The organism is Spirillospora sp. CA-128828 (assembly GCF_050945415.1).
In the GTDB taxonomy this organism is placed as follows: domain Bacteria; phylum Actinomycetota; class Actinomycetes; order Streptosporangiales; family Streptosporangiaceae; genus Spirillospora.
Genome location: NZ_CP191986.1, coordinates 56,465 through 111,277, shown reverse-complemented (window position 1 = coordinate 111,277; position 54,813 = coordinate 56,465). Strand labels below are relative to the sequence as shown.

Annotated in this window: 58 protein-coding genes and 1 tRNA gene (2 of these 59 only partly in view); 33 read left to right on the top strand and 26 right to left on the bottom strand. The window is 70.5% G+C overall.

The window, feature by feature from the left end; genetic code table 11:
* A protein-coding gene (locus ACQPXG_RS00570) for an SDR family NAD(P)-dependent oxidoreductase (RefSeq protein ID WP_433465593.1) crosses the window boundary here: on the bottom strand, nt 1–664 show its 5' portion. It extends 143 nt beyond the left edge of the window; the window shows 664 of its 807 coding nt (coding positions 1–664); its start codon is at nt 662–664; the stop codon falls past the left edge of the window.
* Between the two features lie 83 nt (nt 665–747).
* Complete coding sequence (locus ACQPXG_RS00565; RefSeq protein WP_433465592.1) at nt 748–1,218, bottom strand: Lrp/AsnC family transcriptional regulator; 471 nt, start codon at nt 1,216–1,218, stop codon at nt 748–750.
* Between the two features lie 104 nt (nt 1,219–1,322).
* Between ACQPXG_RS00565 and ACQPXG_RS00560 the strand changes: the two genes are divergently transcribed.
* Nucleotides 1,323–2,588, top strand: a complete 1,266-nt coding sequence (locus tag ACQPXG_RS00560; protein ID WP_433465591.1) for an APC family permease — start codon at nt 1,323–1,325, stop codon at nt 2,586–2,588.
* On the opposite strand, the gene ACQPXG_RS00555 is transcribed toward ACQPXG_RS00560, so the two are convergent.
* Complete coding sequence (locus ACQPXG_RS00555; protein WP_433465590.1) at nt 2,508–3,083, bottom strand: CGNR zinc finger domain-containing protein; 576 nt, start codon at nt 3,081–3,083, stop codon at nt 2,508–2,510. The genes ACQPXG_RS00560 and ACQPXG_RS00555 overlap by 81 nt on opposite strands.
* Nucleotides 3,084–3,157: 74 nt before the next feature.
* Here ACQPXG_RS00555 and ACQPXG_RS00550 point away from each other — a divergent pair, with 74 nt between their 5' ends.
* The 3 genes from ACQPXG_RS00550 to ACQPXG_RS00540 all read left to right on the top strand — a co-directional run bounded on the left by ACQPXG_RS00550 (nt 3,158) and on the right by ACQPXG_RS00540 (nt 5,492).
* On the top strand, nt 3,158–3,547 hold the full coding sequence (locus tag ACQPXG_RS00550; protein WP_433465589.1) for a carboxymuconolactone decarboxylase family protein: 390 nt from the start codon (nt 3,158–3,160) through the stop codon (nt 3,545–3,547).
* Nucleotides 3,544–4,416: a phosphotriesterase family protein gene (locus tag ACQPXG_RS00545; protein WP_433465588.1), complete on the top strand. Its 873-nt coding sequence runs from the start codon at nt 3,544–3,546 to the stop codon at nt 4,414–4,416. The genes ACQPXG_RS00550 and ACQPXG_RS00545 overlap by 4 nt, the downstream gene beginning before the upstream one ends.
* 110 nt (nt 4,417–4,526) lie before the next feature.
* Nucleotides 4,527–5,492, top strand: a complete 966-nt coding sequence (locus ACQPXG_RS00540) for an IS481 family transposase (RefSeq protein ID WP_433465587.1) — start codon at nt 4,527–4,529, stop codon at nt 5,490–5,492.
* 10 nt (nt 5,493–5,502) lie between these two features.
* Here the strand turns inward: ACQPXG_RS00540 and ACQPXG_RS00535 are convergent, their stop codons facing one another.
* Nucleotides 5,503–5,952 (bottom strand): hypothetical protein, encoded by a 450-nt coding sequence (locus ACQPXG_RS00535; RefSeq protein ID WP_433465586.1) that lies wholly within the window; start codon nt 5,950–5,952, stop codon nt 5,503–5,505.
* A gap of 161 nt (nt 5,953–6,113) precedes the next feature.
* On the opposite strand from ACQPXG_RS00535, the gene ACQPXG_RS00530 reads away from it, so the two are divergent.
* Nucleotides 6,114–6,572, top strand: coding sequence for a hypothetical protein (locus ACQPXG_RS00530; protein WP_433465585.1), 459 nt, complete (start codon nt 6,114–6,116; stop codon nt 6,570–6,572).
* A gap of 32 nt (nt 6,573–6,604) precedes the next feature.
* Here ACQPXG_RS00530 and ACQPXG_RS00525 read toward each other — a convergent pair whose 3' ends face one another.
* Complete coding sequence (locus tag ACQPXG_RS00525) at nt 6,605–7,207, bottom strand: TetR/AcrR family transcriptional regulator (RefSeq protein ID WP_433465584.1); 603 nt, start codon at nt 7,205–7,207, stop codon at nt 6,605–6,607.
* A 119-nt stretch (nt 7,208–7,326) separates the two neighbouring features.
* Between ACQPXG_RS00525 and ACQPXG_RS00520 the strand changes: the two genes are divergently transcribed.
* Nucleotides 7,327–8,319, top strand: coding sequence for an aldo/keto reductase (locus ACQPXG_RS00520; protein ID WP_433465583.1), 993 nt, complete (start codon nt 7,327–7,329; stop codon nt 8,317–8,319).
* Between the two features lie 77 nt (nt 8,320–8,396).
* Nucleotides 8,397–10,073: a hypothetical protein gene (locus ACQPXG_RS00515; RefSeq protein ID WP_433465582.1), complete on the top strand. Its 1,677-nt coding sequence runs from the start codon at nt 8,397–8,399 to the stop codon at nt 10,071–10,073.
* On the opposite strand, the gene ACQPXG_RS00510 is transcribed toward ACQPXG_RS00515, so the two are convergent.
* The 6 genes from ACQPXG_RS00510 to ACQPXG_RS00485 all read right to left on the bottom strand — a co-directional run bounded on the left by ACQPXG_RS00510 (nt 10,060) and on the right by ACQPXG_RS00485 (nt 15,150).
* Nucleotides 10,060–10,599, bottom strand: a complete 540-nt coding sequence (locus ACQPXG_RS00510) for a hypothetical protein (RefSeq protein WP_433465581.1) — start codon at nt 10,597–10,599, stop codon at nt 10,060–10,062. The genes ACQPXG_RS00515 and ACQPXG_RS00510 overlap by 14 nt on opposite strands.
* Nucleotides 10,596–10,886 carry a hypothetical protein gene (locus ACQPXG_RS00505; RefSeq protein WP_433465580.1) on the bottom strand — a complete coding sequence of 97 codons (291 nt, stop codon included), beginning with the start codon at nt 10,884–10,886 and terminating at the stop codon, nt 10,596–10,598. Before ACQPXG_RS00505 ends, ACQPXG_RS00510 begins: the two co-directional genes overlap by 4 nt.
* A 759-nt stretch (nt 10,887–11,645) precedes the next feature.
* Nucleotides 11,646–12,101 carry a MarR family winged helix-turn-helix transcriptional regulator gene (locus ACQPXG_RS00500; protein ID WP_433465579.1) on the bottom strand — a complete coding sequence of 152 codons (456 nt, stop codon included), beginning with the start codon at nt 12,099–12,101 and terminating at the stop codon, nt 11,646–11,648.
* 93 nt (nt 12,102–12,194) lie between these two features.
* A complete protein-coding gene (locus ACQPXG_RS00495) occupies nt 12,195–13,256 on the bottom strand; it encodes an alpha/beta fold hydrolase (protein ID WP_433465578.1) in 1,062 nt (353 codons plus the stop codon).
* A gap of 29 nt (nt 13,257–13,285) precedes the next feature.
* Entirely contained in the window at nt 13,286–14,266 is a 981-nt protein-coding gene (locus ACQPXG_RS00490) for a zinc-binding dehydrogenase (RefSeq protein WP_433465577.1), read from the bottom strand.
* A 5-nt stretch (nt 14,267–14,271) separates the two neighbouring features.
* Entirely contained in the window at nt 14,272–15,150 is an 879-nt protein-coding gene (locus ACQPXG_RS00485; RefSeq protein ID WP_433465576.1) for a haloalkane dehalogenase, read from the bottom strand.
* A gap of 73 nt (nt 15,151–15,223) precedes the next feature.
* Between ACQPXG_RS00485 and ACQPXG_RS00480 the strand changes: the two genes are divergently transcribed.
* Nucleotides 15,224–15,721: a MarR family winged helix-turn-helix transcriptional regulator gene (locus ACQPXG_RS00480; RefSeq protein WP_433465575.1), complete on the top strand. Its 498-nt coding sequence runs from the start codon at nt 15,224–15,226 to the stop codon at nt 15,719–15,721.
* A gap of 614 nt (nt 15,722–16,335) precedes the next feature.
* Nucleotides 16,336–16,608, top strand: a complete 273-nt coding sequence (locus ACQPXG_RS00475) for a hypothetical protein (RefSeq protein WP_433465574.1) — start codon at nt 16,336–16,338, stop codon at nt 16,606–16,608.
* Here ACQPXG_RS00475 and ACQPXG_RS00470 read toward each other — a convergent pair.
* A complete protein-coding gene (locus tag ACQPXG_RS00470; protein ID WP_433465573.1) occupies nt 16,590–16,994 on the bottom strand; it encodes a winged helix-turn-helix transcriptional regulator in 405 nt (134 codons plus the stop codon). The genes ACQPXG_RS00475 and ACQPXG_RS00470 overlap by 19 nt on opposite strands.
* Nucleotides 16,995–17,062: 68 nt before the next feature.
* Here ACQPXG_RS00470 and ACQPXG_RS00465 point away from each other — a divergent pair, with 68 nt between their 5' ends.
* Together ACQPXG_RS00465 and ACQPXG_RS00460 are read left to right on the top strand one after the other, a co-directional pair.
* Complete coding sequence (locus ACQPXG_RS00465; RefSeq protein ID WP_433465572.1) at nt 17,063–17,527, top strand: luciferase family protein; 465 nt, start codon at nt 17,063–17,065, stop codon at nt 17,525–17,527.
* Between the two features lie 20 nt (nt 17,528–17,547).
* The gene (locus ACQPXG_RS00460; RefSeq protein WP_433465571.1) at nt 17,548–18,465 is read left to right on the top strand and encodes an NADP-dependent oxidoreductase; all 918 of its coding nucleotides are present in this window, start codon (nt 17,548–17,550) and stop codon (nt 18,463–18,465) included.
* 279 nt (nt 18,466–18,744) lie between these two features.
* Here ACQPXG_RS00460 and ACQPXG_RS00455 read toward each other — a convergent pair whose 3' ends face one another.
* The 4 genes from ACQPXG_RS00455 to ACQPXG_RS00440 form a co-directional block, all read right to left on the bottom strand.
* Nucleotides 18,745–19,395, bottom strand: coding sequence for a TetR/AcrR family transcriptional regulator (locus ACQPXG_RS00455; protein ID WP_433465570.1), 651 nt, complete (start codon nt 19,393–19,395; stop codon nt 18,745–18,747).
* Between the two features lie 68 nt (nt 19,396–19,463).
* Entirely contained in the window at nt 19,464–20,315 is an 852-nt protein-coding gene (locus tag ACQPXG_RS00450; protein ID WP_433465569.1) for an alpha/beta hydrolase, read from the bottom strand.
* Nucleotides 20,312–21,811, bottom strand: a complete 1,500-nt coding sequence (locus tag ACQPXG_RS00445; protein ID WP_433465568.1) for a DHA2 family efflux MFS transporter permease subunit — start codon at nt 21,809–21,811, stop codon at nt 20,312–20,314. Before ACQPXG_RS00445 ends, ACQPXG_RS00450 begins: the two co-directional genes overlap by 4 nt.
* On the bottom strand, nt 21,709–22,359 hold the full coding sequence (locus ACQPXG_RS00440) for a TetR family transcriptional regulator (protein ID WP_433465567.1): 651 nt from the start codon (nt 22,357–22,359) through the stop codon (nt 21,709–21,711). The genes ACQPXG_RS00445 and ACQPXG_RS00440 overlap by 103 nt, the downstream gene beginning before the upstream one ends.
* 405 nt (nt 22,360–22,764) lie before the next feature.
* On the opposite strand from ACQPXG_RS00440, the gene ACQPXG_RS00435 reads away from it, so the two are divergent.
* A complete protein-coding gene (locus tag ACQPXG_RS00435) occupies nt 22,765–23,253 on the top strand; it encodes a hypothetical protein (protein WP_433465566.1) in 489 nt (162 codons plus the stop codon).
* A 191-nt stretch (nt 23,254–23,444) separates the two neighbouring features.
* On the opposite strand, the gene ACQPXG_RS00430 is transcribed toward ACQPXG_RS00435, so the two are convergent.
* Nucleotides 23,445–23,530 (bottom strand) — tRNA-Leu (locus ACQPXG_RS00430).
* Between the two features lie 128 nt (nt 23,531–23,658).
* On the opposite strand from ACQPXG_RS00430, the gene ACQPXG_RS00425 reads away from it, so the two are divergent.
* From ACQPXG_RS00425 to pknB, 7 genes are all read left to right on the top strand, one after another.
* On the top strand, nt 23,659–24,414 hold the full coding sequence (locus ACQPXG_RS00425; protein WP_433465565.1) for an FhaA domain-containing protein: 756 nt from the start codon (nt 23,659–23,661) through the stop codon (nt 24,412–24,414).
* Between the two features lie 11 nt (nt 24,415–24,425).
* Complete coding sequence (locus ACQPXG_RS00420; RefSeq protein WP_433465564.1) at nt 24,426–24,923, top strand: FHA domain-containing protein FhaB/FipA; 498 nt, start codon at nt 24,426–24,428, stop codon at nt 24,921–24,923.
* Complete coding sequence (locus tag ACQPXG_RS00415) at nt 24,920–26,503, top strand: Stp1/IreP family PP2C-type Ser/Thr phosphatase (RefSeq protein ID WP_433465563.1); 1,584 nt, start codon at nt 24,920–24,922, stop codon at nt 26,501–26,503. Before ACQPXG_RS00420 ends, ACQPXG_RS00415 begins: the two co-directional genes overlap by 4 nt.
* Nucleotides 26,504–28,090, top strand: a complete 1,587-nt coding sequence (locus ACQPXG_RS00410; RefSeq protein WP_433465562.1) for an FtsW/RodA/SpoVE family cell cycle protein — start codon at nt 26,504–26,506, stop codon at nt 28,088–28,090.
* 135 nt (nt 28,091–28,225) lie between these two features.
* Nucleotides 28,226–29,707, top strand: coding sequence for a peptidoglycan D,D-transpeptidase FtsI family protein (locus tag ACQPXG_RS00405; RefSeq protein WP_433465561.1), 1,482 nt, complete (start codon nt 28,226–28,228; stop codon nt 29,705–29,707).
* Nucleotides 29,704–31,092, top strand: a complete 1,389-nt coding sequence (locus tag ACQPXG_RS00400) for a serine/threonine-protein kinase (RefSeq protein WP_433465560.1) — start codon at nt 29,704–29,706, stop codon at nt 31,090–31,092. The genes ACQPXG_RS00405 and ACQPXG_RS00400 overlap by 4 nt, the downstream gene beginning before the upstream one ends.
* 22 nt (nt 31,093–31,114) lie before the next feature.
* On the top strand, nt 31,115–32,929 hold the full coding sequence (pknB, locus tag ACQPXG_RS00395; protein WP_433465559.1) for a Stk1 family PASTA domain-containing Ser/Thr kinase: 1,815 nt from the start codon (nt 31,115–31,117) through the stop codon (nt 32,927–32,929).
* A 373-nt stretch (nt 32,930–33,302) separates the two neighbouring features.
* Here pknB and ACQPXG_RS00390 read toward each other — a convergent pair whose 3' ends face one another.
* The 4 genes from ACQPXG_RS00390 to ACQPXG_RS00375 are packed head-to-tail and all read right to left on the bottom strand — an operon-like array spanning nt 33,303 to nt 35,538.
* The gene (locus ACQPXG_RS00390; RefSeq protein WP_433465558.1) at nt 33,303–33,902 is read right to left on the bottom strand and encodes an anthranilate synthase component II; all 600 of its coding nucleotides are present in this window, start codon (nt 33,900–33,902) and stop codon (nt 33,303–33,305) included.
* A 6-nt stretch (nt 33,903–33,908) separates the two neighbouring features.
* Nucleotides 33,909–34,097 carry a hypothetical protein gene (locus ACQPXG_RS00385; RefSeq protein WP_433465557.1) on the bottom strand — a complete coding sequence of 63 codons (189 nt, stop codon included), beginning with the start codon at nt 34,095–34,097 and terminating at the stop codon, nt 33,909–33,911.
* 10 nt (nt 34,098–34,107) lie between these two features.
* Nucleotides 34,108–34,752, bottom strand: a complete 645-nt coding sequence (locus tag ACQPXG_RS00380) for a class E sortase (RefSeq protein WP_433465556.1) — start codon at nt 34,750–34,752, stop codon at nt 34,108–34,110.
* Nucleotides 34,753–34,779: 27 nt separating this feature from the next.
* A complete protein-coding gene (locus tag ACQPXG_RS00375) occupies nt 34,780–35,538 on the bottom strand; it encodes a DUF881 domain-containing protein (protein ID WP_433465555.1) in 759 nt (252 codons plus the stop codon).
* A gap of 110 nt (nt 35,539–35,648) precedes the next feature.
* On the opposite strand from ACQPXG_RS00375, the gene ACQPXG_RS00370 reads away from it, so the two are divergent.
* On the top strand, nt 35,649–35,906 hold the full coding sequence (locus tag ACQPXG_RS00370; protein ID WP_132200853.1) for a cell division protein CrgA: 258 nt from the start codon (nt 35,649–35,651) through the stop codon (nt 35,904–35,906).
* Nucleotides 35,907–36,027: 121 nt separating this feature from the next.
* On the opposite strand, the gene ACQPXG_RS00365 is transcribed toward ACQPXG_RS00370, so the two are convergent.
* Complete coding sequence (locus tag ACQPXG_RS00365; RefSeq protein ID WP_433465554.1) at nt 36,028–36,924, bottom strand: rhomboid family intramembrane serine protease; 897 nt, start codon at nt 36,922–36,924, stop codon at nt 36,028–36,030.
* A 60-nt stretch (nt 36,925–36,984) separates the two neighbouring features.
* A complete protein-coding gene (locus ACQPXG_RS00360) occupies nt 36,985–37,509 on the bottom strand; it encodes a peptidylprolyl isomerase (RefSeq protein ID WP_433465553.1) in 525 nt (174 codons plus the stop codon).
* A 173-nt stretch (nt 37,510–37,682) separates the two neighbouring features.
* Between ACQPXG_RS00360 and ACQPXG_RS00355 the strand changes: the two genes are divergently transcribed.
* Together ACQPXG_RS00355 and ACQPXG_RS00350 are read left to right on the top strand one after the other, a co-directional pair.
* Entirely contained in the window at nt 37,683–38,156 is a 474-nt protein-coding gene (locus tag ACQPXG_RS00355; RefSeq protein WP_433465552.1) for a hypothetical protein, read from the top strand.
* Between the two features lie 94 nt (nt 38,157–38,250).
* A complete protein-coding gene (locus ACQPXG_RS00350) occupies nt 38,251–39,057 on the top strand; it encodes an acyltransferase (protein WP_433465551.1) in 807 nt (268 codons plus the stop codon).
* Between the two features lie 84 nt (nt 39,058–39,141).
* Here the strand turns inward: ACQPXG_RS00350 and ACQPXG_RS00345 are convergent, their stop codons facing one another.
* Nucleotides 39,142–40,641 carry a DEAD/DEAH box helicase gene (locus ACQPXG_RS00345; RefSeq protein WP_433465550.1) on the bottom strand — a complete coding sequence of 500 codons (1,500 nt, stop codon included), beginning with the start codon at nt 40,639–40,641 and terminating at the stop codon, nt 39,142–39,144.
* Nucleotides 40,642–40,809: 168 nt separating this feature from the next.
* Nucleotides 40,810–41,268, bottom strand: a complete 459-nt coding sequence (locus ACQPXG_RS00340; protein WP_433465549.1) for a rhodanese-like domain-containing protein — start codon at nt 41,266–41,268, stop codon at nt 40,810–40,812.
* A 97-nt stretch (nt 41,269–41,365) separates the two neighbouring features.
* Between ACQPXG_RS00340 and ACQPXG_RS00335 the strand changes: the two genes are divergently transcribed.
* Entirely contained in the window at nt 41,366–42,340 is a 975-nt protein-coding gene (locus ACQPXG_RS00335; RefSeq protein WP_433465548.1) for a helix-turn-helix domain-containing protein, read from the top strand.
* Between the two features lie 25 nt (nt 42,341–42,365).
* Here the strand turns inward: ACQPXG_RS00335 and ACQPXG_RS00330 are convergent, their stop codons facing one another.
* Complete coding sequence (locus tag ACQPXG_RS00330; protein ID WP_433465547.1) at nt 42,366–42,848, bottom strand: hypothetical protein; 483 nt, start codon at nt 42,846–42,848, stop codon at nt 42,366–42,368.
* 595 nt (nt 42,849–43,443) lie between these two features.
* Between ACQPXG_RS00330 and ACQPXG_RS00325 the strand changes: the two genes are divergently transcribed.
* The 10 genes from ACQPXG_RS00325 to ACQPXG_RS00280 all read left to right on the top strand — a co-directional run.
* Complete coding sequence (locus ACQPXG_RS00325; protein ID WP_433465546.1) at nt 43,444–44,781, top strand: iron-containing redox enzyme family protein; 1,338 nt, start codon at nt 43,444–43,446, stop codon at nt 44,779–44,781.
* Nucleotides 44,782–44,897: 116 nt separating this feature from the next.
* Nucleotides 44,898–45,266, top strand: coding sequence for a Rieske (2Fe-2S) protein (locus ACQPXG_RS00320; protein ID WP_433465545.1), 369 nt, complete (start codon nt 44,898–44,900; stop codon nt 45,264–45,266).
* A complete protein-coding gene (locus ACQPXG_RS00315) occupies nt 45,263–46,324 on the top strand; it encodes a 50S ribosomal protein L11 methyltransferase (RefSeq protein ID WP_433465544.1) in 1,062 nt (353 codons plus the stop codon). Before ACQPXG_RS00320 ends, ACQPXG_RS00315 begins: the two co-directional genes overlap by 4 nt.
* Nucleotides 46,321–47,733, top strand: a complete 1,413-nt coding sequence (locus ACQPXG_RS00310; RefSeq protein ID WP_433465543.1) for an iron-containing redox enzyme family protein — start codon at nt 46,321–46,323, stop codon at nt 47,731–47,733. The genes ACQPXG_RS00315 and ACQPXG_RS00310 overlap by 4 nt, the downstream gene beginning before the upstream one ends.
* The gene (locus tag ACQPXG_RS00305; RefSeq protein WP_433465542.1) at nt 47,726–48,823 is read left to right on the top strand and encodes a hypothetical protein; all 1,098 of its coding nucleotides are present in this window, start codon (nt 47,726–47,728) and stop codon (nt 48,821–48,823) included. Before ACQPXG_RS00310 ends, ACQPXG_RS00305 begins: the two co-directional genes overlap by 8 nt.
* A 17-nt stretch (nt 48,824–48,840) precedes the next feature.
* Nucleotides 48,841–50,109 carry an ATP-grasp domain-containing protein gene (locus ACQPXG_RS00300; protein WP_433465541.1) on the top strand — a complete coding sequence of 423 codons (1,269 nt, stop codon included), beginning with the start codon at nt 48,841–48,843 and terminating at the stop codon, nt 50,107–50,109.
* A complete protein-coding gene (locus ACQPXG_RS00295; protein ID WP_433465540.1) occupies nt 50,106–51,383 on the top strand; it encodes an MFS transporter in 1,278 nt (425 codons plus the stop codon). Before ACQPXG_RS00300 ends, ACQPXG_RS00295 begins: the two co-directional genes overlap by 4 nt.
* Before the next feature lie 89 nt (nt 51,384–51,472).
* Nucleotides 51,473–52,738, top strand: coding sequence for an ATP-grasp domain-containing protein (locus ACQPXG_RS00290; protein ID WP_433465539.1), 1,266 nt, complete (start codon nt 51,473–51,475; stop codon nt 52,736–52,738).
* Complete coding sequence (locus tag ACQPXG_RS00285) at nt 52,738–54,012, top strand: hypothetical protein (protein WP_433465538.1); 1,275 nt, start codon at nt 52,738–52,740, stop codon at nt 54,010–54,012. Before ACQPXG_RS00290 ends, ACQPXG_RS00285 begins: the two co-directional genes overlap by 1 nt.
* A 164-nt stretch (nt 54,013–54,176) precedes the next feature.
* Nucleotides 54,177–54,813, top strand: the 5' portion of a protein-coding gene (locus ACQPXG_RS00280) for a S1 family peptidase (RefSeq protein WP_433465537.1). Its footprint extends 203 nt past the window's final position; 637 of the gene's 840 nt are visible here — the first part of the coding sequence; the start codon lies at nt 54,177–54,179; its stop codon lies beyond the right edge, outside the window.

Genomic DNA, 54,813 nt, shown 5'->3' with positions numbered 1-54,813 from the left:
CCGCGCCACCGTCCAGCACCGCGTCGCGGTCGGACCCGGTGGCGCCGGCGATGATGTCGGCGGCACCGCCCTCGTCCGTCCACCACGGGGTCCGGACCGGGCCGGGCGAGACCGTGTTGACCCGGACGCCCTGCGGCGCGTACTCCTCCGACAGGCCCTTCGTCAGGTTGGTCAGCGCCGCCTTCGCCGCGTTGTAGTCGAAGTTCATCGGGCCGGGGCGGCGGGCATTGACCGACGAGACGTTCACGACCGACGCCGCGTCGCTCTTCAGCAGATGCGGGATCGCCGCCCGCACCGCCCGGACGACGGCGACCACGTTGAACTCGAACACGTCGCGCCAGTCGTCGTCCGCAAGCGTCATGAAGCCGAACCGCGGCATGACGGCGCCCGGCGGTGGCCCGCCCGCATTGTTGACCAGGACGTCCAGCCGGCCGAAGGCCTCCACCGCCTGCTCGACGGCCCGCGCGGGGGCGTCCGGGTCCATCAGGTCGGCCGGCACGTGCACCAGGTTCGGCCCGGCGAGCGCGTCCAGTTCCGCGCCCGGCTTGCGCGACACCGCGACCACGCGCGCGCCCTCGTCCAGCAGCGTCCGCACGACCGCGAGCCCGATGCCCTTCGACGCCCCGGTGACGACCGCGACGCGTCCGGTCAGCCCCATGTCCATGGGTTCCCCTCTCGTAAGGCGGGCGCGCCCACACCGGACGCGCCGCACCTCATGAACCCCGCCCCGCCCCCACCGGTTGCGCTTCAGGACGGCTCGGGATCGTCCAGTCGGCTGAGGACGGTGTTGTGCACGTGCTGGAAGATCACCGAGGTCCGGAACCCGGCGATCTCCTTGCGCTTGCTCAGCCCGTCGAGCAGGAACGCGTGCAGGCGATCGAGGTCCTGGACGCCCACGTGCAGGACGAGGTCGTCGCCGCCCGCCACCACGAACACACTGATGACCTCGGCCATCCCCGACACGTAGTCCTTGAAGGTGTTGATCACCGTCCGGCTGAGCGGGCGGACCTGCAGCGACACCAGCGCCTGCACGCCCCGGTTCAGTGCCGCCGGGCTGATCTCCGCGTGGTACCCGCGGATCACGCCCCGCCGCGTCAGCGCCCGCACCCGTTCGAGGCAGGTCGACGGCGCGATCCCGAGCGTCCGCGCGAGCTCGCGGTTGGACTGCCGGGCATCCGCCTGGAGAAGACGCACGATCTCCGAATCAAGTTCGTCCATCAGCCGATTATGGTCGCCGATTCCGAACGAATGTTCACCTGAAAGCCGAATGAGTCGCTCGAATGGCTAATTTCAGGCCGTACAGCCACGCAATCGGGGGAGTCATGGCGAACACGACCGGTCATCGTCTCGGGCTGGGCCAGGGCACGGCGCTCTTCGTCGGGGCCGTCCTCGGACCCGGCGTCCTGGCCCTGCCCCACCTCGCCGCCGCGGCGGCGGGGCCGTCCTCCATCGTGGCGTGGGCGGCGCTGCTGGCGCTGAGCGTGCCGGTCGCGCTGACGTTCGCCGCGCTCGGCGCCCGGCACCCCGACGCGGGCGGCGTGGCGACGTTCGCGGCCCGCGCGTTCGGGCCCCGGCCCGCAGTGATCGCCGGGTACTGCTTCTACGCCGTCGTACCGGTCGGCGTCCTGGCGGGCGCCATGATCGGCGGGGACTATGTGGCCTCCGCCGCAGGCCTCGGACGCGTCGGCACCGGCGCCGTGACCTGCGCGCTGCTGCTGGCCGCGTTCGCCGCCAACCATGGCGGGCTGCGCGTCTCCGGACGCATCCAGCTCGTCCTCGTGGCCATCCTCGCGGCTCTGCTGATCATCGGGATCGTCGCGGCCGCCCCGCACCTGCACACCGCGAACTTCACCCCGTTCGCCCCGCACGGTCCCCTCGGCGTCGCCCACGCCGCAGGCGTCCTGTTCTTCGCCTTCGCGGGCTGGGAGGCCGCCAGTCACCTCTCCGCGGACTTCGCCGACCCCCGCCGGCTGCTGCCCCGCGCGACCGTCCTCACCCTGCTCGTCGTCGGGGCGCTCTACCTCGGCCTCGCGGTCGCGGTCACGGGTGTCCTCGGGGAGCGCGCCGCGTCCTCGCCCGTTCCGCTCGCCCTGCTGCTCGATGAGGGGATCGGCGCGGGGGCGGCGCGTCCGGTGACCGCGGGGGCCGCGCTCGTCCTCAGCTTCGTCGCCATGAACACCTACATCGCCGGCGGCGCCCGCCTCGGAACGGCTCTGGCGCGTGACGGTTCCCTCCCCGCGGCGCTGGCCCGCGGACGCCGGAGTCTGGCGCTGCTGGCGTGCGCGACCGGCGTCCTGACCGCCGTCGTCCTGGCCACCGGCCTGGGCCTGGATCCGCTCATGCGCACGACCGCCGCATGCCTGGCCGCCGTCACCCTCATCGGCACAGCGTCCGCGACGCGCCTTCTCACCGGCCGCTCACGAACCCTCGCGCGCGTCGGGACGCTCTTCACCGCCGTGGTCCTGCTGTCATGCGGGTTCTATCTCGCCGTGCCGGCCGTGCTCGCCCTAGCCGTCCTGGGTCTTCGCCTCGGCCGCCCGGCGCGCGCGCAGAGCCCGCACCCGGCCCCGGCTGGCGCAGGCGGGTGACGGGCACCAGCGACGACGGCCGACGGGATCGACGAACACACCACGGCAGTCGTCCTCGGGACAGACCTTCAGGTCGTTCCGCTGCGGTCCCGTGAGGTGATCGACGGCCTGCCGCGCGATGCGCGCGAGCGCGACCCCGGCGTCCGGTGGCGCGGACCGGACGAGCCGGCCGTCCACCGAGAGATCGACCGCGTCGTCCTCGCCGAGGAAGCCGACGAGACCTCGCACATCCTCGTCATCCGGCGGCCGGCCGTCCACGGCCGCCAGGGCGATGGGGCGGAGGGTCTCGCGCAGGAGGCGGGCCCTGTCCAGATCGTCCTGGTCCGGAGGCCGGACGGGCGCCAGTTCGCAGAGATCCAGCCATTCGGCGAACCGTCCGGGGCCGGGCAGCCGCTCGGCCGGCCGCGCGCCGAAGGCACGGCCGCGCGTGGCCAGCAGGTTCAGCCACGTCGCGCCGCAGTCGAGCCGGAAAGCCGGGGGATCGTCCTTCACCATGCGCCCACTGTAACGCTCGACCCGTTACCAATGCTACGGTCGTCGTAACGACTCAGCCGTTACAGAGGAGCATCATGTCGTCGGCGGAACACTTCACCCAGACCCCTCTCGACCGCGACGAGGGCTACCGCCTGCTGGACGTCCTGCAGGACGAGGCAACGCAGAACGCCGCGCTGCCCGGCCTCGAAGACCTCGCGCCGGGCTTCGCCGACTGGATCGTCACGAGCCTGTTCGGCGGGACCTACCAGCGCGAGGGCCTTTCCCTGCGCGACCGGCAGTTGCTCAACCTGGCCGCCCTCACCGCGATGGGCGGCGTGGAGCCGCAGCTCACCGGGCACGTGAAGACCTGCCTCCGGCTCGGCATGACCCGCGAGGAGATCGTCGAGGCGTTCGTCCACCTCGCCCCCTACACCGGCGTCCCCAAGGCCCTTGCCGGCCTGCGCGTCGCGGCGGCGGCGCTGTGAAGATCAGGACGGTCCTGGGCGACATCGATCCCGGCCAGCTCGGAGTCTGCGACGCGCACGACCATCTCTTCCTGCGCTCGCCTCGGCTGCCCGGCGAGGAACTGGACGACCCCGCGGCGGCGGCCGCGCAGCTCCGCGCGTTCGCCCACCTGGGCGGACGGGCGCTCGCCCAGTGGACGCCGCACGGGATGGGCCGCCGCCTGAACGACCTCGCGGACATCTCACGCGCGACGGGCGTCCACGTCATCGCCGCCACCGGCCTGCACCAGTCCGTCCACTACGACCCTGCCCTGCTGGACGGCATCCGGCCGGACGAACTGTTCATGGACGAACTGACCCACTCACGCGCAGGCATGATCAAGGTCGCGACCGCGTTCCACGGCCTGGACGACCACGCCCGGCGCGTCATGACCGCGGCGGCCGAGGCGTCCAACGCGACGGGCGCCCCCATCGGCGTCCACCTGGAACAGGGCACGTCGGCCCTCGACGTCCTCGACCTGCTCTGCGGTGCCCTCGGCGTCCCGCCGTCCCGGGTGATCCTCGGCCACCTCAACCGCTCACCCGACCCGTGGATCCACCGCCGCGCCGCCGAATCCGGCGCGTACCTGGCGTTCGACGGCCCCTCCCGCGCCCACCACGCCACGGACTGGCATCTGTTCGAGTCCCTCACCGAACTCTTGGACGCCGGCTACACCGACCGCCTCCTGCTCGGCGGTGACACCACCACGGCCGGCGCGCGCGCAGAACTGGGCGTCCCCCATGTACTCCGTGCCCTGCGCCCTCGCGTCGAACGGCAACTCGGCCCAGAAGCGGCGACGGCCATCTTCATCACCAACCCGGCCAGAGCGTTCGCCGCGCCCTGGTCCTAGCTGTACTTGGTCATGATCTTGGTGACACCTGACCGGTAGGTGTTTGATCAGCAAGAAGACCTCCGGGCGTAGTGGAGTTTCACCGACTTCACCGACGCCCGGAGGTCTTGATGGGTCACGCTAACGCGCGGCTGACGTTTCATGGCAGATGCCTGCTGGTTCGCCGCGTCGTCTTCGATGGCCGCCCGGTCGCGCATGTGGCGTCCGAGCTGGGGATCTCGCGGCAGTGCGCGCACCGGTGGGTGGGACGGTTCCGCGGCCAGGGCTGGGACGGGCTGGCCGACCGCCGCAGCGGTCCCCGCTCGTGCCCGTCGCGGACCCCGGCCGTGGTGGAGGAGCGGGTGCTGGCCGCCCGCGAACGCCTTCGTGCCGGCCCCGACCACATCGCCGCCGCGACCGGGGTGCCGGCCCGCACCGTCACCCGCATCCTGCGCCGCCACGGCGTTCCGGTGCTGGCGGCCTGCGACCCGCTGACCGGCCAGCAGATCCGGGCGTCCCGCAACAGCGACCGGCGTTACGAGCACCCGGCACCCGGCGACATGATCCACATCGACGTCAAGAAACTCGGCCGGATCCCCGACGGCGGCGGATGGCGCGTCCACGGCCGCAGCGAACCCGTCCGCGGCCGCGGCATCGGCTACGACCACGTCCACACCGCCATCGACGACCACACACGGCTGGCCTACGCCGAGGTCCTGCCTGACGAGAAGGGCACCACCTGCGCGGCGTTCCTCACCCGCGCCGCGGCGTTCTTCGCCGCCCACGGCATCACCCGCATCCACCGGGTCATGACCGACAACGCCAAGAACTACCGGACCAGCCACGCCTTCCAGCAGGCCTGCACCGACCTGGGCGCCCGCCAGAAATTCACCCGCCCGCGCTGCCCGTGGACCAACGGCAAAGCCGAACGCCTCAACCGCACCCTGACCACCGAATGGGCCTACCGCCAGCCCTACACCAGCAACGACCAGCGCACCCAAGCCCTCGAATCCTGGCTCGAGCACTACAACACCCAACGCCCCCACTCGGCCCTGGGCGGCCACCCACCCATCACACGACTGACACCAAGATCATGACCAAGTACACCTAGCGCAGGGCGTCGTACACGCCGACGGCCACCGCGCCATAGGCCAGGTGGGGCACGACATCGGCGGCCCACTCCGAGGCCGTCCACTGGCGGGGATCGGTCAGCCCCAGCACGGCCATCGGAGCACTGGAGCCGAGCATCGCGAGCCCCATCAGCACGACGGCCCCGACCGGTCGCGGAACCCGCCGGCGCCCGGCCAGCAGCCCGTACAGCAGGCCCGCACCGAGCCCCGTCCCGAAGCCGAGCAACGGCCCGAGCCCAGACTTCCGGTTCTCGGCCTGCTCACCTTCTCCCAGGTCGACGCCGACGACGCCGGCCAGCCGCTCAACACTCCGTTCCGGGGTGCTGCTGGGTGGACGGCCGCGCACCACCATGTCCATGTAGGTCACCATGTTGAGAGCGGTGGTCCCGGCGGCCCCGGCGGCCAGTCCGCGCGTCAGTCTGTCCATGGCCTCCCGCTACCCGAACCGGCGGCCCTTCAACGCCGGCCCGACCGCAGACCCGAAAGCCCTGCTGAAGGCGCGAACCTCCCCTTGTTCAGGGGCGTCTACAGAAACACGTGTTCTGTTAGTGTCCGTCCGTTTTCACTCCTTGCCCCCCGGGAGCTCCCGTGTCCAAGACGATCGCGATCCGCCTCGCTCTCGGCGGCCTTCTCCTCGTGGGCGCCGCCGCGTGCAACGGCGACGACAAGAAGACGGCGGACCGGCCGCCGTCCGCGCCGCCGACGGTGAGCACGCCCTCCGCGGCCACCACCGCACCGACGCCGCCCACCACCGCGCCGACCACGAGCGCTCCCGCGACCCCCGAGGGCGACCCCACCGGTTCCGACCTCCCCCGGAGCAAGCAGATCGTGATGATCGATCCGGATGGCGAGCGCTATACGTTCACGAAGATGGCGCAGGCGGCCGCGAGCATGCGGGCCATCATGGGAAAGAGAATGCCGTCGGACTACTGTGAGAAGTCCTACCGGAAGGGCCTGGAAGAAGGCGGGTCGTTCCCGGCGGGCCGCGACGCCTTCCTGGCCGCCTGCCGCTGGGGCGTGCGCTTGGCCGCCACCCACCCGAGGTAGAGAGCACTAGGTCACCGACGCGCCGACCGGGTTCACAGGCGGTCGGGATTCGGGGTGCCCGCACCGCGGAGCAGGGTGTCGACGACGAGCATCGCCAGGGCGTCAGGGTCCTTCTCGTCGCTGTTCTGCGCGGCCTCGTGGATGAGGGCGTAGTAGACGCGGCGAGTCCACGAGATGTCGACGTCGGCGCGCAGGACGCCTGATTCCTGAGCCCGGCGGAACAACCGTTCACACTTGTCCCGCACATCGCCGTGGACGCGCGCCACCTCCGGGTTGGCCGAGGTCGCCCGGCTCATCGCGAACCCCCAGCTGGTCTTGACGCTGAGGACGTTCGCGGTCGTCTGATAGAGGGCGACCAGCGGCGGGGCCGTCTCCGGGTGGCCGGCGTCCACCGCGGCGGCGAACCGCTGGGTGGCCCACATCGCCAGAGCGTCGATGAGGGCTTCGCGGGTGGCGAAGCGCCGGTGCACGGTGGTCCGTGCGACGCCCGCGGCTTCGGCGATCTGCTCCATCGTGGCCGCCGGATCACGGCTGAGGGTGCGTTCGGCCGCTTCCAGGATCGCCGTCATCGTCCGCTCGGCGTCGGCGCGCAGCGGCCGGCCGCCGGCGGATGTCGGCCGCCGCTGTGTCTCCATGGGGAAAGCATACGACAGCGTAACGGTTACTTGCAGACTTGCATCATCGTTGTTGCAAGTTGTAGCTTCATCGCGTCCCACTTGATGCGACTAATGACCCCCGGAAAGGTCGGATCCCCATGGAGTACACCCGCCTCGGCCGCAGCGGCCTGTCGGTGTCCCGGCTCGTCCTAGGCACCATGAACTTCGGGTCGCGCACGTCCGAAGCCGACAGTCACGCGATCATGGACCGGGCGCACGAGCACGGCGTCAACTTCTTCGACACGGCCGACGTATACGGCGAGAAGCAGGGCGAGGGCGTCACCGAGCAGATCCTCGGCCGCTGGTTCGCCCAGGGCGGCGGCCGGCGCGACAGGACCGTGCTCGCCACCAAGGCCTACCTTCCGATGGGCGACTGGCCGAACGAGAGCGGATTGTCCGCGCTGAACATCCGGCGCGCGTGCGACGCGTCGCTGAAGCGCCTGCAGACCGACCACATCGACGTGTTCCAGATGCACCACATCGACCGCGACACGCCATGGGAGGAGATCTGGGAGGCGTTCAACGTCCTTCGCCAGCAGGGGAAGGTGCTGTACTTCGGCTCGTCCAACTTCGCCGGCTGGCACATCGCGCAGGCGCAGGAGGCGGCCCGGTCCCGGCACTTCCTCGGGCTGGTCAGCGAGCAGTCGATCTACAACCTGATGTCGCGCTGGGCCGAGCTCGAGGTGCTGCCCGCCGCGCGGCACTACGGACTGGGCGTGATCCCGTGGTCGCCGCTGCACGGCGGAGTCCTCAGCGGCGTCCTGCGCAAGCAACGGGAGGGCGCGGCCTCCCGCAGCGGCTCGGGGCTCTGGGCCACCGCGCTCACCGAAAACCGGGAATCGGTCGAGGCGTACGAGAAGCTGTGCGCCGACCTCGGCGAGGACCCGGCGCACGTCGGCCTGGCGTGGCTGCTCGCGCAGAACGGGGTGACCGGGCCGATCATCGGGCCGCGGACGGTCGAGCAGCTCGACGGCTCGCTCCGCGCACTGCAGATCACGCTCGACGAAGGCACGCTGGCCAGGCTGGACGAGCTGTTCCCCCCGCCCGCGCGGAACGGCGCCAAGCCCGCCCCCGAGGCGTACGCCTGGTGACCGGCACCGGGCGCTGACCGCCTTCTCAACCCGGCCGTTACCGACCGCTGCGCACAATGCAGGCGGGAGGTGCCCCGGTGCGAATGGTGGACCGCGAGCACTACGCCCGCCTTCTGCGGCTGGCGTACCTGGTGCTGGACGACGGCGACGCCCCTCTTATGCGCGCCCGCCGCGTCACCGCCCGGGTAGGACGAGGCGGGTACCCGGCCAGGCGGACGCGGCTCATCGCGATCCTGCTCACCGACCCGCCGCCCGGACGGCCTCGCCTTCACCGCCTCTTCTACGAGCCCGCGCGGACCTCGCCGGGGCCGGTCCGGGCCGCGCTGCTGGAACTGTCACCCCACCAGCGGCTGGCCTATCTGCTACGCCACGACGGCCTCACCACACCCGAGATCACCGCCGAGCTGGGCGTCCACCTCCCGACCGACTTCCAGGACGTCGACGAGGCCACCGCCGCCGTCGACGACCGGACGGGGCTGGACGAGGCCGCGCAGCGGGCCGAGATCGAGGCGTTCGAGCCCGACCTCGTCCGGCTCCGCCCGCCGCCCGCCGTCCCGCGCGCCTGGCGCGCCGCCGTGGCGGCGGCCCTCGCGGCGGCGCTGCTGGCGGTGGCCGGGTTCGTCATCGCCCGGCCGGACGAGGGGTCCGGCGCGCCCGGCACGATCGACCCGCGCGCGTGGCAGCGGACCGGCACGCCGACCATCAACGAGTGGCCCGCCCAGGGCGGGCTGCGGCACGACACCGCGCTGCTCCGCCGTGCGGCGGAGGCCTGGCGGGCCGACAGCGAGGACCCTCCGCACGGCCGCGTCATCGTCCTGTACGCCGGGACGGTGGACGGCGCCTCCCTCGTCGTGTTGCGCGACTCCCCCGGCCTGCGGGACGCGCCCAGCGTGGCGCAGTACTTCGAGCGGCACATGTCCCGCGGCGTGGAGTCGGTCCGCAGGCTCGAAACGAGCGGGGGGCAGCTCATCATGCTGGGCATGACGTGGCGCTACCTCGTCCCGCCATGGCTGCTCGACGTGCGGGCGGCGGTGCCGTCCGGAGGCTCTCCGGACTGGGTGCCGGTGGCGGTGCGGGACGGGCTGAGCGATCCGCTGCCATGGAACTGGTTCAAACCGCGCTGCCAGAACTACGTGGTGTTCGAGACGACGTTCCGGGCCGCCGGCGGGTGGCCACGGACGGTCACGCAGCTCGTCTCGAACGACCCGCGGTCTTCGGCGCCGCGGGTGTGGTTCCGCGACCCGCCGGACCGGCAGGAGCGGTTCCGCTGGGCGGCGCTGCACGCCGTCGCCTGCGAGGCGGCGACGACGCTGAGCGAGTCGGGCGACCTGCGGCTGGGCCATCTGTGGAGCGGCGACCTGCCCGACGGCGGCGACCGGGCGACGCTGCTGACGGTGGACGCGTCCTCGCCGTGGGGCGCCCCGGGCAGCTCGATCCTGATCTCCGACGGCGGGCGGGCGCTGTCCGAGCGGGGCGGGACGAACAGCGACTTCACCTCGTCCGCCGGAACGACGGCCGCCGCCGTCTGGTGGCGGTCGCCCAAGCGCTGGCATCTGGTGGCGGCGGCGGGCCCGGGCGTCACACGGCTGAAGACGGTCGGCGAACTGGGCTCCCACGAGACGAAGACCGAACACCCGGGCGACATCCCACTGCTGGTGGTGCCGGGCCCACGCACCGACGGCGCCCGCCTCCCCGTCGTCCAAGTGGTGGCCTACGAACAGGACGGAGACCGCACGGTGCTCAGCCCTGCCTGACCCCGCCGATCCTGACCGGGCCCAGGCCGCGCGGAGGAGCGGCATCCACCGCCGACCGGAACACCCAGTCCTCCCACATCAGTTCGTGGTCGGCCAGGACGAGCGTGGACCACCCGCCGCCCATGCAGGACGGACCGCTGCAAAGTTGCTGGACGAGTTCCCGCCACCTGTCGTAGTCCTCGTGTTTGAGCAGGTCACAGGCATCGGCGACCACCAGGTAGGTCCGCGCGGAGGCCGGTCGTTCACCGAGGTGTTCGAGGAAGTCCCCCCATCCTCGGGCCGCCTCATAGGGCAGTTGCAGGGCCGTGACGAACTGCTCGACGGCCTTCGCGGCGGTCGTACATGCGGAGCCCAGAACCAACCGCGCGTCCGCACACCCACGGGCGTCGCCCAGAACAAGGTCGAGAACGATGTCGAGGCGATTCACCAGCTCCCAGGACTCGTCTCCGGAGAGGTCCACCGCCGCCGCACGTCCCCGCATGGCGCGCGAGGCCACCCGCTCCGCAAGCGCGTCGACCGAGGTCACGGGCGGTCCCTTTCCTCATCGGAGCGACGCAGGTATTCCTCGAAGGTGGGGTGCCGGCCCCGCCGGCGCAACCACAGGAGCGCAAAAGGGATCATGGCGAACCCGAGCGCCCCCCGGCCCAGCCGACGGAATAGCGCGGGCAGCTCCTTGAGCAGTTCCTTGAGCAGTTCCTTGAGCCCTCGCCAAGGATGCATCAAGCCCGCAACGACCAACACGAAGGCCGCCTCACCACGGCTCATCCCCCCGAAGTCATCATCGGGGTGGCGTTCCTTCTTCTCCTTGGTCACAGTGCTGCGAGCGTACGCCTGCGACGACTGACAAAACACCGCATTACGCGCCGTGAGAAGCACGGACTGGCCACAGCGCCCCCAACCAGGGAGAGTAGAACCATGCCCTCGGCGAGGTGTTCACCCACAAGCGGGACGCATCACGCAAAGCATTCTCGCCAGACCACTGTGACCCAGGCGGGGGCAAGGGGCGAAGCCCCAAAGAAGCAAGACCACGCACCGACGGCCAGGTGGTCAGCGACCGAAACCGGGAGGGGGCGTGGGGGCGGAGCCCCCACATCGGGGGTCTGGGGGTCGCCCCCCAGGCAAACACGACGAAGGAGTGGCGGGGAAGAAGCCCAAGGCTTCGACCACACCACTCCCAACTCCGAGTGGGCTACCGACGAAACTCTTTGACCAGCGGCAACGCGAGGGCCCCGCTCCATCGGATTCCACGCTATGCAAGATCATCTTCCACCCTCCGTCGTGGGAGCGTTAGAGGGCGCCGGCGTACGGCCCGACCTGCACAGTAGGCGGGTCCGCACCCCGGTGAGCACCGGCTCTCGGCAGGTCAGGGCTTGATCCTCGCGTGAGTCACGCGAGGCACGTGCCGATGTGCCGGATGGTGGCGTTCGATGTCGCCCAGGACGTGCTGGCAAGGTTGCCGACCAGGGCGCGAAAGTCGGACAGCCCCAGCGCGCTGCCGCGCCGGGGCCCAGTTCGACCGATCGGCTGGCACAACCGGCTTGGTGCCCCCGAAGCGGGAAGCGGTGGCGGCATTCAGATCGCGGTTCGCCGCATCTTCTCCGCGTTCAGCACCATGTGACGGAGCACCTCGATGGTGTTGGCATACCGCTCTGCGGTCACCCCATCCCTGATCTGGTGCCCTGCCCATTCGACTTTCTGCGCCAGGGCGGCGTGCGCGTTCTCGCCTGCTGGGGTGAGACCGTAGGGCTCCCGCTCGGTGATCCAGCCACGGCGCTCCAGTTCCTCGATCGCCCTGTCCACGTCGACCGAACTCCCTGCCCAGAAGGGCTGAAGCCTCTCCTTGATCGCCTCCTTTGAGGCGGGACCGCGCTGGCCCGCGCGGTCGAAGTCGGGCCCTGGGGCGAGCAGGTTCATCGTTTGCCAGTGGCGACGGTGGAGCCCCTCCGCTGCGAGCACCCGGTTGAGGTTCTCCTCGATGAGCTGGTCGAGGAGCGTCAACCAGTAGCCCAGCGGCCGACGCTGTTCCATGCTGGTCCTTTCTACGACAAACCAGAACGTTCTGGTCCGGGCCGCAGCCGCCGACCATTGCCGCGGCACGGCCTTTTGTGGTGCCGCCTGTTCCTATTCGGCTGATGCTCGGGTGGCGAGGATGCGCTTGGTCCAGGTGATGATGCTGCGGTAGGCCATGGCGGCGTTGCGGTGCAGGTTGATCGCGTGACCGGCGTGAGGGATGACGACGGCGTCCACGCGGGAGTGCGGGTAGAAGGGCCGCTCGGCCGCGGCCAGGGTCGCCGCCGAGGAGCAGTCGGTGGCGTCGGGCGCGCAGGCGAGCCTGTCGTCGGCTCCGTCCGCGATGAGGATGGGGACCGTGATCTGCTGGGTCACGCCCGGCGCGTCGGCGTCGCCGATGGTCATGATCTCCCCGAAGGTGTTGGTCTCCTTCGTCGCGATGTCGCGGGCGATGACGCGCGGGTCGGCGTTGGTCGTGTTGTAGAACTCGGGACGTTGCACGTCCTGGACCGTCACGTAGCCGTTGTCGCCAGCCGGTACCTGCGCGGCCAGGCGCGGCACCTGGTCGACGGGCTGGCCGAGTCGCGCCAGCAGCTGCTCGGTCGTCGGCGAGATGGCGTGCGCGCTGCCGGTCAGGACCAGCGCGTTCACATCGCGGTAGACCGCTGCCTCCAGTTTGGCGATCTCCGAGCCGTAGGAGTGGCCGACGAGCATCACGGTGGCGAATCGGCGTCCGGCGACAGCACCGCCGCGCAGTGCGGTGACGACCTGGTGGACGGTGTGGGCGTTGGACTCCAAAGTCACCTCGGAACTGGCCGGGTGCGAGCTGTGCCCGAGGCCGATGCGATCGAGGTCGAACGTCGCGTAGCCGGCTGAGTTCGCGTGGCGGACATAGGAGTAGTGACCGGGCCGGAACGGGAAGTCCCAGTACACGTGGCTGTAGTTCAGGCCGGGTATCAGCACTTGTACCGTGGTGGCCGGTCGGTTGACGGGTGTGCAGAACCGGCCCCAGATCCGGTACCGAGCCGGCTGGCCCTGGCTGAGCGAGACGGGGACGGTGACGTTCCGGCAGTGCGTGGAGGGCTCGGCTGCGCCGGCCGTGACCTGGCCGGTGGCCAGCAGGCCGGACAGCACACCGACCGCGGCGGCCGCGCGCAGGATGCGGTGGAGCACGGTGCCTCCTCTGTGATGGGTGTGGCGGGTCACGGGCGCAGAACCGTCTTCCCGGTGGTCGCGCGCGATTGCAGGGCGGCGTGGGCGTCGGGCGCGTCCGCAAGGGCGAGCCGCTGGCCGACCACCGGGATGAGGCGCTTGTCGTAGAGCGCTTGCAGGGCGTCGCGCTCCAGGGGCCGGGTGCCGCCCGGACGTTGAAGGATGCGTACGCCGATGGCGGAGGCGACGCTGATGCCCTGGTTGAACAGGTCACCGGCCGACAGTTCGGTCAGGGATCCCGATGCCGAACCGAACATCACCAGGCGCCCGGTGACACCGAGCAGTTCCAGCGCGGACCGGCCGATTTGGCCGCCGACCCCGTCGAGAGCCAGCGTCACCGGCCTGCCCGCCAAATCATCGCGTACCGTGTCGGGCCAGTCGGGCCGGCTGTAGTCGATGGCGTGGTCGGCGCCGATCCGGCGGGCGAGCGCCACCTTGTCGGTGCCGCCCGCGACACCGACAACCGTTGCGCCGGCAGCACGGCACGCCTGGACCAGCAGGGTCCCGATTCCACCGGCGGCTGCGGTGACCAGGACGACGTCGTCAGCGGCCGGCGCGGCGAGTGCGAGGATCGCCAGGGTCGTGCGGCCGGTGCCCACCATGGCCACGGCGGAGTCGGCCTCGACGTCGTCGGGCAAGAGGTGGACGGCCGCCGCGGAGGCCAGCGCCAGTTCGGCGTATCCGCCGCCGACCAGGCCAAGATCCGCGACGACGCGCCGCCCGGCGAGGTCGGTGTCGACGTCGGCGCCGACCTCGTCTACGACACCGGCGACCTCTCGGCCCGGTGTCATGGGCAGGCTCGGCGCGCCCCCCCGCCCGCCTCCTCCTTGACGGACGATGGTGTCCAGCAAGTGGACACCTGCCGACTCGACCCGGATCCGTACCTGGTCATCGGCCGGGCGGGGGTCGGGCACCTCCTCCAGCCGGAGTTGCTCGGGGCCACCGAACGCATGCTGTCGGATCGCTCGCATCGTACTCAGCCCTCCCCACCGGTGAGCAGGTCGTGCTTGTCGAGCCAGGCGACGAGCGACGCGGCGATGGCCTCGGGCCGGTCCTCGGGGGTGTGGTGGCTGGCGGTTCCGTGCGTCTCGATCTCCAGAGCGGACATGTGAGCGGCGCACCAGTCGATGATCTGCGTGCCCATCATCGTGCCCGGGCCGGGTTCGAAGGCGAGCAGCAGCTTGGGCACGTCCGCGCTGTCGGCCAACCACTCGTCGTAGACGCCGATTCTGGCGACGACGTCGGCGGGTTCGCCGTCCAGCGGCATCGCCCGCGGCCATTGCAGCAGCGGAACCCGGCTCTGCCTGGTCGGGTACGGCCGGCCATAGACCGCGAGATCCTCCTCGCTCAGCCCGCGGGCGGTGGTGCGCGGCAACGCCTGCTCGATGAAGGCGTTCTGGTCCAGCACCATGGCCTCGCCGACCCCGGGCGTCCGGATCGACTCGAACAGCGGGCGGGCACCGGCGGGGAACTCCTCCCAGGACATCGGTTTCACGATCGTCTCGGTGAACGCGATGCCGCGCACCCGCCCGGGATGGCGCGCGGCCCAGTCGAAGGCGAGCGCGCCGCCCCAGTCATGGCCGACCAGCACGACCCGGTCGAGTTCGAGAGCGTCGAACCACGCGTCGAGATACCGCGCATGGTCGTCGAACCCGTAAGCGATATCGGGCTTGCCGGACTCGCCCATGCCGATCAGGTCAGGCGCCAGGCACCGGCCGGACGCCCCGGCGACGGGCAGGATGTGCCGCCACAGATACGACGACGTGGGGTTGCCGTGCAGGAAGACCACCGGGGTCGGCCCCCGGCCGACCTCCCGATAGAAGATCGTCGAGTCCAGAACATGTGCGGTGGGCATGGCGGGCTCCCATGATTGAGGCATACTAGACAGGAACCTGACCATCATGAAACTTAGACAGGAGACTGTCAATATGGGCGGAGGCCCCTCGGGCCAGCGGCTGCGGTTCTCGCTCCTGCTGCGCCTGCTGCACCGCGAGTACGCCGTCGGTATCGAGGCAGCCCTTGCCGAGGCCGGCTTCGGTGACATCCGGTCCGGGGACGCCAAGGTGTTCCCGTTCGTCCCGCCGGAGGGAATCGCGGTGCGCGACCTGGCCGTTCGCGCCGGCGTGCGCAAGCAGACCATGGCTCAATCGGTCGACCAACTCGAGCGGGCCGGCTATCTGGAACGCCGCCCCAATCCCCGCGACGGCAGGTCCCGGCTGATCGTGCTCACCGAACGGGGAAGAGCGGTACAGCCCCTGGCGGCCGGCGCGGGGGACCGGATCGAGGAGCGGTGGGCCGAACTGACCAGCCCCGAGGACTTCGAGACCATGCACACCCTCCTGCACCGCCTCCTGCACCGCATCGGTGAAGCGGACCCCGATGCCGCCGATCGCCTGACCTCGATTGACGAGAGCCGACTCGACTGATGCGAGAAGGGGCAACAACCGTCCGGCAGGGCCTCCGCAAAGGGTGACGATCAAGTCTGAGTGGCGGGCCACCGATCTCGCTGGCCTTCCAACTGGCCCACGCCAACGAACGCAAGATCAACGCCTGGCTCGCCACGCTCCCCGGCCTCGACGGACGCCCCCACCGTCGAGCCCGCTACAAGACCCCCAAGCCGCTCGGCACCTGGACACCAACCGGGCACATCACCCCGCCCGCAGGCTGACTGCCGGGCGTTCACGACGCCGACACACCACACAAGGCAGACCCCAGGGCCGAGGCACCCACCCAAGTGGCTGCCCCACCGGTCCCCGCAGTCACAGAAGACTGGCCTCCGTAACGACAAAGATCCCGAAACTTGCCAGCTCCAGGGTCGTTTCGTCAATGTGGGGCTACGACTTTCTTCTGTACCCCCTAACCGGCTCGCGAGGAAGCTGAGTGCAGAAACTAGCGGTAGGGAGCCGATCTCCGTTTTCGGTTCGATGACAGAACGGGTTTGCCCTGGTGAGGACCCGTACGTTCCGGGGTAATGCCCTTCGAATTTCTCCCTGACGAGCAGGTCGCCGCTATCGCCGGTTCCCCCGGGAATCGTCGCCGGGTGGACGCCGCCGTCAAGCAGACCCGCACCGACGACTTCCCCTCCACCAACAACATGTGCGCCCGGAGAACCCACGTGAACACCGCGACCGGCATCCCCGCCGCCCAGGACGAGCAGCCATCACCCCTCACCGCCGACAGCGGGTCCGTCAAGATAACCACCGGGTGGAACGGATGCCTTCGCGGGTGCGGGCATCGTGCCGGGATTCCCGGGGGCGTAGAGCCCTTCCTTATCGAGGTCGACCGGCGCGCCTTTCAGGCCTCGTTGTCGTAGCGGATCCGGGAGGTCGCCACGTACTCGCGGTGTTCCTCGGCCCAGCGGATGAGCGAGCTGACCTCGGTGGACAGGGTCTCGCCGACCGGGGTCAGGGCGTAGTCGACGCGGGGCGGGGAGGTCGGCGTGACGGTGCGGGCCACCAGCCCGTCGCGTTCCAGACTCCGCAGTGTCAGCGTGAGCATGCGCTGGGAGATCCCGTCGATCGCCCGTTGCAGCTCGGAGTAGCGGCGGGGACCGTCGCCGAGCAGCGCCATCACCAGCACGCTCCACTTGTCGCCGACCCGGTCGAGGACGTCACGGAGGCGGCAGGTAGCGGTCGTGTGGTCGACCGGCTCACGAACATCGGTGTGCGTTACGCGGGTCAAAGTGCCGTCTTCCCTCATCCCCGCATTATGGATCACCATCTAAAGGCGCACAAGAAATAACCAACGCACAGAAAGTGCGGTGCCTCATGGATGTCGATCTCACCGCTCCACCGCCCAGGTCAGGCCCCCAGCCCGCCACCACCGGGCTGGAGATCCCGCACGACCAGATCGACCAGTTCTCCCCACCGAAGATCCGGGCCGCGCTGGTCAAGGAAGCCGAGTCCCTCCCCGGGGTGTTCACCGGCCCCAGCCAGGTCTCCGAACCCTCGTCCCTGGCCCTGCGGCTGTACGAGCCGCGGGGCCCCTGGGAGGCGTTCCTGCATCCCAGCCGCGACGAGTTCGGGCACATCCACCGGGCCGGGTTCATGCACCTCACGTTGCCCGCCCCGCTCATCGAGCCGCTGACCAAGGCCGGCTGGGTCGAGGCCCATCCGATCAGCCTGCGTCCGGAGTGGCCGGACACGATCGTGATGCTCTACGCCCCGCGCGACGAGTCCGAGCTCGCCGTGGCCGTCACAGCTCTGCGTGCCTCCTGGCAGCAGGCGCCCTAACAAGTAGCAGGAGTACGGATATGCGTGCAGTCGCTTTCCCCGCCTTCGACGTCGCTCCGGCCCTCAGCGATTTGCCGGTGCCCGAGCCCGGACCGGGCGAGGTGCTCGTCCAGGTGCGGGCGTCGTCGATCAACGGCTTCGATCTCGGAGCGATCGGCGGATTCTTGAAGGGCGTGTACGAGTACGAGTTCCCCGTGGTCGTCGGCAAGGACTTCGCCGGTGTGGTCGCCGCCGTCGGCGACGAGGTGACGTCCCTGTCGGTCGGGGACGAGGTGTTCGGCGTGGTCATGCGCCCGACGCTCGGCCAGGGCGGCCTGGCGGAGTATGTCGCGGTGAGCGAGGCGTACGGCATCGCCCGGATCCCCGAGGGCCTCGACCACGCCCAGGCCGGGGCGCTGGGCCTGGCAGGAACCGCCGCCCTCAACGCCATCGACACCGTCGCCCCCGCCACCGGCGAAACGGTCCTCATCTCCGGCGCCACCGGCGGCGTCGGCGCGTACGCGATCCAGTTCGCCGTCGCCCGCGGAGCCACCGTCATCGCGACCGCCAAGCCCGGTGACGAAACCGAGTTCGTCACGGGCCTCGGCGCCGCGCACGCGGTGGACCACGCCGACCTGGAGGCGCAGGTGAGAGCCATCGCCCCCGACGGTGTGCACGCCGCCCTGCACCTGGCCGGCGACGGCGCGACCGTCGCCGGACTGCTCGCCCCGGGCGGACGGTTCGCCACGACCGTTCACTTCACCCCGGACATCGAGGACATCAAGTCCACCGCCGTGATGTCCGACCCCAGCACCGACACCCTGACCCGCCTGGCCGCCGACGCGGCCGCCGGCCGCCTGCAAGTCCCGATCGCCAAGACCTACTCCCTCGCCGAGGCCGAGCAGGCCATCGCGCAATTCAGCCGCGGAACCCTGGGCAAGGTCGCCATCACGATCTAAGCCCGAACCCCCGCCAGGTAGCCCGGCACCGGCCAACCTCCATCGGCCGCGCCAACGCGCTGCAGCTGCAACGTCTGACCCCTGTGATCCACCGGGTGGGCCCGAGGCTCAGCAGCAACCTCGGCCAGTGGCGTTAAGTTGTCGGGACTCGGTTACCGCCACTGGCCGTTCCGATGCAGGTGGTCGTCGACGTCGCCGCCCGCGATGTGGTTTCCCGCGACCCCGCAACTCGCCGCAGAGCGCCGAGACCATAAACACGGCGAGCCAACTCTCCGCAGCTCAGAGAGGTCCGCCGAGGCTTCCCTCGTACGTGAGAGCATCTCTTTCAGGGGCGGAACGGCCGGCCCAGGGCCGGTCGAGGACCTCGCGCAGGAGCGGGCCGATCTCGACGGGCGGATTGGCGCTGAGCCATTGGTCCATGGCGACCATGGTGGCCTCGCCGGTCGCGGCGGCGACCAGGTTCGGATAGACATCACGCATCAGGTCGGTGCCGATGCGCTCGGCGATCGCCCTCGCGAGCTCGTGCTGGATGAGCATCCCCGCCCGGAGGAACTCGCTCTGGACATCCGGTTCTGTGAGCATGAGCCGGATGTCGTCGGCCCACTCCCGGCAGCGCGGGTATCCGTCGTTTGCGTCGGGCTCCGACGAGAACCGTGCCTGCACAGCGCCGACGACGGCCTCGGACAGGGACTCGTCGGCCGGGCAGGCGCGCAGGTCGTCCGCGACGCGCAGCATGCGGTCGAGGTACCGGGCGACGAACGCCTCGGCCTTGCTTGAGGAGTACTTGCGGAAAGTGCGGACGGAGACGCTCGCCTCGGCGGCGATGTCCTCAACCGTCACGTTGTCCCACCCGCGCTCGAGGATCAGGCGCATCGTCGCCCAGCTCAGCGCGACGCGGGTCTCCTGCTTCTTGCGCTCCCGCAGCCCCATGCGAACTCCCTCATTCGACCCTCCACTCGGGTCTGCGACGAACCCCGAAGTAGCTCTGCGTAATGTCGCTACTGCGCGTTTGTGATGTTCGTCGAGCGACCGGACGGCGTCTTGGGTTTGATGCCGTCCAGGGTGCTGCGGAGCGCGGCGGCGAATGCTTCTGCCTCGAAGATGAAGCCCAGGTGGTTCCCGGGAAAGTCGATGTAGGGGCATCCGAGGCGTTCGGCTTGGATCCGGGCTGTGCGTGCGTAGTATGCGTCGGCACTCTCGCTGCCGGCGGCGGTGACCAGGGGGACCCGGTTGCGGCGGATGGTGTCGAGGTCGGGGTTGTACCTGCTGATCGGGAGGTACTCGCGGGCCATGAAGAACTCTGTGTTGGGTGACATCTCCTCGCCCGCGGCGACACGGGCCTGCTGTGGGGTCGTGTCGAAGCCGACGAGTCCGGTGGCGAAGACCTTGAAGCCCGCCGCGGCACCGTGGGCGGTGAACGTGGTGTGCACGCGGTCGGTGAAGGCCAGCCAGGTGTCGGCGTCGGGAAGCAGCGGCATCGTCGGTCCCTCATGGGCGACCAGCCGGCGGATGACGGCGGGGTGGTCGGTGGCGAGTTGGAGCGCGATGTTGGCGCCGCCGCTGTTGCCGAAGACATAGGCGTCGTCGTGGCCCATCGCGCGGATCACCGCGGCGGCGTCGCGTGCCTGTTGTGCCATGTCCAGGTCGATGGTGGTGTCGCCAGTGCTTCGGGAGTTGCCTCGCCGGTCGTAGCTGACGACGGTGTAGTGCGGGGCGAGGATCGCGGAGATCCGTGCGTACTGTGCGGCCTCGCCGCCGCCGCCGGAGATCATCAGCAGGAGTGGACCATCGCCCTGGTGGTCGTAGACGATGTCCGCGCCTTCGGTGTGGACGCTTTTGGTGGTGGTCATGCGGTTGTCTCCTTCACGGTGATGGGTACCTGCGTGTCGGTGCTGCGTCGGCCGGGTTTGCGGCCGGGCATGGCGAGTGCGATCAGGATGGCTGTGGCGGTGAACGCGAGGATCCACCAGAAGGTGGCGGCGTAGGCGTCGGCCAGAGCCGCCGGGTCCGGTCTTCCTGGACCGAGCAGCCCGTTGAGCGGGCCCTGCAGGACGATCATGACAACCGCGCTGCCGAAGGAGGCGCCGAGTTGCATGATGACCCTGTTGGCGGCACTGGCGCGGGGGATCGCGGCCGGAACGATGTCTTTGATGGCGGCGGCCATCGCCGGAGCCATGACGGTCCCCACTCCGGCGCCGCTGACGGCCAGCGCCGCACCGAGTAGCACTTCACTGGTGTGCGGACCGAGTTGGATGAAGACGAGAGTTCCCGCGCTGGTCAGGGCCAGCCCGGTGAGCACCAGCAGTCGCGGACCGGTGCGTTCGGTGAACCGGCCGGCGAGGAACAGCGAGGCCCCCATGCCGACTCCCTGGGGAATGAGCAACAGGCCGGTGTGCAGCACGCTGTGGCCGCGCGCCTGCTGGTAGTAGAGGGGGAGCAGGCTTGCCGCTCCGAACAAGGCGACGCTGCCCATGAACAGCACGAGTGAGGAGGCCGCGAAGCTACGGATCCGCAGTAGCCGCAGATCGAGAATCGGCTCGGCGTGGGTGCGCAGCGCGTGGATCGCGAAGGCGACGAGCAGGACGGCGCCGACGATGAGCGGGATGAAGGCATGGGGGTCGGTGAAGGTCGCGAACCGGCCCGCCCCGGTCAGGCCGTAGACCACGATGGCGCACGCCGGTGACAACAGCAGCACCCCGACGATGTCCAGCCGCGCACCGCGTGTGGCCGTGGCTGAGGGCATGACCCGCCAGGCCACCAGCATCGCGGCCAGGCAGACCGGGACGTTGACGAAGAAGATCCATCGCCAGCCCAGATCGCTGATGATGACCCCGCCGAGCGCGGGGCCGAGCACCGGCGCCAGGGCCGCCGGAACGCCCATGACACCCATCACTGGCCCCAGGCGGCTCGGCCCGGCCGCTTGAGCCAGTACCGCCATGCCCAGCGGAAGGATCATGCCCCCGCCCAGTCCCTGGATCACCCGGAACACGATCAGGCTCTGAGCCGACCACGCCACCCCGCACAGCACCGAGCCGGCCAGGAAGACGACGACGCATGCCGTCCACATTGTTCTGCCGCCGTAGCGACCATCAACCAGACCAGTTCGTTCGCCGGGCGCGTTCGTTCCCGGGTCGTCATGAGGGACCTCCCCTCCGTGCCCGGCGCGCCAATCGAAGGCATGCCGGATAACGCGGCCTCGAAGAGACCGCGGGCCAACAGGTGATAGACGGGTGCGCCGCGCTATCAGGACGAATCGGCCGACGGGGCCGGCAGCCCGGCGGCGATCTGCCCAAGCGCCTCCCGAAGCAACGAGACGAGCGGAACGGGCGGGTCCGCCCGTAGCCACTGGTCGGTGGCGATCTGGATGGTGATCTCCACCGCGCCCGCGACCAGCGGCGGATACAGGTCGCGATCTGCGTCGGTGCCGGTGCGCTCGGCGACCGCCGCAGTGAACTCGCTGTCGGCCGCCAGACCGGCCTTCAACGCCTCGGCCTGAAGCGCTGGCTCACCAGCGATCAACCGGATACCGGCGAGCACCTCCCGGTCCGGGCTTTCGTGCGCCCGATCCGCCCCGGCCAGCGGCGACAGTACGGCCCGTGTGATCGCCTCCCATAGTGGCTCGCTGGCCGGCCGTGCCCGCAGTTCCTCCGCTGCCTGCCGCATCCGGTCAACATGGCGGGCGGCCAGAGCCTCGTACTTACTCGAGAAGTAGTTGTTGAACGTCCGCGTCGTCACCTGCACCTCGGCGGCGATGTCCTCGACCCGCACGTTCTCCAACCCCCGCTCCAGCGCCAGCCGCAGGGCCGCGAGTGTCAACGCCTCTCGGGTCGCCCGCTTCTTCCGCTCCCGCAGCCCGGCGCGCGGGCCGCTGTCCGGCGTGCGTTCGATGGTCACGCACCCACTATAGCCAGAAGTTTCGCACCAAGAAAGATTTCGCGATAAGAAAGATCGTGCCTGCGGGCACCCTGCAGGGGACCTCGCCGCCGACGCCGCCTACAACAACTCCACGCCCGACGACTGGCAGATCCCCCTGCGCAAGCTCGGCTACCGGCCCACCTACGACTACCGCATCGACCAACTCGGAAAGATCGACAGCATCCACGGCGCCAACCTTGTCGAAGGAACCTGGTACTGCCCCTCGATGCCCGCCGACCTCGTCAACGCCACCACCGACCACCGTCGCAACCCCGACGACCCCAAAGCGATCGACCAGGAAACCTGGCGTGCTCATATCGACGCACGAACTCGATTCGCCCTGGCCCCAAGGGCAAGCCCAACGACAACGGCCGCCAGCGGTACATGTGCCCCGCGACAGCCGGCCGTGTCCAGTGCCCGCTCAAGCCCGACAGCCGCGGCACCAACCCGAGCCTGCGCGAGGTCGACCCCATACCCAGCCCCGTAGGGCCGCCCAAGATCTGCGAGCAGACCAGCATCAGCGTCAACATCGAAGACGGCGCCAAGCACTGGCAGCCACGGGCCTACGGCAGCCCGGACTGGCAGGACATCTACGGCCAGCTCCGCAACACCGTCGAAGGCATGAACGGCTACGCCAAAGCCGACGCACACGAAGGCATCGAGCACGGCGGCAACCGCCGCGTCCGGGGCATCGCCGCCCAGACCCTCCTGCTGGCCTTCCAACTGGCCCACGCCAACGAGCGCAAGATCAACGCCTGGCTCGCCACACTCCCCCGCCCCGACAGAAAACCCCACCGCCGCGCCCGGCACAAGACACGCAAGCCACGCGGCACCTGGACACCCACCGGGCAGATCACCCCGCCCGCAGCCTGAGTCCCCGGCGCTCGCGACGCCGACACACCACCACATACCAGACCCAAGGGCCGAGGCGCCCTCCTGCTCGCCTGCCCCTTCGGTCCCTGCGGTCACAGAAGACTGGCCTCCGTAACGACAAAAACCCCGAAGCTTGCTGGCTTCGGGGTTGTTCCGTCACTGTGGGGCTAGGACTTTCGCCGGTGCCCCTCTGGTGGGCGAGGAGGGATTTGAACCCTCACATCCGTTAGGACACACGGACCTGAACCGTGCGCGTCTGCCGTTCCGCCACCCGCCCATGGGTGCCGACCCGTTTCCAGGTGCTCGAAAAGGCTAGCACGGTCGCGGCAGTGGTTAGGTATCCGGGTACGCCGAGCGAACCTTCGCACCGATACGATCGTCTACCAGTGGGGAAGGGAGGTGCCCGTGGGCGTCATTCAGCGCTTCGAGCGACGGCTCGAAGGCATGGTCGAAGGAGCCTTCGCCCGTGCTTTCAAGTCCGAGCTGCAGCCGGTCGAGGTGGCCAGTGCTGTGCAGCGCGAGATGGACGATCGGGCGGCGATCGTGGCACAGGGCCGCACGCTCGTTCCGAACGACTTCGTCGTGGAGATCTCTCAGCAGGACGGGCAGCGGCTCCAGGTGTACGCCGACAGCCTGAGCCAGGAGCTGGCGAATCTCGCGCGCGAGTACGCGAAGGAGCAGGGGTACTCCTTCGTGGGACCGGTGCGCGTGCGGTTCGAGAACGCGGGGGATCTCGCCACGGGCATGTTCCGGATCAGGTCCGGGGTGATCAGGGGCTCGACGGTGGAGGGCGGGGAGATCCGCCGGCCGGTGAGCGATGTGCCGCAGGCAGGCCGGGGCGGGGCCCTCGGCGGGCATCCGCGGCTGCTGGTGACCACGGCCGTGGAGGGATCCGACACGACTCAGCGCACCTATGAGATCAATACCCCGGTGACTCTGCTTGGTCGCGGCACCGACTGCGACCTGCGTCTCGTCGACCCGGGCGTGTCCCGGCACCATGCCGAGATCCGCGTAGAAGGTCCCGAAATCGCTCTCGTGGATCTAGGGTCGACCAACGGCTCGTTCGTGAACGGGCAGCCGATCCGGCGGGTCACGCTGGTCGACGGCTCCCGGGTCACGATGGGCCGTACAACTCTTGTGTTCCGCCGCGATAGGGAGTAACCCCGACTCCGATGTCCCCATTCACCCTCACGCTGATCAAGCTGGCGTTCCTCGCGGTGCTGTGGCTCTTCGTCATCGCGGCCGTCGGTGTGATCAGGGCCGACCTGTTCGGCTCGAAGGCCGCGTCGAAGGCGGCCACGCGCGCGTCCCAGCCACGTCCCCCGAAGGCGGCCAGGCAGCCGAAGCCGCCGCGCCCGCAGCGCAGCGCCCAGAGCGGCGCCCCGACGAAGCTGGTGGTCGTCCAGGGCGAGCGCGCCGGCACCGTCATCGACCTCACGGGGGTGCCCATCACCATCGGTCGGGCGAATGACTCCACGCTGGTCGTGACCGACGACTACGCTTCGAGCCGGCATGCCCGACTTTTCGCGCAGGACGGTCAGTGGATCGTGGAAGATCTCGGCTCGACCAATGGCACGTATCTCGGACGCACGAAGGTGAGCCGGCCGATGCCGGTCCCGCCGGGCGTACCGGTCCGTATCGGCAAGACCGTGATCGAGCTGCGCAAATGACTCTGGGAATCCGCTACGCCGCGCGCTCCGACGTGGGCATGCTGCGCGAGGGCAACGAGGACTCGGCGTACGCGGGCGCGCATCTGCTCGCGGTGGCCGACGGGATGGGCGGGCACGTCGGCGGCGAGATCGCGAGCGCCGCGGCGATCGAGGCGCTGCGCGCGCTCGACAAGGACCTGCCGGCGACGGAACTGCTCGCCGCGCTTGAGCACACGGTCAAGGCGGCGAACGACAACCTGCACCGCATCGTGGAGTCGGATCCGGCCCTGCAGGGCATGGGGACGACGCTGACGGCGATGCTGTGGGCGGGCAACCAGGTCGCGCTGGTGCACATCGGGGACTCCCGCGCGTACCTGCTGCGGGACGGCAGCCTGTTCCAGATCACGCACGACCACACGCTCGTGCAGTCGCTGGTGGACGAGGGCCGGATCAGCCCGGACGAGGCGGCGTCACATCCGCAGCGTTCGCTGCTGCTGCGGGCGCTGGACGGCCGCGGCGAGGTCGACCCGGACCTGTCGCTGCGCGAGGCGAAGGTCGGCGACCGGTACCTGCTGTGCTCGGACGGCCTGTCGGGCGTCGTCACGGCGGAGACGATCTTCCAGGTGCTGACGGACGTGGACGACCCGGAGCAGGCCGTCCGGCAGCTGATCGACCTGGCGAACCGGGGCGGCGGCCCCGACAACATCACCTGCGTCGTCGCGGACGTCGTGGATCTGGAGCGGCAGCCCCCGACGGGCGGCCCCGGCCACGCGGTGGGCGCGGCGGCGAACGCGGCGCCACCGGAGCCGCCGGGCGGCGGGACGGGCCCGAACACGACCGTGGCGGACACACCGGCGGGACGGGCCGCGCAGCTGCGCGAGACCCGCCCGCAGCCGCCGGTCGCGGTGGACGAGATGCCGCCGCCGCAGGCCGCGATGCCGATGGGCGACCCGATGGGCCCCCCGCCGGCGCCGGGCGCGATGCCGCAGGCGCCTCCGGCGCGGGCGAGGCGGGGCGGAACCCGCCGCTGGACGTGGCTGGTCGTCGTGGCGGGCGTGGTCGTCGTCGGCGTCGTGGCGGGCGGGTTCGTGCTGCTCCAGAACGTCCGGAACGGCTACTACGTCGGCACGGAGAAGGGCCAGGTCGTCCTGTTCCGCGGGACGACCCAGAAGGTGCCGGGCATCAGCCTGTCCCGCAGGGCGGCCGCGAAGGACCAGCCGAAGCAGCCGATCATGGTGGCCGACCTCCCGCAGGATCTGCAGCAGCAGGTCAAGGACACCTACACGGTGGACGGCCCGGCCGCAATGAAGCGGCTTGAGGACGCGGTCTGCAAGTACTCGCTCATCAACGAGGGCGGCAAGGTCACCATCGTGCGGGGCCGGGGGCAGCAGAACTGCAAGCAGGCCAAGATCAGGGCCAGCGACATCCCGGTCGACGAACTCCCCGCGCAGGACGTCACGGCGGTCGAGAAGGGCTCCCTGGTGTTCATCGGGCAGCAGGGCGCGCTGGCGAAGCTCGACGAGCTCACCGCCCACCGGACCCAGTGCAAGCAGCGCGACACGTCGATCAAGAACTGTCCCACCAGCGCAGGGGGCACGTAGATGCACTCGATCGGCGAGCAGATCAGGGCGCACCTGCCGTACCAGCGCCGCAACGCGGCCTCGCTGGCACTGCTCATCTTCGCGATGATCCTGACGCTGTCGGCGTTCGCGGAGGTCGGGCTGGCCCGGGACGGGAACATCCCGGGCGGCCTGTTCGTGTACGGCGGCGGCCTGGTGGTGATGGCCTTCGCCGCCTACTTCGTCCAGGCGAAGTTCACCCCGTACGCCGATCCGCTGCTGCTGCCGCTGGCGGTGGCGCTGAACGGCGTCGGGCTGGCGATGATCTACCGGCTCGACCTGGACACCAGCCACGACCGCAAGGCCGCCGCGCTCGCCGGCAAGAAGCTCGTGAAGGACGCCGCGGACGCGCCCGGCCAGCTGATGTGGACGTTCGTCGGCATCGGCCTGTTCGTCGCCGCCGTGCTGATCATGCGGGACACCAGCAAGCCGGACGCCCCGCTGTCGTTCACGCCGAAGACCGCGCAGCGCTACACGTACCTGATCGGCCTCACCGCGGTCATCCTCCTGCTGCTGCCGATCGTCCCCGGCATCGGCCAGTCGATCAACGGCGCCCGGGTGTGGATCTCCGTGGGCCCCTTCTCGGTGCAGCCGGGCGAGTTCGCGAAGCTGCTGCTGGTCGTGTTCTTCGCCGGCTATCTGGTCAACAAGCGGCAGGCGATGTCGCTGATCGGCAAGAAGCTCGGCCCGATCAGCCTCCCACGGGCCCGCGACCTCGGCCCGATCATGGTGATCTGGTTCTTCTGCCTGGGCGTCCTCTTCATGCAGAAGGACCTCGGCACCGCGCTGCTGTTCTTCGGCCTGTTCGTGTCGATGCTCTACATCGCGACCCAGCGCGTCTCATGGGTGGTGATCGGTATCGGGCTGCTGGCGGTGGGCGTGTTCATCGCGACCCTGCTGCCGTTCATGGGCCACGTGAACCAGCGCATCGACATCTGGCAGAACCCGAAGCCGTACTTCGACGGCGGCTGCCTGCTGGACAACGACAAGGTCGTCCCGGTCAACCCCGACACCGACATCTTCAAGAAGTACAAGGCGCAGGGCGACCTCTCGCCGGGCTTCTCCGCCTGCGCCGAACTCGGCGGCGAGTACTCCGACAGCGCGCAGCTGATGAAGGGCCTGTTCGCACTGGGGCAGGGCGGGGTGCTCGGCACCGGCCTCGGCCAGGGCGAGCCGTGGCGCACGCCGCTGTCGTTCAGCGACTTCATCTTCGACTCGCTGGGCGAGGAGCTCGGGCTGACCGGGCTGATGGTGTTGCTGCTGATATACGCGTTGATCGTGCAACGCGGGATGAAGACCGCCGTGGCGGCCCGGGACCCGTTCCTGAAGCTGTTCGCGGGCGGTGTGTCGTTCGTGCTGGCCCTCCAGGTCTTCGTGATCGTCGGAGGCGTCACGCGGCTCATCCCGCTCACCGGCCTGACGACCCCGTTCCTGTCCCAGGGCGGGTCGTCGCTGATGGCCAACTGGATCCTGATCGCGATTCTGGTGCGGATGAGCCACGACGCGCGCAAGCCGGCCCCGCAGGCGATCCAGGACGAGGGCATGACCCAGATCGTGAGCACGAGGTGAGTTCCTCCCCATGAACAGCGAGCGAGCCGGTGTCGCCTGGACTGAGGAGCGCGCGGAGCGACGAAGGAGTGAGCACGTGACGAGGGAAGGCGGCACCTTCTCGGGCTCGTTCGCGGCCGAGCGGAGCGAGGCCAAATGAACATGGACAAGCCGGTCCGGCGGGTGGCGATCTTCGCGCTGCTGCTGTTCTTCGGGCTGATGGCGCAGATCAACTACGTCCAGGGCAGCGAGGCGGAAGATCTGCGGACCGACTCCAACAACAGCCGGCAGTACGCGGACGTCTTCAACTCGCCGCGCGGCCAGATCTCCGCGGGCGGCGAGGTGCTGGTGACGTCGAAGGAGACCGGCAAGGACAACCCGAAGTACGGCCGCACGTACAAGGACGGGGCGATCTTCGCGCCGATCACGGGGTACTTCAACGGGAACGCGACGCAGGTCGAGCGGGCCTACAACTCGCTGCTCGGCGGCAAGGACAAGCGGATCACGCAGCAGCGCTGGTTCGACACCTTCATCGGCAAGAAGGCCGAGGGCGCGAACGTCGAGCTGACGATCGACCCGCAGGCGCAGCGGACGGCGTACGAGCAGCTGAAGGCGCGGACGGCGCCGGGCCGCCGCGGCGGCGCCGTGGTGATCGACGTGGAGACGGGCGCGGTGAAGGTGGCGGCGTCGTGGCCGTCGTTCGACCCGAACGAGGTGGCGCCGCAGACCGGTGAGAAGGGCGGCAAGCGGCTGGAGGAGCTGGACAAGGGCGACGGCGTCGTCAAGCCGCTGGTCGACAACGCGCTGAGCCAGACGTTCCCGCCCGGTTCGTCGTTCAAGGCCGTGGTGTCGGCGATCGGCATGCAGAAGCTCGGCCTCAACAGCTCGTCGACGGTGAACACCGGGCAGCTGATCCTGCCTGAGTCGGGCCGTCCGCTGCCGAACTCGCACGACAGCGGCAGCTGCGCCGGATCGGCGCCGCTGCGGGGCGCGTTCGCCGAGTCCTGCAACACCTCGTTCGCGAAGATGGCGCTGGACCTGGGCATCGAAGAGCTGCACCAGGGCGCCGAGCCGTTCGGGTTCGGCAAGCACGTCCAGCTGGAGCCCGACATGTACGCGGCGGAGAGCGACATCCCGGTGTCGGTCAAGGACGCCAAGGGCAACACCATCCCGACCGGCAAGGACGGGACGGCCCGGTCCGGCATCGGCCAGGAGAACGTGCGGGCCACCCCGCTGCAGATGGCGATGGTCGCGTGCTCGATCGCCCACGGCGGCAAGATCATGAGTCCGTACGTGGTGCAGAAGGTCCGCGCCAAGGACCAGAGTGAGCTGTACAACGCCTCCCCGAAGGAGTTCGGCGAGGCGATGACCGGCGACCAGGCCGACCAGCTGGAGGACATGATGCGCGCGGTGGTCTCCGAGGGCACCGCGAAGAACCTGCAGGGCATGCGCATCGCCGGCAAGACCGGTACCGCCGAGCAGGGGCCGGGCAACCCGAACGCCAACTGGTTCGTCGGGTTCAGCCCGACCCAGAACCCGAAGTACGCGTTCGCGGTGATGACCGAGGCCCCGGGCTCCGGTGCCGCCAACGCCGGCCCCATCGCGGGGGCGATCATGGCTAAGGTCCTGCAGAAGTGAGCACGGGCCTCGTCCTGAACGACCGGTACCGGCTGCTGGAGCGGCTGGCGATCGGCGGGATGGGCGAGGTCTGGCGCGCGTCCGACGAGGCCGCCGGCCGGCCGGTGGCGGTGAAGCTGCTCCGGCTGGAGCTCGGGTCGGACATGCGGGCGCGGGGCCGGTTCGAATCGGAGGCGCGGTTCGCGGCGGAGCTGCGGCATCCGGGGATCGCGCGGGCGTTCGACTACGGCGAGCAGGCCGGCCGGACGTTCCTGGTGATGGAGCTGGTGCCGGGCGAGCCGCTGGACGAGATCCTGGCGCGCGACGGCGGGCTGCCGCTGGAGGCCGTCCTCGACCTGGTCGTGCAGGCGGGCCGGGCGCTGACGGTCGCGCACCAGGCCGGGATCGTGCACCGGGACGTCAAGCCGGCGAACCTGATGGTGTCCCCGGACGGCACCCTGAAGATCACCGACTTCGGGATCGCCCGGCGGCTGGCGGCGGCGTCGCAGACCCAGACCGGGATGGTCATGGGGACGGCGCACTACATCTCGCCGGAGCAGGCGCAGGGCCATGAGCTGTCCCCGGCGGCGGACCTCTACTCGCTGGGCGCCGTGGCCTACGAGTGCCTGACGGGGGCACCGCCGTTCGACGGGCCCACGCCGGTGGAGGTGGCGCTCAAGCACGTCCGGGACGCGCCCGCCGAGCTGCCGCGCCGGGTTCCGGCCGCCGCCCGTGAGCTGATCATGGAGATGCTCTCGAAGGAGCCGCGGAGCCGTCCGGCCGACGCCGAGACGGTCGCCGCCCGGGCGCTGGGGATCCGGGCGTCCCTGGCCACGGGCCATGCGGGGCCCTCCTCGACCGGCGGCGATCGCACCGCTCCACGGCCGTCCGAGATGTCGGAATTTGACGACGGCCGGGTGCCGGATAACCTCACCAACGGGTCAGCGGCCGGGCAACGGCGCCCGGCACTGGCGTACGCGTCGGTGGCCGCCGTACTGCTGGTCTGCGTCATCGTCGTCGGCTCCCTGTGGAAAGGGCTCGCCTTCGCCGGCTCCGGCAAGGACGAGCGGGATCCGCCCGCCGCTCCCGCCACCCGGCCGGCCGGGGGCGAGATCGTCGAAGACCCGGCGGCGAGTCCCGGCACCGTCCCGCCAAGGCGGAAGGCACGAAGCAGGCAGAGGCCGGCTGTCCCTCCACGGCATCGGACACATAGGATCCGTCCGTCAACGCGTGGGGCGTACGAGGCGTCCCCTTCACGTAAGCCATCCACGAATCCGCCCCGGGCGACTCCCACCGCCCCTGAGCCGACACCCATCCCGACGGAGAGCACCACGACTCCGTCAACTCCGAGCCCGGATCCCTCTCCCACAGAGGACGGGGGGCTAGGTTCAGGAGACAAGGTGTAGACGTACGAGGGAAAGTGCACATATGAGTCAACCTCGGCTGCTCGGCGGCCGCTACGAGCTCGATACGGTGATCGGGCGGGGCGGCATGGCCGAGGTCTACCGTGCCCGAGATCTGCGCCTCGATCGCATCGTCGCAATCAAGACGCTGCGGTCCGACCTGGCCCGTGATCCCACGTTCCAGGCCCGGTTCCGGCGCGAGGCCCAGTCGGCCGCGTCGCTGAACCACCCCTCGGTCATCGCCGTGTACGACACCGGCGAGGACATGATCGGCGACACCCCGATCCCGTACATCGTCATGGAGTACGTGGACGGGAGCACGCTGCGCGACCTGTTGAGGGAGAACCGCGCGCTGCTTCCGGACAAGGCCCTGGAGATCACGGACGGGATCCTGCGGGCGCTGGACTACAGCCACCGCGGCGGGATCGTGCACCGCGACATCAAGCCGGCCAACGTGATGCTCACCCGGCAGCACGAGGTCAAGGTCATGGACTTCGGCATCGCCCGGGCCATGGCCGACTCGGCGGCCACGATGACGCAGACCGCCCAGGTGATCGGCACCGCCCAGTACCTGTCGCCCGAGCAGGCGCGCGGCGAGCGGGTGGACGCCCGCAGCGACATCTACTCGACGGGCTGCGTCCTGTACGAGCTGCTCACCGGCAAGCCGCCGTTCACCGGCGACTCCCCGGTCGCGATCGCCTACCAGCACGTCCGGGAGGAGCCGGTACCGCCGTCGCAGGTGGACCCGCAGATCCCGCAGTGGGCGGACGCGATGGTGCTGAAGGCGATGGCGAAGGAGGCCGACCACCGCTACCAGAACGCGACGGAGTTCCGGCAGGAGATCCAGCGCGTCCTGCAGGGGCAGCCCGTGGCGTCGACGGCGGCGTCCACGATGCTGATGGGCGGGCAGCCGCAGGGCACCCAGGTGATGGGCGGCTACGGCGGTCCGGCGCACACGCAGGTGCGGCGTCCGGCCGACGACGGGTACGGCCTGCCGCCCGTCCAGTACGACGACGATGACCAGAGACGCGGCGGCGGAGGCAAGAAGGCGGCGCTGTGGGTGGGTCTCGCCGTGCTGTTCATCGGCGGCGCGGCGCTCATCGGCCTCATGATGAGCGGCCCCGACAAGGACTCTCAGGTCGCGGTCCCGAAGAGCATCGTCAACGTCTCGCAGAAGGACGCGACGGCGCAGCTCACCAAGCTGGGCTTCAAGGTCGGCGAGGCGAAGACGGACTTCAACGCCGACGTCCGGCGCGGGTACGTCATCAGCTCGGACCCGCAGCCCGGGACGAACGCGGCCAAGGGCGCCACGGTGACGCTGCTGGTCTCCAAGGGCAAGAAGCCGCCCACGGAGGTCGAGGTTCCGGACGTGACCAACCAGCCGTACGCGGCGGCCAAGAAGATCCTTGAGGAACGCGGGTTCGAGGTCGAGAAGCGGGTCGAGTCGAGCGACACCGTCCCGCGGCTCAGCGTGATCAGCACCGACCCCGCCGGCGGCACGAAGGCGGCGAAGAACTCGACCGTCACGGTGAAGGTGTCGAACGGCCCGACGAACCTGAAGGTGCCGAACCTCTTCAACAACAGCCAGCGGGCCGCGTGCGGGAAGCTGCAGGGCCTCGGCCTGAAGTGCAACGTGCAGAAGGGCGCGCCGCCGCCGGACAAGCAGGTCGCGCCCGGCCTGGTCTACGACCAGCAGCCCGGTCCGGACGCGACGGTCGCGCCGGGCGACACGGTGACGATCTTCGTGGCGGAGCAGCCGCAGACCCAGTCGCCGCCCCCCAGCCCCGGTAGCACGCCCACACCCGGCTTCCCGGGCTTCCCAGGCAACGACCAGGGCTGACTCTGTTTATTGCAGTTCTCTCCTCCTTCGGGCGCTGGGCGCCCGAAGGAGGAGAGAACTGCGTGCGATTGCTGCATCGCTCCGACTCGCCTTGCGGCTCGCTGCGCGATCAGTTTCTCGCTCCGCTCGAAACTGCCTTCGGACGCAATCGCGACGATTGAGGTTGTCGCGTGGTTGCGGCTGTGGCTGAGGTAGTCCCGATGATGAGTGCCTGACACGCCGTCTTGATCGTGTGTGCGGGCAAGCGAAGAGGGCTTCCGCCACTCGGGGGCAATGGCGGAAGCCCTCGTTATGGTCTTCGTCACGTCGTCATGAGACGTTACGGATTTCAACCGAAATTTTTCCGGACGGGCTTCCGGGACCACCGGAGCGGTCAGGTGGCCTGTGCCGGCGTGTGCGGGTCGTGGGCGGCGCCGGTGAGCCAGTTCCGGAGGAGGCGGTGCCCGGCTTCCGAGAGGACCGACTCTGGATGGAACTGGACGCCTTCGATGGGGCGGGTGCGGTGGCGCAGCCCCATGATGACGCCGTCGGGGGTGCGTGCGGTGACGTCGAGGACGTCCGGGACGGTCGCGGGGTCGACGGCGAGCGAGTGGTAGCGGGTCGCGGCGAACGGTGCCGGCAGGCCCCGGAAGACGCCTGCGCCGTCATGGTGGATCTCGCTCGTGGAACCGTGGACGATCTCGGGCGCGCGGCCGACCGTCGCCCCGTGCACGTGGGCGATCACCTGGTGGCCGAGGCAGACGCCGAGCAGCGGGACGCCGCGGCGTTCGGCGTCCCGGACGAGGTCGAGGCACACCCCGGCGTCGGCGGGATGCCCGGGCCCGGGGCTCAGCACGACGCCGTCGGCACCGGCGGCGTCCCGGACGGCAACGTCCGAGCGGTCCTTGACCACGCAGTCGGCGCCGAGTTCCAGCAGGTACTGGACGATGTTGTAGACGAAGCTGTCGTGGTTGTCGACGACGAGGACGCGCATGGCGGATCAGCCCGGGGTGGCCGTGCCGGACGGCGCCGGGTTCTGCACGACGCCGTGGTCGAACTGGACCTTGGGCTCGACCCACGGGAACACCACGTACCAGAGGATGGCGGCGATCACGATGATCACGCCGAGCGCGGTGCCGGTCTTGGTCTGCCAGGTGCCGGGCAGCCGGCGCCAGATCCAGGCGTACACGGAAGACCTCCTACTTTCCGGCGGCCTGCCGAGCGGACTCCGCGCGGGGCCGCGCCTCGGCCAGCTCACCGAAGACGATCATTCGTTTCGCGGCGGAGTACTTCGGGTGGCAGGTGGTGAGGGTGATGAGCCGCTCGGTCGGCCGCCGCTTCGGGTGGAACGGGACCGGATCGGTCACCTCCGTCGCCGACGGCTTCACGATCCGGCGGTCGGTGACCGTGTAGACGTACTGCTCGTCGCGGGTGTCGATGAGGATCTTGTCGCCGCGGTCGAGCTCGCCGAGCCGGTTGAACGGCGCCGAGTAGGTCGTCCGGTGCCCGGAGACCACGAAGTTGCCGATCTGGCCGGGCAGCGCGGTGCCCGGGTAGTGGCCGGGGCCCTTGCGCAGGTCGGCGCGGTCGACGCCCTCGATCACGACGAAGTGGTAGTCCTTCCCGAACCGGGGGATGCGGATCATGGCGAGTCCCTTGCCGAGCTTCACCCGCTCGGTGGTGACCTTGGCGGCCCGCCAGTTCTTCAGCATCTCGTCGCCGAGGCGGTCCTGCGCGCCCTTCGTGTACTGGCCGGTGCCCCACAGCTCGTACGTCACGAACAGCATGAGGATCAGCCCGGCGGTGATGCACAGTTCACCCATGCCACGGATCACCGTCCGCACCGCGCGTCCTCCTCTGCCGACGGGGGTTTAGCCGCCCTCGGGCGGCTCCGCCGGCACCGTAGCGTGCTTCATGGTCACGTTGCCGGTGTAGGGCGGCAACGTGGCGCGTTCCACGGTCCGCACGGCGTATCCGAGCCCGTACTCGCGGACGTACTCGCGGTAGACCGCGATCTCGCGGGACGCGCCGAGCGCCGCGCGCAGCCGGTCCGGGTCGCCGGCGGCGGTGATCCGGAACGGCGGGGAGTACACGACGCCCTGCAGGATCAGCGTATTGCCCACGCACCGCACGGCGCTGGTGGAGATCACCCGCTGGTCCATGATCTGCATGGCGCGGGCGCCGCCCGCCCACAACGCGTTGACGACGGCCTGGACGTCTCCCTGGTGGACGACGAGGTCGTCCGGGCGGACGCCGCGGGGGAGGTGGTCGCCCGGCCCGGGCTGGGGCGCGTCGTCCAGCGTGACGCGCACGGCCCGTCCGGTGTAGGGGGTGAAGCCGGCCCCGGCCGCCAGCCGGTCCGCCTCCGCCTGCGCCTTTTTCACCCGGGCGTCGTGACGTCCGGCCTCCCGGGAGATACCGTCGACCTGGTGACGGAGCCGCCGGTACTCGGCGCGTTCCTGACGGCCCCGGCGCTGTTCCGCGGTGATGAGCTCGGTGATCCTGGTACGGCCCTGCTCGCGCAGGCTCGTGCCGCGGGCCGTGCTCGCGCTCGCCGCGAACAGGGTTCCCGCGAGGAGCGTGAGAACTGGGATGATGCTTCCCCACGCTGGACGCCGTACGCTGCTCATCGAGAATCTGCTCATCGGACAGTGCTCACCAGCGACTACGCTAACCGACAAACCACCCATGCGCGGACCGGCGCTCCGGCCGCCGGACGCCCGAGGAGATCGATCCCACCGTGGCCAAGTCCAAAGTGCGCAAGAAGGCCGTTTACACGCCGCCGCAGAAGTCCAAGGCGCCCGAGGTCAGCCCGCGCTGGCTCGTGCCCACGATGGTCGGGCTGTGGCTCATCGGCCTGATCTGGATCGCTGTCTTCTACGTGACGGCCAGCACCGGCACGGACGTGCCGTACATGACCGACCTGCACAACTGGAACCTGGGGATCGGCTTCACCGCCATCATCCTCGGTGTGATCCTGTCGACCCGCTGGCGCTGACCGCGGGTTTTCCACAGGTCGAGGATCCTCCACCCCGTCTTTCCCCAGGTTTTCCACAGCCGGTTTCCACAGCCGCCGGGGTGCGGACGCCGCCGCAGGCGGGCGGCGTCCGCGACCGCGGCTACACCGACGGGCTGAGCTCCGCCGTCCTGACCATCACCAGTGCCGCGAGCAGCGCCAGCGTGACCAGCGGCGCGCCGATGTGGAACAGGCTCCGCCGCGCGGCGGGCGCGTACGCGTAGGCCGCGGCCAGCGCCGCGCCCACCACGAGCCCGCCGACGTGGCCCTGCCAGGAGATGCCCGGGACGGAGAACGTGATCACCAGGTTGAGCACCAGCAGCACCACGATGGGGCCGACCGGCCCGCCGAGCCTGCGGCCGATCACGAAGTACGCCCCGAACAGCCCGAAGATGGCGCCGGACGCGCCGACCGCCGAGTCGCCCGGGGAGCCGACGAGGTACAGCAGCACCGAGCCGCCCAGCCCGGACAGCAGGTAGAGGGCGAGATAGCGCCAGCGTCCGAGCACCTGCTCCAGCGCGGGACCGACGGCCCACAGCGCCCACATGTTGAACAGGATGTGGGTGATGCCGAACGTACCGCCGCGCTGGTGCAGGAACATCGTGGTGAACAGCCGGTACCACTCGCCCTCGGCGACCCCGCCGAGCTCTCCGCCGGGCAGCACGCCCCGGCCGAGCATCATGAAGTCCCAGACGACCCGCCAGGACGCCAGCTCGGCGAGATACGCCGCCACGCACGCGCCGATGAGCGTGTACGTGACGACCGGCGTCGCCGACGTGGCGCCGCGCGCGCCGAGGACCGTCCGGGGGGCCGCCCTGCGGACCCCGCGGTTGCCCTCGGCGACGCACTCCGGGCACTGGTGCCCCACCGCCGCGTCCCGCATGCACTCCGGGCAGATGGAGCGGTCGCACCGGGTACAGCGCACATACGTCTCCCGCCCCGGATGCCGATAGCAGGTCGGCACCGAGGTCTCGGGGGCGGGACTGTGGTCTGAGCTCATCTGGCGCTCCGTGGGCCGATGCGGGGTCTCACCCGTCGCGGGGTCTCACTGTGGAAACGTCTAACGGCGTTCGATCGTCACCGACTGGAGGACGACGTCCTCCTGCGGGCGGTCCGCCCGGCCGGTCGGGACCGTGCCGATCCGGTCGACGACGTCGGTGCCCTCGATGACCTTGCCGAAGATGGTGTGCCGGCCGGTCAGGTGCTGGGTGTGGGCGACACTCAGCGTGATGAAGAACTGGGACCCGTTGGTCCCGGGCCCCGCGTTCGCCATCGCCAGCAGGTACGGGCGGTTGAACTTCAGGTCCGGGTGGAACTCGTCCTTGAACTGGTAGCCCGGGCCGCCGGTGCCGGTGCCCAGCGGGTCGCCGCCCTGGATCATGAACTGGTCGATGATGCGGTGGAAGATCGTGCCGTTGTAGAGCGGCGTGTCCGACTTCTGGCCGGTACGCGGGTCCATCCAGGTGCGGTTGCCCTCCGCCAGTTCGACGAAGTTCGCCACCGTCTCCGGCGCCTGCTCCGGGTAGAGCTGGAACACGATCTTGCCGAGCGACGTGTTGAACGTCGCGAAGATCTCGTTGGCCACGCTGGCCGCCTCCTCATGAGATGGGTTCTGTGACGCCTGTCGCGCGCGGTCCCGGCCATGCCCGAATACGTCACTCTGCGTGAACATATGACCACGCTCACGGGGTTTACCTCCCGTTCGCTGGGAAGGCTGCCTGACAGGACCTCGCAAACAGGGAGGTTAGCGTGTCCCTAATGATCAGTATCCGCCGGAAGCCGCAGGACGTGGTTCGCACACGGCTCGGCCGCGTCCAGGAGGCGGCCCGCCAGGGCGCCGACGTGTGCCGGCAGGGCGCCTCGAACGCGGCGGGGCGGGTCGCGCCCATCGCGGGCGAGCGCGTGATGATCGCCCGCGGCTGGAGCGCACCGAGGCTCCGGCGGGCGGCCCGGTACGTGGAGACCGGGATCGCCCCGCGGGTGAGCACGTTCCTGAGCGATGTCGCCGGACGGGTGGAACCGCCGAAGTCGGCGAAGCCCGGGCGTGGCGCCCTCATGGCGATGATGGGGGTCGTCGCGGCCGTCGGCGTGGCCGGCGCGGTGGCGACACGGCGCGGCGTCATCCGCGACCTGACCAAGGGCTCCGGTGAGCACGTGGAGGACGCCACCTCGGCCGACTCCATGACGGTCACGGGCGCCGATGTGGACGGTCAGGTCCACTCGCCGCACTGAGCACGAACAGGGGAGGGCCCGGCGTCCGCGCCGGGCCTTCGCCGTGCCGCGACCCGTGCGACGGGGGTTCCTACCAACCGGTACGGTGAACGCCATGTCGCCGAAACGCTCCATCGGGCAGGTGCTGGCGGCCCGCGCGAGGCGGCGGGCGCGTCAGGGCGTGCACACGGCCGTGCACCACGCCTGGGCGTGGATCCAGCGGCACGGGGAGATCACCCCGCACACGCCGGGCCGCCGCAGGTTCGCCTACCTGGGCGAGGGCGCGTGCATCGGCTTCCCGGTCGGCGCGATCTACGGCGAGCCGTGGATCTCGATCGGCGACCACACCCTCGTCGGCACGCACGTCACGATCTCCGCCGGGTTCGTTCCCGGCCTGGACCTCGGGCCCGACGTCATCGTCCGGATCGGCGCGAGCTGCTCGCTCGGCCGCGGCACCCACATCGTCGGCCACCAGTCCATCGACATCGGCGACGACGTCTTCACCGGCCCGAACGTCTACATCACCGACCAGAACCACACCTACGGCGACCTGCACACCCCGATCGGGCGGCAGTGGCCGGAGAACAACCCGGTCGTGATCGGCGACGGCTGCTGGATCGGCACCGGCGCGATCATCCTGCCCGGCACGCGGCTCGGCCGGAACGTGGCGGTCGCGGGCGGCGCCGTCGTCCGCGGCGAGTTCCCCGACCACTCGGTCATCGGCGGCGTCCCCGCGAAGATCCTTCGGAGCCACGACAAGGAGAACGGCTGGCAGCCGCCCCTCCGCACCAATCCCCTGATGTCCCTGGACGAGCTGGCCGCCCTCTCGGTGGACGGCCTGGAGGGCCTGCAGATCCTCCAGGACAAACTCCGCGCCGGTACCACCGGCGACGACGACGTCCTCAGCGAAGAGGCCGGCTAACGCGTCGATCGCGGCGTGTCGCCCTCATACGCAACCGCATGAGGAGCGACACGCCGCGAGTCGATGAGGGAGTGGGGGCGTGGATCAGTTGTAGCGGGCCGCCCGGCGGTCGTTGCCGTTGTACTGGGTGCCCCTCCGGTTGCCGTGGGAGCCGCCGCCGGTGCGGGGGCCTCCGCCGCGGCGGTCGCCGGACGAGTAGGAGCGGTGCTCCCCCCGGCCGCCGTCGCCCTCGCGGCGCCGGCCGCCGCCGTCCCCGCGGTCGAAGGAACGGGGGCCGCGGCCGCGACGGCCGCCCGGACGGCCGCGTCCGCCGCCCTCGCGGCGTGCCGGGCGCTCGGGGATGATCGGGCCCTCGATCGGGATGCCGGACGGCGTGCGGGCGCCGGTCAGCTTGACCAGTTCGGCGTCGCCGGTGCTCACCCGGGTGCGCGGCGCGTTGATTCCGGCGCGGCGCGTCATCGAAGACGTCGAGCGGACCTGGTGCGGCAGGACGAGCGTGACGACGGTGCCGCGCTCGCCGGCGCGGGCGGTGCGGCCCGCGCGGTGCATGTAGTCCTTGTGGTCGGCGGGCGGGTCGACGTGCATGACGAGGGTCACGTCGTCCACGTGGATGCCGCGGGCGGCGACGTCGGTGGCGACGAGGACGCTGATGGTGCCCTCGCGGAACTCGGCGAGGGTGCGGGTGCGCAGGCCCTGGCTCTTGCCGCCGTGCAGGCCCGCCGCGCGGACGCCCACCTGGACGAGCTGCTTGGCGAGCCGGTCGACGCCGTGCTTGGTGCGGGCGAACAGGATCGTCCGGCCCTCGCGGTTGGCGATCTCGGCGGTGATCGCGCTCTTCTCCTTGGGCGCGACCAGGAGGAGGTGGTGCTCCATCGTGTCGACGGACTCGTCCACCGGGCCGATCGCGTGCGTGACCGGGTCGTTCAGGTACCGCTTGACCAGGACGTCCACGTCCTTGTCGAGGGTGGCGGAGAAGAGGAGGCGCTGCCCTCCGGGCTGGGCGGCGTCCAGGATGTCGGTGACGTCGGGCAGGAAGCCCATATCGGCCATGTGGTCGGCCTCGTCCAGCACGGCGATCTCGATGTCGGACAGGTCGCAGGCGCCCTGCCGCATCAGGTCCTTGAGCCGGCCCGGGGTGGCGACGAGGATCTCGACGCCGCGGCGCAGCGCGTCGATCTGCTTGAACATCGAGGTCTGGCCGATGACGGTCTTGAAGCGGAGCCCGAGCCCGCGGCCGAGCGGCTCCAGGTTGGTCTGGACCTGCTGTGCGAGCTCGCGGGTCGGTACGAGGATCAGCGCCAGCGGACGCTTGGGGGCGGCCTTGCGGCCGGAGAGGCGGGCGAGCAGCGGCAGGCCGAACGCGAGGGTCTTGCCGGAGCCGGTCTTTCCGCGCCCGAGTACGTCGCGCCCGGCCATGACGTCGGGGATGGCGGCGGCCTGGATCGGGAACGGGGCCTCGATGCCCTGGCGGCCCAGGGCGCTCACCAGCGCGGCCGGAAGGCCGAGCTCAGCGAAGGTGGGAACCCGCTCCTCGTCCGCGGTGGCGGGCATGGACGGGTTCTGTGCAGCGGCAGCTGTGGTCACGCATTACCTTCCGAGAGGGGGGCACGTCTCGGGAGGCACCACGGTATGAGTGGGCTGCAAGGACGAGCCTGACGCCAAGGGCGGCGCCGAAGAGTGATTCCTAGAGTCTAACGTCGCCGGAGGACGTCCTTATGCCCCGTCCCAGAGGGAACATTCGTCATCTCGTGCTCAGCAGGCACACGAGATGCCCGTGACGGGTGCCGTGAGCGGGTCGGGCGAACGGTGCGTGACGCCACCGTCACCGGTCTCCACAGGGAATCCTTCGCGCGCCCAGTACTCGAACCCGCCGATCATCTCCTTCACCGGACGGCCGAGCTTCGCGAACTCCAGTGCCGCCTTCTGCGCGCCGTTGCACCCCGGGCCCCAGCAGTAGACGACGACGGTCACGTTCCGAGGGATCAACGCCTCGGCGCGCTCGGCGATTCCGGCGGTCGGCAGGTGGACCGCGCCCTGGATGTGGCCCTGCGCCCAGCTCTCGGCGCTCCGGGTGTCGACGACGACGATGTCCCGCGCTTGGGCGGCGAGGTCGGCGGCCACATCGGACACGTCCGTCTCGAAGGCCAGGCGGGCGGCGAAGTGCCGGCGCGCCTCGGCGGCGGTCGCCGCGGGAACGGCGGTGACGTTCATGATGATGGCTCCCTTCGTTCTCGGACGACTCGATCCTCGACGTCGGGGCGGGGCATCGGGAAGTGGCGTGAACGCCGGGTATCGCTAAGATCTCGCCATGCCCGCTCCCCCGTCCCACCGGCACACGGTGTCGGTGCTCGCGTTCGACGGCATGGCGCCGTTCGAGCTGGGCACGGTCGTCGAGGTGTTCGGCCTGCCGCGGCCCGAGCTGGACGTCCCCTGGTACGACCTGCGCGTGTGCTCGCCGGAACGCGGCCCGATGCGCGCCGTCGGCGGCTTCACGATGACCGCGGAGCACGGTCTGGACGCGTTCGCGTCAGCGGACACCGTGCTTGTCGTCGCCGTCCCCGACGTCCGGAGCGAGCCGCCGCCCGAGGTCGTCGCGGCGCTGCGGGAGGCGCACGGGCGCGGCGCGCGGGTCGTGTCCATCTGCTCGGGCGCGTTCGCCCTCGCCGCCGCCGGCCTGCTGGACGGACGCGCGGCCACCACGCACTGGCGGTACGCGGGCCTGCTGCGGCGCCGCTATCCGAAGGTCCGCGTGACGCCGGACGTCCTCTATGTGGACGGCGACGACGTGCTCACCGGAGCGGGCAGCGCCGCCGGGCTCGACATGTGCCTGCATCTCGTCCGCAAGGACCACGGCGCGCGGGTCGCCAACGCGGTGGCGCGCCGGCTCGTCGTCCCGCCGCACCGGGACGGCGGCCAGGCGCAGTTCGTGGAGGCCGCCGTGAGCCCGCCGGGGGAGGACGACCCGGTCGCACGCGCCATGGCCTGGGCGCTCGCCCATCTCGCCGAGCCGATCACGGTCGCGCGGATGTCCCGCGAGGCGCGCCTCGCGCCCCGCACCTTCATCCGGCGCTTCAACCGGCAGACCGGGACGAGCCCGGTCCGCTGGGTGATCAAGCAGCGGGTCCTGGCGTCCCTCCCGCTGCTGGAGGACGGCACGGCGCCGATCGAGGAGATCGGCGCGGCCGTCGGATTCGAGAGCCCCGCGACGTTCCGGCACCATTTCGCCCGGGCGATGAGGACATCGCCGTCCGCCTACAGGCGCACCTTCCGCGTCACCGTCTGATCGGACCGCCGACCCTGCGAGCGGATCAGGGGCAGATGAGGCAGTAGAGCATCTGGTCGGCGGCGCGCGCCCGGCGGGCGATCCCGACGAGCGCGTCGATGATGGGACGCAACTCGTCGGCCTCGTTCCAGGTGTCCCGCCAGCCGATGAACTCCTCGATGTTCGCCCAGACGAAGGCGACGTCGTCGAGGGTGGCCTCGGTCGCGCCCGCGAGGGTGTCCCGGACGGACACGTCCAGCTCCACGAGGAACACGTCGCCGTCTTCCGGGGTCAGCAGTTCGGGGCCGGGGATGTGGTCGACGGGGATGTCCCCCGACACCATCATCTGTTCGTAAGGGCGGCCCGACAGCAGCGTCACGAGCTTCCCCAGGATGACGACCGGGTCGATGCCCTTCAGGTCGACCGCCTCGGCGTCGGGATGCGCCTCGGCCGCCGTGAACAGGTCGTCGACGAACGCCAGGGCCGTGGACCGGTCGGGTGCCCGGAAGTAGTCGCACAGCACGCCCACGAGATCACCCCCATGCTCCGGAGTGGACGTTGAGGACGTTAGCGGGCCGAAGGAGGAGGTCGGCGGCCGGATACGGTCAGCCGTCCCGGAAGTCCCTCCGGCCCTGTCCTGACCGATGCATCTACTCACTGTCAAGCGAGTGTTGCGTTCTCGACGCCGTGGGTGCGAGAACGTCCCGGGGACATCGGAGGCAAGGTCAGCGCGGACGGGCCGCGGGCGGGCCGGGCCGGGGCGGCCGGCCGGACGAGATGTCTCCATGATCGTTTCGGTCCGGACCGGAATTCCGCGAGAGGGTCCGGAGCCGGGCCGGTGCCGGACAAAGTTCCGGCTCGATCGTTGATCATCCGGAAGCCCTTTGTTAATCTGCCCGGCGGCCGGGTAAACGGCGCCTTTCACTGCAAGTGAGAGGTCGAGTTCGCTCCGCAACGATTTTCCTGACAGACAACAAATAAAGCCGTTCTTGTGATCCAGGCCGACACAATCGGCCACGCACACCTTCAGCTACACCCGACCCCAGAAGTAGTCAGGTGAACGGTACAAGTAAATGACAGTCCAACCACAGGCATCTTCTGCCGACAAAGAAGTCGGCGGCACCTTGGGAAAGCGGATTCTGGCGTTCGCCGGCAGCCCGCTGTTCCGCGGTGACGCCCAGGTACTCCACGGACCCAACCCCTACCGCCGGATGCTCGTCCCCGGCTCGCTGGCCGAGCCGGACTTCGACCGGCCGCCGGGGCCCGGCGACTGGTCCACTCACCGCTCCCTCGCCGCACACCGGTTACTCGGCACCTTCTACGAGTCCGAGACGGTGCTGCTTCCCGAACAGGGCCTCGACGGGCTGTACGAAGACTTCGACCTCTTCTACGGGCGAGAGCTGAAAGAAATCCGGGAAGGCTCCCTCTCAGAACTGGAACGTTTCGCGTTCGGCTGCCTGGACGACGCGGTGGACGTCAGCGGCGCCGCCGCCCCCGACGTGCTGGACGCCTACTTCCAGCATGTGGTGGGCGAGGCCGCGGCCGGGCCGTCGCCCGCGCTGGCCGCCATCGCGAACGCCCGCGACAGGGAGCGCGCCGCCGACCTGTACCTGGTGCAGCTGGCACTGGACGGGCTGACCGAGGCGTCCGCCATGTCGCGCAACCTCGCCGGCGCCTACGGCCCCGAACAGTCGGCCCTGTTCAAGATATTCATCGACGAGTTCGGCTACGGGGTCTACGAGTCCAAGCACACCACGATCTTCGCCAAAATGCTGCGCAGCCGCGCGATGGCGACACATGTCCACGCGTACTGGAACTTCTATCTGGCCGGTCCGCTGGCGACGAACAACTACTATTACTACCTGTCCCGCGACCATGCGAAATTCTTCCGCTACGCGGGCGCCGTCACCTATGCGGAGGCGGTGTTCGCGCCCGCCTTCGTGGAAATGGTGAAGGTCTTCCGGGACATATTCGGCGATGCCGTCGATCTGCATTACTGCGACGAGCACGCGCATATCGACGAGCATCACGGGCGCATCACCCGCGAGCAGGTGCTGCTGGCCCTGGCCGGGCGGCACGGGCCGCGGGTCGTCCCCGAGCTGCTGCGCGGCGTCGCCGAGGCACGGCTGGTCGGCGGTTGGTTCGAGGAGGACACCGCGGCCCAGATCCGCTGGTCCGACGGGCTCGCCCGGGCCCGGGAACTCGCCGGCGACACGCGGACCGAGGGCGCACCGCGGCGGATCGTCCTGACGCCCGGCGCCCCGTTCGGCACCCGCAACCATGACGACGCCATGGTCCTGGAGATCGAGCGCGGCGAGGCCGACCTCGTCACCACCCCGACCGGGCCACCCGAGCGGATGGCCCGCGGCGACGTCGTGCTGATCCCCGCCGGGCGGCTCTACGGGGTGCGGCCGGCGGCGTCCGAGACCGTCTGCCTGCTCCACACCGCGGCCCCCGGCTGACACGTCCCGCTCCCTGAACGCTCCCGGGTCCCGTCACGCCCCACCCCGACTGCCCGCGCCATGCCCTGTGCCGTCCCCGCCCGTCACCGGCCGCGCCCGAACGACAAGAGGAGCCGATGGCACGCGTCATCGTGATGGATCTGAGCCGGCACAACACCGTGATGGTCGGCCATGACCGCTATTTCGTCCTGCATTCGGACGGGCGGGCGCTGCTCGTCCGCGACCACTGCCCGCACCGGGGCGGCCCGCTGAGCCTCGCCCGCCGCACCCCCGACGGGCGGCGGCTGAGCTGCCCGTGGCACGGCACCCGGGTCGGCGTCGCGGCCGTGAAGCGGTCCTGCCTGCCGATGGTGCGCAGCGGGGACGAGGCCGTCGTCGTGCTTCCGGACGGCGACGGCGCCCCCGTGTCGGTCGTCCGCAAGGAGATCCTCGCCAACCTGCCGCCCGACCCGACCCACCAGGCCGAGGGGGCCGAGTGCCGATGAAGACCACCGACACCCGCGACGAGCCGAAGCTCGCCGAGTTCCTCAGATGGGGACGCGAGCTGCACCATCAGGGACGTTACGAGGACGCCGCCCGGGCGTTCGAGCTCATCCTCGGCCTCGACCGCGACAACGAGGAGGCGCTGGTCGGGCGGAACCGGGCGGTCCGCAGGGCCGTTCCCCGCTGGCACTGGGAGATGCTGCACGACGAGGAGCGCGCCGAGCTCTACGACCGGGCGATCCGGCAGGCGGTGGCGTCCGCCCCGGACGCGCTCGTCCTCGACATCGGCGCCGGGTCGGGCCTGCTGGCGATGATGGCGGCGCGGGCCGGGGCGCGGCAGGTGGTGGCGTGCGAGGGACAGCCGTCCGTCGCGGAGACCACGTCGCGGGTGGTCCGGGTCGCCGGGTACGACGACGCGGTCTCCGTCGTGTCGAAGATGTCCACCCGGATGACGGTGCCGCAGGACCTGCCGAGGCGCGCCGGCCTGCTGGTCACCGAGATCGTCGACTGCGGGCTGCTCGGCGAGGGCATCCTCGGCACGATCGCGCACGCCCGCGAGCATCTGCTCGCCCAGGACGCGACGATCATGCCGTCGCGGGGACGGATCATCGCGCAGCTCGTCGAGAGCGAGCCGCTGCACCGCAAGAACCACGTCGGGAAGCTGTACGGGTTCGACCTGGCGCCGTTCAACAGGCTGTCCACGCTGGAGTACTTCGACTCCCGGCTGCACCGGCACGAGCACCGGACGCTCTCCGACCCGCTGCCGGTGTTCGACTTCGACTTCTACACCGCCGACGCGCGGCCCCGGCGCGCCGAGCTGCGGGTCCGCCCGACGGCGGCGGGGAAGCTGCACGCGATCGCGTTCTGGTTCGAGATGGAACTGCTGCCGGGCATCACGATCGGCAACGCGCCCGGGCACGACTCGCACTGGAAGCAGGCGATCCAGTGCCTGCCCGTCCCGCTGCACGTCCAGCCGGGGGAGCCGGTCGTGCTGGAGGCGTCCCACGACGGTGAGTGCGTGCGTTTCGACGTGGACGCCGGGTTCGAGGTGGAGGCATGACGACCACGACGACGAGCGCGCTCGCCGCGTACTGCGGACAGCGGATCTTCCAGCCGGGGCCGGACGTCTTCATCGCCGGCAACCCGTTCCTGCGTCCGATCGGCCCGCCCGGCGCCGCCGACCGGGACTTCTCCGTACCGGCGACCGAGGCGGAGTTCCTCGGCGGCGGGCAGCTCACCGCCGGGCGCGTGCTCTGCAACGCCTACGAGAGCGACATGATCCTGCTGCCGGCCGCCGGGCTGGCCTCCGCGAAGGACGACTTCGACCTCTTCTACGGCGACGAGGTGCGGGCGCTGCGCGACACCGTCCGGCCGGGCCTGGAGCGGTACGCGTTCTCCTTCCTGGACGACGCCGTCACCGTGCCGCCGGTGACGACACTGGACGAGCTGCAGGCGTACTTCCTCGCCGAGGTCGGAGGCGCGGGCGCGCCCGCCGACGCGTCCGGCGCCAACCCGGCGGTGGACGCGGCCGCCCCGGTGACCGGCACCATGCGGGCGATCACCGAGTGCCGGAACGCGGAGGACGCGGCGGCGCTGCACCTCATCCAGCTCGCGCTGGACGCGCTGACCGAGGCGTCCGCCATGGCGCGCAACCTCGGCGGGTCGTACGGGGTCGAGCAGTCCGAGCTGTTCAAGATCTTCAACGACGAGTTCGGGTACGGGGTCTACGGCGCCAAGCACAGCACGATCTTCAAGGAGATGCTGGCCAGTGTCGGGCTGCGCACCGACGTGCACGCCTACTGGAACTTCTACCTGACCAGCTCCCTGGTCGGCGTCAACTACTTCAACTGGCTCACCGAGGACCACCGCGGCATGTTCCGCTACATGGCCGCGGTGACCTACCTGGAGTGGCTGTTCGCACAGGGGTTCGCCGACACGGGCGCCATGCTCCGTGCCGTCTACGGCGACCGGGTGGACGCCAAGTACTGCGACGAACACGCCCACATCGACGTCCATCACGGACGGATGACCTACGAGAACCTGCTGCTCGGCCTCGCCCGCACACACGGCGAGCTGGTGATCCCCGAACTGGTGCGCGGCATCGAGGACACCAAGCTGCTGCTGCGCCTCGGCGACGCCGACTTCCGCGCGCAGATCACCTGGGCCGACACGCTCGCCGAGCACACCGAGCAGGGCGCCGCGCTGGCGTCCGCGGCGATGGACGACGCCGTGACCAGCACCCTTCGTCCGGACAGCCCGTTCTGTACCGGCGTTCAGGAAACCGACCGGCTCGTCGAGGTCACCTCCGGCGAGGTGGACGTCTACGCGTGGGCGACCGAGAACCCGCACCGGCTCGGGACCGGCGACGTGCTGCTGGTGCCGCGCAGCCGCCTGCACGGCCTGAAGGCCGCGTCGCCCGAGGCCCGCGTGACCGTGCGAACCGTCGAAAGGACGTCCCGGAATGGCTGAGAACTCCCCCGTCGGCTCGTACACCGAGTGGGACCCGCTCGAAGAGGTGATCGTCGGCGTCATCGACGGCGCCGCCGTCCCGCCGTGGCACCCGGCGATCGAGGCGACCGTGCCGCCCGAGGCCTGGGACTTCTACCGCCGCAACGGCGGCGGCGGTTTCCCGCAGGAGCAGGTCGAGGCGGCCCACGAGGAGCTCGAAGGGTTCGTGTCGATCCTCGAAGGCGAGGGGGTCACGGTCCGGCGGCCCGACCCGGTCGACCAGTCCCGCTCCTTCGGGACGGCCGACTGGACGTCCACCGGCGGGTCGTCGCACACCTTCCCCCGCGACATCGCGCTGATCGCCGGCGACCAGATCGTCGAGGCGACGATGGGCTGGCGGTCGTACTACTTCGCCACCCACCCCTTCCGGACGATCTTCAAGGACTACTTCCGGCGCGGCGCCCGCTGGGTCGCCGCGCCGAAACCGCAGCTCACGAACGACTCCTACAACCCCGGCTACGCCGCCGCCAAGCCCGCGGCACCGTCCCCGGGCGACCCGTTCCCGGACGCGACGTCCGTCATCACCGAGTTCGAGCCGATCGTGGACGCGGGCGACTTCATGCGGTTCGGCCGGGACATCCTCGTCCAGCGCAGCCACGTCACCAACCGGTTCGGCATCGAGTGGGTGCGGCGCCTGCTCGGCGACGAGTTCCGGGTGCACGAGGTGGCCTTCATGGACGACCACCCGATGCACCTGAACGCCACGTTCGTGCCGCTGCGCCCCGGCCGGGTGCTGATCAACCCCGAGCGGGTGCCGGAACTGCCGGAGATGTTCGCCGGCTGGGACGTGCTGATCTGCCCCGAGCCGGCGATCCCCGCCGACCAGACGATGTACTTCTGCAGCCGCTGGATCGCGATGAACACCCTGATGCTCGACCAGGACCGGATCTTCGTCGAGGCCCAGGAGACCGAACTGCTGCGGCTGCTGGAGAAGGAGGGCTTCACCCCCATCCCCGTCCCGTTCCGGACGGTCAACACGTTCGGCGGCGGCTTCCACTGCGCCACCCTCGACGTCCGCCGCCGCGGCGGTCCCGAAGACCTTTTCTCCTGACAGCGATCGAGGTTCGTATGCCGTATGACGCGCGCGCGGGCGACGAGCGTCCGCTGCTTCTGCTGGTCGCGAGCAGTTACTGGGTCTACCGCAGGTACATCCTGGAGTCGGTGTCGGCGCGGTACAGGCTCTGGCTGCTGAATCCCACCCCGGCCACCTGGGAGGACCCCTACATCGCCGGGCACACCGTCGTCGACTGCCTCGACCTGGACAAGCTGACGGCGGCGGCGCGCGAGGTGGCCCGCGACCACGAGGTCGCCGGGGTCTTCTGTTACGACGAGGTCTACATCGAGACGTCCGCGCACCTCAGCGCGGCGCTCGGCTTCCCCGTCCTCGATCCGGACGCGGTGGCGCGGTGCCGCGACAAGTCCGCCACTCGGGCGGTGCTGGCGGACGCCGGGTTCCCGCAGCCCGCGTCCCGCGCCGTGGCGTCGCTGGCGGAGGCCCGCGCGTTCGCCGGCGAGATCGGTTACCCGATCATCGTCAAGCCGCGGAACCTCGGCGGCAGCCTCGGCCTCAGCAAGGTCGAGCGGCCGGACGACCTGGACGCCGCGTTCGCGCTCACCGACGGGACGCGGATGGGCGGCATCCGCCAGTTCGGCGACTACGTGATCGTGGAGGAGTTCCTCGACGGCCCCGAGATCTCCGTCGAGTGCGTGCTGTTCAAGGGGGAGTGCACGCCGCTGATCGTGGCGCGCAAGGTGCTCGGCGGCAGCGGCGACCTGGCCTTCGAGGAGATCGGCCATGACGTGGACGCGAACGACCCGCTGCTGTCCGACGCGGAGTTCCACGACACGCTGACCCGCGTCCACGCCGCCGTCGGGTTCACGGACGGGTTCACGCACATCGAGTTCAAGCTGACCCCGGACGGCGCGAAGCACGTCATCGAGATCAACGTCCGGCTGGGCGGCGGGATGATCCCGTATCTCGGGCTGCTGACGTCCGGTGTCGACGCGCCGCTCGCTGCGGCCGACGTCGCGGTGGGACGTCCCCCGGCCGTGGCGTTCCCGAAGCCGCGGAAGGCGGCGTCGATCCGGTTCGCCTATCCCCCGTACGACATGGAGATCATCTCGGCGACGGCGCACCCGGAGCTGATGCGCCCGCCGGTCGCGGAGGTCGAGGTCGGAGCCGAGCCGGGGATGCGGATACGGCGGCCACCGCACGGCCTGGCCCGCTGCGGCTACGTGATCGCGGTCGGGGAGACGCTGGCGGAGACCCGTGCCGCCGTCCCGGACGCCGCCCGGTACTTCACGTTCGAGGGCACCCCGCTGGAGACGTCGACGTGACCGCACCGAAGGGCGAGGACACGGCGGCCGGGCACCCGACGATCCTCGCCACGCTGCGCGAAATGAACGGCACGGTCCGCATCCTCGTTCTCGGCAACCTGATCAGCAACCTGGCGGCGTTTCTCAACGCGTTCCTCGTGCTGTTCCTCACCGGCGAGGGCTTCAGCGCGTGGGAAAGCGGCGTCGTGCTGACCGCGCTGATGATCGGCCGGATCTCCGGGTCGGCGGTGGGCGGCGCCGCCGCCGACCGCGTCGGCTACCGCTGGGTCATCGTCGGCTCGATGGCGGGCACGGCGGTGCTGACCGCGGCGCTCGTGCACGTGCCGAACGTGTGGGCCGGCGCGCTGGTCGCCGGGGGAGCGGGGCTGACCGCGCAGGCGTACCGGCCGGCCGCGATGGCATGGGTCGTCGAGCTGACGCCCAAGGACCGGCACGTAATGGTCTTCTCGGTGCTGCGGCTGACGTTCAACGTCGGCTCGACGGTCGGCCCGCTGGGCGCGGCGCTGCTGCTGACCTACACCTCCTACGGCGCACTGTTCTATGTGGACGCGGCCACGTCGCTGGCGTTCGGCGTCGTCGCCTACGCGGCGCTACGGTCGGACACCGAGCCCGAGCGCGGGGGCGGCGGATCCGGCGGCGAGCGCGGCGGGTACGGGCAGGTGCTGGCCGACCGGCGGTTCATGCTCGTCGTGCTCGGGCTCTTCTTCACCGCGGTGGCCTACATCCAGTCGTCGGCCGCCCTACCGCTGTTCGTCACCGGGTCCGGGCACGACGAGCGTGTCTTCGCGATGCTGCTGACCGTCAACGGGGGCATCGTCATCACTTTCGAGGTGCTGCTGTCCAAATGGCTCCAGCGGCTGCCGATCGGGCTGCCGATGACGCTCGGCATGGCGACGCTGGGCATCGGCCATCTGCTGTACACCGGCCCCACGCCGGTCGCGCTGCTCCTGCTCGCGACGGTCGTGTGGACGTTCGGGGAGATCATCGCGGCGCCGTCCATGATGGCCTACCCCGGCCTGGTCGCGCCGACCGCGCTGCGCGCCCGCTACATCGCGGCGGCGACGATCCCGCAGCAGGCCGGCTACGCCCTCGGCCCCATGATCGGCGTCGCGGCATGGCACGCGTGGGGCTCGGGCGTCTGGGTGCTGACCGGGGCGTTCGGGCTCATGGCCGCCGGCTTCGTCGCCGCCGGCGCCGGGCTGGCGGGGCGGCGCCCGGCGGACGAGCCGGGGCCCGCCCTCGAGCCCGCCACCGCAGGCGAGGCCGGCGAATGACGCAGGACGGCCTGTGCCGGGGACGGCGCGCGACGCGGGACGACGCGGCCGCAGAACGAACGGATCGACCCGAACAGAAGGTGACCTCCATGGACAAGCCAGTCGTCGCGATCGTGCGGCCTTTCACCTCGGCGGCGATGGTCGCCCCCGCGCTGCGGAAGGCGGGGTTCAGCCCGGTGGCTCTGATGGACTACACGGGCCCCGCGCTGGCACCGCTGCACTCCTCGCACGACCCCGGCGAGTACGACGCGGTCATCAACCATCACGGCGACATGGCGGAGACGATCGCCCGGCTCGGCGCGCTGAAGCCGATCGCCGTGATCCCCGGAGTCGAGGCGGCGCTGCGGCTCGCGCAGGAGTGCTCTGACGCGCTCGCGCCGGAGTTCTCCAACGACCCGGCGCGGGTCGACGCCCGGCGCCACAAGTACCTCATGCATCAGGCGCTGGCCGCGGCCGGGCTGCCCGTCCCCCGCCAGATCTCCACGACCGACCCGGACGAGGTCGCCGCCTGGATCGACCGCGAGGGCCTCGCCGGCAAGGACCTGGTCGTCAAGCCGCCCACGAGCGCCGGCACCGTGGGGGTGAGCCGCGCGCCGGGCGGACAGGGATGGCGCGAGCTGTTCACCGCCATGCTCGGTACCCGCGACAAGCTGGACGTGCTGGCCGAGGAGGTCCTCGTCCAGGAACTGATGACCGGCACCGAGTACGCCATCGACACCGTCAGCCACGACGGCAGGCACTCGATCACCGACATGATCAAGTACCGGCGGGTGCCGTACGGCGAGGGCATCGCCGTCTACGACTTCGTCGAGTGGCTGCCCTACGACACCGCCGCGTACGGCGAGCTGATCGACTACGGGCTCGCCGCGCTGGACGCGGTCGGGCTGCGCAACTGGGCGGCGCACACCGAGATCATGATGACGCCGGACGGGCCGCGGCTGCTGGAGGTCAACGCGCGGCTGGCGGGCGCGGGGAACCCGGCGGTGACCGAGATCGCCACCGGGGAGAGCCAGGTCACCCGGATCGTGGACGTGTGCCGGGGCCTCGGCCCGCAGATGCCGCCCGGTTACACGCTGCGGCGCAACGTCATGGCGGTGTTCCTGATGTCGCACTCCACCGGGATCGTCCGCAACGCCGAGATCTACGACCAGGCCCGCGACCTGCCCAGCTACCACTCGCCGGTCCACGTGGTGCGCACCGGCGACCACGTGGACGCCAGCACCGACCTGTTCGCCAGCATGACGATGGGGTACATCATCCTCGCCCACGAGAGCGCGGAGCAGATCCACGCCGACCGGGAGGCCATCCGGAAGATCGAGCAGGACCTGGTCGTCGACACGGCGGAGGTCCGCTGATGGTCACCTCGCGCTACCTGGACGACCCGCGCCTCACGGACGTCATGGCGGACGTGGAGATGCCGCCGCTCCTGGGCGAGGCGTGGAGCGGACGCCTGCTGCCGCGTCCCCTGTTCTCCTCGCGGGAGCGGACCCGGCGGGCGGCCGCCGACGTCGCCGACCTGTTCGGGCTGCTCACGTCCCTCCCGGACCGGCTGTTCGGCGGCGACCGCCGCGCGTTCTGCGCCGCGGTCGGCGCGGACGAGCGGCGGGCCGCGCTGATGACCCGGCTCGACGGCGAGCCCGTCCTGTGCGGACGCGCCGACCTCCACGACGACGGCGAGCGGTTCCGGCTGCTGGAGTTCAATGTCGGCAGTGAGCTGGGCGGCGTCGACATCAGCGAGGTCAACCGGGCCCTGCTCGGCACCAAGGTGTTCGCCGAGTTCGCCGAGGAGCACGGCCTGTCGACGGTCGACACGCCGGCGGTGCTCGCGCGGCAGTTCGTCCAGGCCACGCAGAAGGAGGCGCCCGTCGTCGCCACGGTGGAGGGCATCGGCGGCATCGCCCCGTACGAGGCGCTCCACCGGTCGTTCCAGGAGTCGATGAAGCGGCACGGCATCGAGCTGGTCTTCGGCGAGCTCGACCAGGTGCGGGAGAGGAACGGCCGGCTGTACCTGCACGACCGTCCCATCGACCTCGTTCTGCGGTACTTCTCCGCCCACCAGGTGGTGCGGGATCCGCGCAACGCCGAGCCCGCCGAGGCGGTGATGCGCGCCCATGAGAAGGGCCGGGTCGTGCTGTGGACTCCCTTGTCGTCGTCCATGTTCTCCTACAAGAGCTGCCTGCCGCTGCTCTCCGACCCCGATCTGCGCGCCGACCTGCCGCCGGAGGCGAACGCCCTCATCGACCGGCTGCTGCCGTGGACCCGGAAGCTCACGCCCGACCTGGTCGACCTCGTGCGGGACGAGCGGGAGCGGCTGATCCTGAAGCCGGTAGCGGGCCTGTCCGGGCGGGGCATCCGCGCCGGCTGGGACCGGACGGACGCCGAGTGGGCGGAGACGGTCGCCGAGTGCGCGCGCGAGGACTTCATCGTCCAGCGCCGCGTCGCCCCGGTGCTGGAGCCGGTGCGGGACGTGGAGTCCGGCGCGGTCTCGGACTGGCTGGCGGTGTGGGGCCTGTTCGTCTTCCCGGAAGAGTACGGCGGCGTATGGTGCAGGACCGTCCCGTCCGGTGCCGCGTCCGTGGTGAACCTCGGCACCAAGGGGGCCCGGGTCTCCTCCGCGTTCCACTACTGACCGCCGGTCCGCCGGCGGGGTCTTCGGCGTCCCGTCGGCGGCCGGCTGTGCAATGCGTGCCCAATTCGGATGAGTTGCCGCAGTTCACCCAATTTGGTACTTCCCGTGCACCGGCGCCCTGGTTAGCATCACGCTGCCCACCTCGATGGAGAGGACCCCCCGCCATGCACAGACGCATTCTCGGCGTACTCGCCGCCGCGTTCCTCGGCGCCGCGACGATCACCGCCGGCCCGTCCACCGCGTCCGCCGCCCCCGCCCCGGCCAAGGCCGCCGTCGACTTCACCGGGATCGTCGCCCTCAGCAACTGCTCCGGCTCCCTCGTGCGCGCGCCCGGCGCCGCCGACAGCGATCCGGCGCTCGTGCTCACCAACGGGCACTGCTACGAGGGCGGCATGCCGGGCGCAGGCCAGGTGATCACGAACCGGTCGTCGAGCCGCACGTTCACGCTCCTCCGCCCCAACGGCAGCGGGTCGCTCGGCACGCTGCGCGCGACGACGATGCTGTACGCGACTATGACCGACACCGACGTGGCCCTGTACAAGCTGAACAGGAGCTACGCGAGCATCCGCCAGTCCTACGGCGTTCCCGCCCTGGAGCTGTCGCTCCAGCACCCGGCGGCCGGGACGGATCTGCGCGTCGTCTCCGGTTACTGGCGGCGGATCTACTCCTGCAGCCTGGACGGCTTCGCCTACCGTCTCCGCGAGTCCCAGTGGACGTGGAAGGACTCGCTGCGTTACACGTCCGAGTGCGACACCATCGGCGGCACCTCGGGCTCGCCGGTCGTCGACGCCGCCTCCGGCA

Excerpts from the sequence above, each read along its gene's own strand:
- ACQPXG_RS00565 (WP_433465592.1), bottom strand. The coding sequence starts at position 1,218 with ATGGACGAACTTGATTCGGAGATCGTGCGTCTTCTCCAGGCGGATGCC.
- ACQPXG_RS00560 (WP_433465591.1), top strand. The coding sequence starts at position 1,323 with ATGGCGAACACGACCGGTCATCGTCTCGGGCTGGGCCAGGGCACGGCG.
- ACQPXG_RS00555 (WP_433465590.1), bottom strand. The coding sequence starts at position 3,083 with ATGGTGAAGGACGATCCCCCGGCTTTCCGGCTCGACTGCGGCGCGACG.
- ACQPXG_RS00550 (WP_433465589.1), top strand. The coding sequence starts at position 3,158 with ATGTCGTCGGCGGAACACTTCACCCAGACCCCTCTCGACCGCGACGAG.
- ACQPXG_RS00540 (WP_433465587.1), top strand. The coding sequence starts at position 4,527 with ATGGGTCACGCTAACGCGCGGCTGACGTTTCATGGCAGATGCCTGCTG.
- ACQPXG_RS00535 (WP_433465586.1), bottom strand. The coding sequence starts at position 5,952 with ATGGACAGACTGACGCGCGGACTGGCCGCCGGGGCCGCCGGGACCACC.
- ACQPXG_RS00525 (WP_433465584.1), bottom strand. The coding sequence starts at position 7,207 with ATGGAGACACAGCGGCGGCCGACATCCGCCGGCGGCCGGCCGCTGCGC.
- ACQPXG_RS00520 (WP_433465583.1), top strand. The coding sequence starts at position 7,327 with ATGGAGTACACCCGCCTCGGCCGCAGCGGCCTGTCGGTGTCCCGGCTC.
- ACQPXG_RS00500 (WP_433465579.1), bottom strand. The coding sequence starts at position 12,101 with ATGGAACAGCGTCGGCCGCTGGGCTACTGGTTGACGCTCCTCGACCAG.
- ACQPXG_RS00490 (WP_433465577.1), bottom strand. The coding sequence starts at position 14,266 with ATGCGAGCGATCCGACAGCATGCGTTCGGTGGCCCCGAGCAACTCCGG.
- ACQPXG_RS00485 (WP_433465576.1), bottom strand. The coding sequence starts at position 15,150 with ATGCCCACCGCACATGTTCTGGACTCGACGATCTTCTATCGGGAGGTC.
- ACQPXG_RS00480 (WP_433465575.1), top strand. The coding sequence starts at position 15,224 with ATGGGCGGAGGCCCCTCGGGCCAGCGGCTGCGGTTCTCGCTCCTGCTG.
- ACQPXG_RS00470 (WP_433465573.1), bottom strand. The coding sequence starts at position 16,994 with ATGAGGGAAGACGGCACTTTGACCCGCGTAACGCACACCGATGTTCGT.
- ACQPXG_RS00465 (WP_433465572.1), top strand. The coding sequence starts at position 17,063 with ATGGATGTCGATCTCACCGCTCCACCGCCCAGGTCAGGCCCCCAGCCC.
- ACQPXG_RS00460 (WP_433465571.1), top strand. The coding sequence starts at position 17,548 with ATGCGTGCAGTCGCTTTCCCCGCCTTCGACGTCGCTCCGGCCCTCAGC.
- ACQPXG_RS00455 (WP_433465570.1), bottom strand. The coding sequence starts at position 19,395 with ATGGGGCTGCGGGAGCGCAAGAAGCAGGAGACCCGCGTCGCGCTGAGC.
- ACQPXG_RS00450 (WP_433465569.1), bottom strand. The coding sequence starts at position 20,315 with ATGACCACCACCAAAAGCGTCCACACCGAAGGCGCGGACATCGTCTAC.
- ACQPXG_RS00435 (WP_433465566.1), top strand. The coding sequence starts at position 22,765 with ATGTGCCCCGCGACAGCCGGCCGTGTCCAGTGCCCGCTCAAGCCCGAC.
- ACQPXG_RS00420 (WP_433465564.1), top strand. The coding sequence starts at position 24,426 with ATGTCCCCATTCACCCTCACGCTGATCAAGCTGGCGTTCCTCGCGGTG.
- ACQPXG_RS00415 (WP_433465563.1), top strand. The coding sequence starts at position 24,920 with ATGACTCTGGGAATCCGCTACGCCGCGCGCTCCGACGTGGGCATGCTG.
- ACQPXG_RS00410 (WP_433465562.1), top strand. The coding sequence starts at position 26,504 with ATGCACTCGATCGGCGAGCAGATCAGGGCGCACCTGCCGTACCAGCGC.
- ACQPXG_RS00405 (WP_433465561.1), top strand. The coding sequence starts at position 28,226 with ATGAACATGGACAAGCCGGTCCGGCGGGTGGCGATCTTCGCGCTGCTG.
- pknB (WP_433465559.1), top strand. The coding sequence starts at position 31,115 with ATGAGTCAACCTCGGCTGCTCGGCGGCCGCTACGAGCTCGATACGGTG.
- ACQPXG_RS00390 (WP_433465558.1), bottom strand. The coding sequence starts at position 33,902 with ATGCGCGTCCTCGTCGTCGACAACCACGACAGCTTCGTCTACAACATC.
- ACQPXG_RS00375 (WP_433465555.1), bottom strand. The coding sequence starts at position 35,538 with ATGAGCAGCGTACGGCGTCCAGCGTGGGGAAGCATCATCCCAGTTCTC.
- ACQPXG_RS00365 (WP_433465554.1), bottom strand. The coding sequence starts at position 36,924 with ATGAGCTCAGACCACAGTCCCGCCCCCGAGACCTCGGTGCCGACCTGC.
- ACQPXG_RS00355 (WP_433465552.1), top strand. The coding sequence starts at position 37,683 with ATGATCAGTATCCGCCGGAAGCCGCAGGACGTGGTTCGCACACGGCTC.
- ACQPXG_RS00350 (WP_433465551.1), top strand. The coding sequence starts at position 38,251 with ATGTCGCCGAAACGCTCCATCGGGCAGGTGCTGGCGGCCCGCGCGAGG.
- ACQPXG_RS00340 (WP_433465549.1), bottom strand. The coding sequence starts at position 41,268 with ATGAACGTCACCGCCGTTCCCGCGGCGACCGCCGCCGAGGCGCGCCGG.
- ACQPXG_RS00335 (WP_433465548.1), top strand. The coding sequence starts at position 41,366 with ATGCCCGCTCCCCCGTCCCACCGGCACACGGTGTCGGTGCTCGCGTTC.
- ACQPXG_RS00320 (WP_433465545.1), top strand. The coding sequence starts at position 44,898 with ATGGCACGCGTCATCGTGATGGATCTGAGCCGGCACAACACCGTGATG.
- ACQPXG_RS00315 (WP_433465544.1), top strand. The coding sequence starts at position 45,263 with ATGAAGACCACCGACACCCGCGACGAGCCGAAGCTCGCCGAGTTCCTC.
- ACQPXG_RS00310 (WP_433465543.1), top strand. The coding sequence starts at position 46,321 with ATGACGACCACGACGACGAGCGCGCTCGCCGCGTACTGCGGACAGCGG.
- ACQPXG_RS00305 (WP_433465542.1), top strand. The coding sequence starts at position 47,726 with ATGGCTGAGAACTCCCCCGTCGGCTCGTACACCGAGTGGGACCCGCTC.
- ACQPXG_RS00300 (WP_433465541.1), top strand. The coding sequence starts at position 48,841 with ATGCCGTATGACGCGCGCGCGGGCGACGAGCGTCCGCTGCTTCTGCTG.
- ACQPXG_RS00290 (WP_433465539.1), top strand. The coding sequence starts at position 51,473 with ATGGACAAGCCAGTCGTCGCGATCGTGCGGCCTTTCACCTCGGCGGCG.
- ACQPXG_RS00285 (WP_433465538.1), top strand. The coding sequence starts at position 52,738 with ATGGTCACCTCGCGCTACCTGGACGACCCGCGCCTCACGGACGTCATG.